The sequence below is a fragment of the Pantoea ananatis LMG 2665 genome (assembly GCF_000710035.2).
Taxonomy (GTDB): domain Bacteria; phylum Pseudomonadota; class Gammaproteobacteria; order Enterobacterales; family Enterobacteriaceae; genus Pantoea; species Pantoea ananatis.
Map to the genome: position 1 here is coordinate 346,029 of NZ_JMJJ01000010.1, position 42,686 is coordinate 388,714.

The 42,686-nt window shown below is 53.2% G+C and carries 30 protein-coding genes, 1 tRNA gene and 1 pseudogene (1 of these 32 only partly in view); 16 read left to right on the forward strand and 16 right to left on the reverse strand.

Annotated elements, in window-relative coordinates; all coding sequences use genetic code 11:
* The 6 genes and pseudogenes from EL29_RS20555 to EL29_RS20580 all read right to left on the reverse strand — a co-directional run.
* Nucleotides 1–564: the 5' portion of a M20 family metallopeptidase gene (locus EL29_RS20555; protein WP_019106721.1), read on the reverse strand. It extends 552 nt beyond the left edge of the window; only the first 564 of its 1,116 coding nucleotides appear in the window; the start codon lies at nt 562–564; the stop codon falls past the left edge of the window.
* Nucleotides 564–1,320 (reverse strand): annotated as a pseudogene (locus EL29_RS20560) (glutamine amidotransferase). The gene EL29_RS20555 and the pseudogene EL29_RS20560 overlap by 1 nt, the downstream one beginning before the upstream one ends.
* 12 nt (nt 1,321–1,332) lie before the next feature.
* A complete protein-coding gene (locus tag EL29_RS20565) occupies nt 1,333–2,412 on the reverse strand; it encodes a phosphotriesterase family protein (protein WP_013024400.1) in 1,080 nt (359 codons plus the stop codon).
* Nucleotides 2,413–2,415: 3 nt separating this feature from the next.
* Nucleotides 2,416–3,417 (reverse strand): ABC transporter permease, encoded by a 1,002-nt coding sequence (locus EL29_RS20570; protein ID WP_026021094.1) that lies wholly within the window; start codon nt 3,415–3,417, stop codon nt 2,416–2,418.
* A gap of 22 nt (nt 3,418–3,439) precedes the next feature.
* A complete protein-coding gene (locus EL29_RS20575) occupies nt 3,440–4,186 on the reverse strand; it encodes an ATP-binding cassette domain-containing protein (RefSeq protein ID WP_028715983.1) in 747 nt (248 codons plus the stop codon).
* A gap of 376 nt (nt 4,187–4,562) precedes the next feature.
* Nucleotides 4,563–5,585: a LacI family DNA-binding transcriptional regulator gene (locus tag EL29_RS20580; RefSeq protein ID WP_028715984.1), complete on the reverse strand. Its 1,023-nt coding sequence runs from the start codon at nt 5,583–5,585 to the stop codon at nt 4,563–4,565.
* Nucleotides 5,586–5,910: 325 nt separating this feature from the next.
* Between EL29_RS20580 and EL29_RS20585 the strand changes: the two genes are divergently transcribed.
* On the forward strand, nt 5,911–6,861 hold the full coding sequence (locus EL29_RS20585) for an ABC transporter substrate-binding protein (RefSeq protein WP_028715985.1): 951 nt from the start codon (nt 5,911–5,913) through the stop codon (nt 6,859–6,861).
* Here EL29_RS20585 and EL29_RS20590 read toward each other — a convergent pair.
* A complete protein-coding gene (locus tag EL29_RS20590) occupies nt 6,854–7,735 on the reverse strand; it encodes a ribokinase (RefSeq protein WP_028715986.1) in 882 nt (293 codons plus the stop codon). The genes EL29_RS20585 and EL29_RS20590 overlap by 8 nt on opposite strands.
* A gap of 29 nt (nt 7,736–7,764) precedes the next feature.
* Here EL29_RS20590 and EL29_RS20595 point away from each other — a divergent pair, with 29 nt between their 5' ends.
* On the forward strand, nt 7,765–8,610 hold the full coding sequence (locus EL29_RS20595) for a BtpA/SgcQ family protein (RefSeq protein WP_028715987.1): 846 nt from the start codon (nt 7,765–7,767) through the stop codon (nt 8,608–8,610).
* Between the two features lie 345 nt (nt 8,611–8,955).
* Here EL29_RS20595 and EL29_RS20600 read toward each other — a convergent pair whose 3' ends face one another.
* From EL29_RS20600 to EL29_RS20610, 3 genes are all read right to left on the reverse strand, one after another.
* A complete protein-coding gene (locus EL29_RS20600; protein WP_013024407.1) occupies nt 8,956–10,245 on the reverse strand; it encodes a DUF445 domain-containing protein in 1,290 nt (429 codons plus the stop codon).
* Between the two features lie 369 nt (nt 10,246–10,614).
* The gene (locus tag EL29_RS20605; RefSeq protein ID WP_028715988.1) at nt 10,615–11,865 is read right to left on the reverse strand and encodes a type II toxin-antitoxin system HipA family toxin; all 1,251 of its coding nucleotides are present in this window, start codon (nt 11,863–11,865) and stop codon (nt 10,615–10,617) included.
* The gene (locus EL29_RS20610; protein ID WP_014606711.1) at nt 11,862–12,167 is read right to left on the reverse strand and encodes a helix-turn-helix domain-containing protein; all 306 of its coding nucleotides are present in this window, start codon (nt 12,165–12,167) and stop codon (nt 11,862–11,864) included. The genes EL29_RS20605 and EL29_RS20610 overlap by 4 nt, the downstream gene beginning before the upstream one ends.
* Nucleotides 12,168–12,771: 604 nt before the next feature.
* Here EL29_RS20610 and EL29_RS20615 point away from each other — a divergent pair.
* Nucleotides 12,772–13,266: a hypothetical protein gene (locus tag EL29_RS20615; protein WP_014606710.1), complete on the forward strand. Its 495-nt coding sequence runs from the start codon at nt 12,772–12,774 to the stop codon at nt 13,264–13,266.
* Between the two features lie 32 nt (nt 13,267–13,298).
* On the opposite strand, the gene EL29_RS20620 is transcribed toward EL29_RS20615, so the two are convergent.
* From EL29_RS20620 to EL29_RS20640, 5 genes are all read right to left on the reverse strand, one after another.
* A complete protein-coding gene (locus EL29_RS20620; RefSeq protein ID WP_028715989.1) occupies nt 13,299–14,801 on the reverse strand; it encodes a helicase HerA-like C-terminal domain-containing protein in 1,503 nt (500 codons plus the stop codon).
* 91 nt (nt 14,802–14,892) lie between these two features.
* Nucleotides 14,893–16,461 carry an ABC transporter substrate-binding protein gene (locus tag EL29_RS20625; protein ID WP_015701065.1) on the reverse strand — a complete coding sequence of 523 codons (1,569 nt, stop codon included), beginning with the start codon at nt 16,459–16,461 and terminating at the stop codon, nt 14,893–14,895.
* 144 nt (nt 16,462–16,605) lie between these two features.
* A complete protein-coding gene (locus EL29_RS20630) occupies nt 16,606–17,274 on the reverse strand; it encodes a MarC family NAAT transporter (RefSeq protein WP_015701064.1) in 669 nt (222 codons plus the stop codon).
* Nucleotides 17,275–17,286: 12 nt separating this feature from the next.
* Nucleotides 17,287–17,922, reverse strand: coding sequence for a hypothetical protein (locus EL29_RS20635; protein ID WP_006121820.1), 636 nt, complete (start codon nt 17,920–17,922; stop codon nt 17,287–17,289).
* A gap of 182 nt (nt 17,923–18,104) precedes the next feature.
* Nucleotides 18,105–18,596: a YjjA family protein gene (locus EL29_RS20640; protein ID WP_019106731.1), complete on the reverse strand. Its 492-nt coding sequence runs from the start codon at nt 18,594–18,596 to the stop codon at nt 18,105–18,107.
* 231 nt (nt 18,597–18,827) lie between these two features.
* On the opposite strand from EL29_RS20640, the gene EL29_RS20645 reads away from it, so the two are divergent.
* From EL29_RS20645 to dpdD, 13 genes are all read left to right on the forward strand, one after another.
* Nucleotides 18,828–18,912, forward strand: a tRNA-Leu gene (locus EL29_RS20645).
* A gap of 186 nt (nt 18,913–19,098) precedes the next feature.
* The gene (locus EL29_RS20650; RefSeq protein WP_028715990.1) at nt 19,099–20,343 is read left to right on the forward strand and encodes a tyrosine-type recombinase/integrase; all 1,245 of its coding nucleotides are present in this window, start codon (nt 19,099–19,101) and stop codon (nt 20,341–20,343) included.
* A 540-nt stretch (nt 20,344–20,883) separates the two neighbouring features.
* Nucleotides 20,884–21,735, forward strand: a complete 852-nt coding sequence (locus EL29_RS20655; RefSeq protein ID WP_181134976.1) for a hypothetical protein — start codon at nt 20,884–20,886, stop codon at nt 21,733–21,735.
* 73 nt (nt 21,736–21,808) lie between these two features.
* Complete coding sequence (gene dpdA, locus EL29_RS20660) at nt 21,809–23,059, forward strand: tRNA-guanine transglycosylase DpdA (protein WP_028715992.1); 1,251 nt, start codon at nt 21,809–21,811, stop codon at nt 23,057–23,059.
* Complete coding sequence (gene dbpB, locus EL29_RS20665) at nt 23,056–24,183, forward strand: DGQHR domain-containing protein DpdB (RefSeq protein WP_028715993.1); 1,128 nt, start codon at nt 23,056–23,058, stop codon at nt 24,181–24,183. The genes dpdA and dbpB overlap by 4 nt, the downstream gene beginning before the upstream one ends.
* Before the next feature lie 299 nt (nt 24,184–24,482).
* Nucleotides 24,483–27,539, forward strand: coding sequence for a protein DpdE (dpdE, locus tag EL29_RS20670; protein WP_033766282.1), 3,057 nt, complete (start codon nt 24,483–24,485; stop codon nt 27,537–27,539).
* A gap of 12 nt (nt 27,540–27,551) precedes the next feature.
* Nucleotides 27,552–30,002, forward strand: coding sequence for a protein DpdF (gene dpdF, locus EL29_RS20675; protein WP_028715995.1), 2,451 nt, complete (start codon nt 27,552–27,554; stop codon nt 30,000–30,002).
* A complete protein-coding gene (dpdG, locus tag EL29_RS20680) occupies nt 30,002–30,901 on the forward strand; it encodes a protein DpdG (protein ID WP_028715996.1) in 900 nt (299 codons plus the stop codon). Before dpdF ends, dpdG begins: the two co-directional genes overlap by 1 nt.
* Before the next feature lie 2 nt (nt 30,902–30,903).
* Complete coding sequence (gene dpdH, locus EL29_RS20685) at nt 30,904–34,050, forward strand: protein DpdH (protein WP_028715997.1); 3,147 nt, start codon at nt 30,904–30,906, stop codon at nt 34,048–34,050.
* Nucleotides 34,037–34,771 (forward strand): protein DpdI, encoded by a 735-nt coding sequence (gene dpdI, locus EL29_RS20690; protein WP_028715998.1) that lies wholly within the window; start codon nt 34,037–34,039, stop codon nt 34,769–34,771. Before dpdH ends, dpdI begins: the two co-directional genes overlap by 14 nt.
* Complete coding sequence (dpdJ, locus tag EL29_RS20695) at nt 34,771–39,285, forward strand: protein DpdJ (protein ID WP_028715999.1); 4,515 nt, start codon at nt 34,771–34,773, stop codon at nt 39,283–39,285. Before dpdI ends, dpdJ begins: the two co-directional genes overlap by 1 nt.
* Nucleotides 39,285–39,830 (forward strand): phospholipase D-like domain-containing protein DpdK, encoded by a 546-nt coding sequence (dpdK, locus tag EL29_RS20700; protein WP_028716000.1) that lies wholly within the window; start codon nt 39,285–39,287, stop codon nt 39,828–39,830. The genes dpdJ and dpdK overlap by 1 nt, the downstream gene beginning before the upstream one ends.
* Nucleotides 39,830–42,001, forward strand: a complete 2,172-nt coding sequence (gene dpdD, locus EL29_RS20705; protein WP_028716001.1) for a protein DpdD — start codon at nt 39,830–39,832, stop codon at nt 41,999–42,001. Before dpdK ends, dpdD begins: the two co-directional genes overlap by 1 nt.
* 34 nt (nt 42,002–42,035) lie before the next feature.
* On the opposite strand, the gene queD is transcribed toward dpdD, so the two are convergent.
* Entirely contained in the window at nt 42,036–42,398 is a 363-nt protein-coding gene (gene queD, locus EL29_RS20710) for a 6-carboxytetrahydropterin synthase QueD (RefSeq protein ID WP_028716002.1), read from the reverse strand.
* Nucleotides 42,399–42,686: the final 288 nt, after the last annotated feature.

A 42,686-nucleotide genomic window follows, 5' to 3' on the forward strand; every position in this document is an offset into this window, starting at 1 on the left:
CGCGGTTTTACCGCGTGTTTCACAGCGCAGCCACAGTGCGCCTTTGTGGCCGATAACCGGATAGTTCGCGGTGGGTTCGCCAACGATCAGCGCGCCCACCTCGGGCAGGTCAGCGGTATCGATCAGCGCCCGCGCGCCGTCGCAGCCGGTTTCCTCACCGCCGGTAATCAGCAGCACCACGCCCGGCCCTTGGCGAATGGCCTGCTGGTGCGTGACGCAGGCCACGGCAAAGGCGGCAACGGCCGCTTTCATATCGCTCGATCCCCGGCCATAGAGCCGATCGTCCACGATCTCGCCAAAGGGATCGTGTTGCCAGTCGGCGTTACCGAGCGGCACCGTATCCAGATGGCCGGTAAAGGCCAGCGCAGGTCCGGCCTGCTCGCCGCGCAGGCGGGCTATCAGGTTATGGCGTCCTTCGCCGAAGGATGACAGCGTGACCTCGAAGCCGTTTTCCTCCAGCCAGCCGGCAAAAAACATCATGCAGGCGGCTTCGTTACCCGGTGGATTGAGGGTATCAAAGCGGATCAGCTGTAACGCCAGATCCGCCGTGCGGGTAAGGGCCATCAGTGGCGAACCGTTAACCAGTCAAGACAGTTGATCCACAGCTGGCGATAACCCTGCCACTGGGCAAATTCCTGCGGCAACCAGTGGGCAGACATATCGCTGGTCCACACCAGCGAGCGGCCCTGCTGATATTCGCGCACCGCCAGCAACGGATGCGCGGTGCCGGCAATGGTTGCCAGCAGTTTGCCTTCAGGGTGCATTTCCACTTCGTTATAGCCCAGTAACCACGGCCATTCGTCGGGCATGTCGGTAAACAGCGCATGGGATTCGGTGACGCTCGGATAAGAGCCTTCGGGCGTTTCGATGCGGTCGTCCCAGGCCAGGCAGCGTACCGGCAGCACTTTCTCGACCGCCGTGTTGCGATAGCGCGCGCCGCCGTTGATGCCCTGAAAACTGAAGTAGCCGCCGATCATCATCAAGGCACCGCCCGCCGCCACATAGTCGTGGATCAGCGTCAGACGGTTCGCCGTGCGCTGGCTCTTCAGCCAGGTATCCGGATGCAGCAGCAACGTGTTCGCGCCGATATCCGACAGAATGATCGCGTCCCACGCTTGCAGCCCGGCCAGCGTCAGCGGAAATTCGGTCGCCGCCGCGTGCGCGGGCATATAGGTGATGGCATAGTCGCTGTCGGCCAGCGCCCGCCATAAAGTCGGTTGCACCATTGTGCCAGGTGGCGGTGGCAAACTGATCGAAGCCTTTAACGTGAACGGACGTGCTGGTCCAGGATTCCCCGACCAGTAAAATTTTCTTCTGCATTACGGTTCTCCCTTACCCACCAAAAACGCGCTGTGGGTTAGCAATCAGTAAGGTTTCAAGTTGTTCGCCGCTCACGCCGTGGCGTTTCAGGCGCGGAACAAAATGTTTAAGGATGTAGCCATAGCCGTGGCCGCCGTAGCGGGTCAGCATGGTTTTCAGGAACACGTCCTGGGACAGCAAAATCTGCTCAATAAAGCCGTCATCGATCAGTTCACGGATGGCGCGGGCGTTCTCTTCGTCGGACGGTGACTGCGCGGACTCGTCGGCGTAGTAATAGCTCATGCCGATCATGTCGTATTCCAGAAACGCACCGCGCTGGGCCAGCTCACGCTGATAGCGCTTGTCGGCAAAGCTGGGATTCATGTGGCACAGCACCACGTGGCGCAGATCGGCCCCTTCGTGTTCAAGAATATCCAGCACCTTGTGCCCCAGCCGCTCCCAGCCGGGCAGATGCACCTCAATCGGCACCCGGGTTGCTGCACTGGCCCGGCCCGCCGCCCGCAGGGATTTTTCCTCGCTGGCGGTAAAGCGGCTGGACACGCCGATCTCACCGATCAACCCGGCGAGTACCTCGGGTTTTTCTTCCCGGCCGCCAAGGTCGTAAATCAGCTTGTCAGCTAACGCCTCGACGCTAATCGTTTTCACCCATTCCGGATGCGAAGGCTCCAGGTACAGGCCGGTGCTCATGATGATGTTCAGCCCGGTCAGGCGGGCGATGCGCTGCAATGCCTTGGGATCCCGACCGATGCCGATATTGGTAGGATCGACAACCGTGTCACCGCCGAGAGCACGGAACTTCATCAGCTCCTCAATCGCCAGATCCACATCGAACAGCTGACAATTATCGCGGCTGATTAACGGGTTAAGCGACAGTTCGCCCAGGTTTTCCATACTCACCGGCATTTCCGCTAAATGGCGATCGCCACAGCAGCAGGGCGGCACCCACTTGCCGGACGCATCCAGCAGAATGTGTTCATGCATCAGCGTCACGCCCATCTCACTGACCGGCAGCGGCCCCAGCACCGTCATGACATAGCCGCTGTTGATGCCGAGCGGTAGGGGATCCGGATGCCGAAAAATAGAGTGTTTCATTGGCTATCCTTTTGCCGCCGCGCGGGTCGGGTTGAGAATGCGGGTATTCAGCCAGATCGCCAGCAAAATAATCGTACCGGTCGCGATCTGCGTGTAAAAAGGAGAGATGTGCGACAAAATCAGGCCGTTCTGAATAATGGCAATCGACAGCGCGCCCAGCAATGTACCGATGATGGTGCCGAAGCCGCCAAACAGGCTGGTACTGCCCAGCACCACCGCCGCAATCACCTGTAACTCAAAGCCTTCGCCCTGGTTAGAGGAGCCGCTGCCCAGACGGGCGGTGATAATCATGCCCGCCAGCGCGGCAGCCATGCCGCTGATGATATAGACCTTCATGGTCACGGCTTTGGTGTTAATCCCGCTGCGGCGCGCGCCTTCGGCATTCGCGCCAATCGCGGTGACATAGCGACCAAAACGCATATGATTAAGCACGATATGGCCGACAATCAGCACCACAATGCCGATCAGCGCCGGCATCGGCACGCCCAGCACTTTCGCGCGCCCCATAAAGGCAAACAGGCTGTCGGCAGGAATGGGAATGGAATAGCCCTGGGTAATCAGCAGCGCGACCCCGCGCACCACGGCTAAGGTGGCAAGCGTGACGATAAAGGCCGGAATGCCCTCATAGGCGATAAAGAAGCCGTTGATAGCGCCCACCAGCGCGCCCAGCAGCAGGCCGCCCAGCAACACCACCGGCCAGGGCAGTCCCCAGTTGTTCAGCGCAATAGCCGACAGCGCACCGACCAGCGCCAGCGTCGATCCCACCGAAAGATCGATCCCGCCCGTGGTGATCACCAGGGTCATCGCCGTGGCGACGATCAGCAGAGGCGCGCTCTGGCGAATGATATTGAGCCAGTTAGCACTGCTGAGAAAGTTGCCGGTGATCAACGAAAACACCACGCAACAGAACACAAAGAACAGCGCGATGCTGACCACGCCAGAGTGATTGTGCAGCAGGCGACGCGGCAACGAGTGTTGGGCCATACGGGAACCGCTCAGATTCATAATAGTCATCCTGTTACCTCGCTCAGTGCGTCGCCGCAGAGCGGGCGACAAATTTTTCGCCCACGATCAAATTCACAATTTCGCCCAGATCGGTGTCCGCCACCCGGCGGTCTGCCACGTTGGTGCCTTCGTACATCACCATGATGCGATCGCAGACCAGGAACAGATCCTGCAGGCGATGGGTAATCAGGATCACGCTGACGCCGCGCGCCGATACCCGACGAATCAGCTCCAGCACCGCTTCCACCTCGGCCACGGCCAGCGCGGCGGTGGGCTCATCCATGATCAGCACTTTGGGATCGAAGGCGGCCGCGCGTGCAATGGCAATCGCCTGACGCTGTCCACCGGACAGATTGCGCACCAGCAAACGCGTATCAGGAATGGAAATGCCCAGGCCTTTCAGCATTTCGCGCGCATCAGCGTGCATTTTCTCTTCATCAAGAAACGGAATGCCGAGGATCGATTTCATCGGCTCGCGCCCCATAAACAGGTTGCCCGCCACATCCACGGTGTCGCACAGCGACAGGTCCTGATAAACCATTTCGATATGGCAGCGGCGAGAATCCGCCGGATTGTTGAACTGCTGCTCTTCACCGTCAATGCGGATCGTGCCGCTGGTGGGCACCACCGCGCCAGACAGCACTTTGGTCAGCGTGGACTTGCCCGCGCCGTTATCGCCCACCAGGCCCAGCACTTCGCCGGGCGCCAGCTGTAAGTTCACGCCGCGCAGGGAACGTATCGCGCCGTAGGTTTTGGTTATATTCACCATCTCTACCCGTGCCGGGGCAGTTTGTGATTGCTGCATTCGATAACTCCCATCACCACTAACGGGAAAAGCTGAACAGAGATAAAAAAACTTTATCGTGCACGGTTTACGCCCTTGTAAACCGGTTTACCTGCCAGATAAAGCCCTCATACATAATCTCTGAACAACCGCTGTAACGATATTTGCTTGCCAGATACGTCATTGCAGCATCCGTGCCAGCCTGCAACACAGGCAGTACACATCCGGTTTAACACGTTGTTTTTAAACACGTTTAAATGTTAATTTTTGGTAAACCGGTTTACTAACTATAACGCGAAGAAATTAAAAAGCGCGTTATTTGCGCTAAAGTTGTGCACTTTTGCGCCATTTTGGGACGCTGTTAACACATTCGTATCGAATCGCGCGCCACCCATTCCACCGCAAGGCGGGTTTCAGGGGGAATATCGGGCTCGTTATTCAGGATGCGCAGCATAATGTGAACCGCCGTGCGGCCCAGTTCCCGGGCGGGCTGGCGGATGGTGGAAATGCGGGGTTGGGTAAAATCGGCATAGGTGGCGTCGTCAAATCCCACCAGCGACAGCGCCTCGGGAGCCTGTAACCCGCGTGCGCGCAGGCCATCCAGCAAGCCCAGCACCAGATAGTCACTGGCGGCAAACACGGCGGTTGGGCGGTGCGGCCGGCTGAACAGGTGTTGAAGCGCCTGTTCGCCAAACTCACGCTGGTATTCGCCGTACATCACCCATTCAGGCGGCACGGTCAGGCCCGCCTGCGCCATGGCGGTGCAGAAGCCCTGATAGCGTTCGCGCACGCTCATCAGCTCATCCGGCCCGCCAACAAACGCGATATGACGATGACCGGCGGCGATCAGCTTTTCGGTAGCAATGCGCCCGCCCTGCACGTTATCGGCGAACACCTTTGGCACTCTGCTGCCGGGAATATCTTCATCCAGCAGCACAATACGCTGGTGACGGTTAATTTCCTTACGCAGCAGCCCGTTATCCGGGTGGTTGGTGGTAAACAGCAAACCATCCACCTGGCAGGTATCCAGCCAGCGGATAAACTGGCTTTCTTTGCCGGGATGGTTGCGGGTGATGCAGAGCACAAGGCTGTAGCCACAGGCCGAAGCGGCTTCTTCCGCCGCGTCCGCCAGTTCGGCGAAGAAAGGGTTAGTAATATCGGGCAGGACCAGCCCTAAGGTTTCACTGCCGCCTTTGCTCAGGCGGCGCGCCAGGCTGTTGCCGCGATAATCCAGCTGGCGAATGGCGGCTTCAATGCGGTCGATGGTGTCCTGCGGCAGCATAATGCTTTGATTCATATAGCGGGATACGGTCGCTTTTGACAGCCCGGCCAGCGTCGCTACGTCGGATAACAGCACCCGTTTTTTAATCATATCCACAGCCATCTTGCCCAGAATCGGCTATCTGTAACACAGTTACGCGCGCCGGATACAGTATTTTTGCGCTGCCCCTGGCGATAAAATAATCGCTTGACAAAATCTGAGCGGAAGAGAATGGTAGAGACAGTTTACCGCATTACCCGGGAGTCACTCCCACACCGGCTTAGCCCGTTTCAGGTGTTCACCATAATGGACAGTGAGCAGAAACGCGGTTATTCAGGTTCAGGCTGAATAAGCCATTCACACGATATTTGCCCGCCAACAATAATCCCTCTGCATTTCGATGCGGAGATCGACTGGTTATCGCACATTCCCGACGAGGAATTTTAAGATGATGGCATTTAACACCAGAAAACTGCGTTCTGTTGCGCTGGCAACGGGCTTACTGGCAGCGGGTTCGTTTTTTACTTTGGCTCATGCAGCACCGACTTATGCGCTGGTACAGATCAACCAGCAGGCCTTGTTCTTTAATCAGATGAATCAGGGCGCACAGGAGGCAGCGAAAGCTAGCGGTAAAAATTTAGTGATCTTCAACGCCAACGATAATCCCGTGTCGCAAAACGACGCGATCGAAAATTATATTCAGCAGGGCGTGAAGGGCATTATGGTGGACGCGATTGACGTCAACGGCATTATGCCTGCGATTAAAGAAGCGGCTGCCGCTAAAATACCAGTGATTGCGATTGATGCGGTATTACCGGCTGGCCCACAGGCGGCGCAGGTGGGCGTGGATAATCTGGAAGGCGGTAAGATTATCGGCAAATATTTTGTCGATTACGTGGCGAAAAATATGGGCGGCAAAGCGCGGCTGGGCATTGTGGGCGCGCTGAACTCAGCCGTGCAAAACCAGCGTCAGAAAGGCTTTGAAGAAACCATTAAGAGCAATCCTGGCATTACCGTCGCGGACGTGGTGGATGGCCAGAACGTGCAGGACACCGCGATGACAGCAGCAGAGAACCTGATCACCGGCAACCCGGACCTGACGGCCATTTATGCCACTGGTGAACCGGCGTTACTGGGCGCGATTGCGGCCGTAGAGAACCAGGGGCGGCAGAAAGACATCAAGGTGTTCGGCTGGGATCTGACGTCAAAGGCGATCACCGGTATCGATAACGGTTATGTCACTGCCGTTCTGCAGCAGGACCCGAAAAAAATGGGTGAAGAGGCGGTCAAAGCTCTGAACGCGGTGACGTCCGGCAAAACCGTGTCGAAAACCATTCTGGTACCGGCGACGGTCGTCACCAAAGCCAACGTGGACAGCTACCGCGCGATGTTTAAGTAACGCCTGACTCGCCGCCTGCACTCAGCAGTGCGGCGAGTTCGTTGACGGAGGGGAAGGCACTCAGCGTGCCGCGACGGCTCACCGTGATGGCGGCGGCCTGACTGGCGTGAGTAAGTGCTAACTTATCAATCTGAACCTGGCGCCTGAGTGCCGACGCCAGCATGACGGCAAGAAAGGTATCGCCCGCGCCGGTGGTATCCAGCGCCTCGACGGGCGTGGCAGGGCAAAACTCGCGGCGGTCGCCCTGAATCAGCCAGGCACCCGCGCTACCGTGAGTAACCACTAACGTTTTAACCGCTTCAGGATGCAACTGCCGGGCTTCGTGCTGATTCACCACGGCAATATCCACCAGCGGCCAGCAGGCACTGAACCCGGCATGGACCGGCGAAGGGTTAAAGACGGTGATCAGGCCACGCGACTTCGCCAACTGGAACAGCGCATGGGTTTTCTCCGGCGAGAAGTTGCCCTGCTGCACCAGGACATCGCCAGCGCGTGCCGCGGCCAGATGTGCACTGATGATATCAATGCTCAACGCATCGGCTGCCCCGGTGCTGGTAATAATGGCGTTGTCGCCGTCGGCGCTGTTGAGAATAAGCGAGGTATCGCTAAAGGGATGAACCGGTTCAGCGGGCATAAAATAAAGCGGCTCCAGAGTGAGCTGCTGGCGAAGAGTTATTCCATTGCTGTCTTTGCCCGTCGCGGCAATTAAATGGGTTTCTATGCCGCAGCGGGATAACAGAATCGCCTGATTCGCGCCTTTACCGCCGATATCCTGCGAAACTTTATTTCCATGAACCGATGCGCCTTTTAAAGGAATATCGGCAATGCTCCAGGTTTCATCGACAGTGATATTTCCGGCCACATAAACACGCATAGTGTTTCCCTGAACAGGATAAAGACAAGATGGTTGCTATATCAGCAGAAAAAAATGATGCAATACAAGCGATATTTTCCCGCCCCAAAGCGGTCATTGGCGTGATTCACTGTGACCCGTTTCCCGGCTCGCCTAAATACCGGGGGAAATCAGTCAAGGCGATAACAGAGCGTGCCCTGCGCGATGCGGAAAATTATATTTGCGGCGGCGTTCATGGCCTGATTATTGAAAACCACGGCGATATTCCGTTTTCAAAACCCGAGGATATTGGCCCGGAAACGTCGGCCCTGATGGCGGTTATCACGGAAAAAGTGCGCGAACGGTTTGGCGTGCCGCTGGGCATTAACGTGCTGGCGAACGCGGCGCTGCCGGCCTTTGCCACCGCGCTGGCGGGCGGGGCGGATTTTATCCGCGTCAACCAGTGGGCGAATGCTTACATCGCCAATGAAGGCTTTATTGAAGGGGCCGCCGCCAAAGCGTTGCGCTACCGCAGCCAGCTGCGTGCCGAACATATTCGGGTGTTTGCCGACAGCCATGTTAAACACGGCAGCCATGCGATAGTGGCCGACCGCTCCATTCAGGAACTGACGCGCGACGTTGACTTCTTTGACGCGGACGCCGTGATCGCCACCGGGCAGCGTACCGGCGACAGCGCCACCCTGGACGAAATCGACGAGATCCGCGCCGCCACCGCCTTACCGCTGCTGGTGGGGTCGGGCGTCACGCCTACCAATGTCTGCCAGATCCTGGGCCGCACCCAGGGCGTGATTGTCGCCAGCGCGCTCAAGGTGGACGGCGTCTGGTGGAACGATGTGGATCTGGAAAGGGTTAAACACTTTATGGCCGTGGCGCAGGCGGCGCTGGATAAGGCCTAGCCGCTGTTTAGCGTCAGCCACAGGCAACAAAAAACCCCGCGGGTGAGGCGAGGTTTTTTGTTTACGTAAGCACGGTTACGTGCGGTGCACATCCTGCATTATCAACCTAATCAGCCTGTTACAGGCAGCGGAAAGGGTCGCAGGCTGTAAGTGCTCCTGACCACAGGAGCCAGCGTATGAGATGGATAGAAATCGCTCGCGTATTTCTTAAGCTCATGGTTGCACTACTGCAACTGCTTGAAATTATCGTGAACTCCTTCAGGTAAATCACGTTCAGGCCGCACCTGAGGGAGGTGATATTCACCTCCCTTTAATCACAGGGTTCGAAAAAGCAGAACGGTTACGTCAGGCCAGCCAGCCTTTCACCACCGGCAGCACCGCCGGAATCTGCGACAGCAGGTAGAGAATCAGGCCGATGGTGCCGCCCACCAGCGTGCCGTTGATGCGGATAAACTGCAGGTCCTTACCGATATTCAGCTCGATCTGCTGCGACATATCGCGCGCATCCCAGCTTTTCACCGTGTCGCTGATATGGCGCGTCAGGAACGCCGCGAATTCTGGCGCGACGCTGCGGGCGGCGTCTTCCAGATGCTGATTCATGGAGCTACGCAGTCCTTCATCGGCGGCCAGGGTTTCGCCCAGCCACAGGGCCGCCTGACGGACCTTGTCCTGCACTTTTGACGCCTCGCTGTTGAGATCCGCTTTCAGCCAGTCGCGCAGATCGCCCCACAGCTCGCCAATATAGCGGTTCAGCGTGGGATCGTCTTTCAGCCAGCCTTTGATCACCTCGGCGCGCTCGGCCATCTCGGGATCGTTTTTCAGCTTTTCGATCAGGCGATCCACCGCGCGATTAAAGCCCAGCCGCAGCTCGTGGCCCTGATCCAGCGCCACGTCATCCAGCAGGGAATCCACCGCGTTGGCAACCAGCTCTGCGCTGTGCTCTCCCAGCCATTCTGTCGGCAACATTTTGGCCTTGATGGGGTGCTCGCGCTTCAGCCAGCGCACCAGCTGGCTGGCGATAAATTCCCGGGTGCTGGGCTTATGCAGCAGCCGCAGCAACTGCTCGACCGCCGCATCCAGCAGTTCCTGATGTCGGTTATTTTTGGTCAGGCTTTCCAGCATCAGCGCGCCGCTCTGGCTGAGATCCACCTTGTCGATCGCCTTATGCACCGCGCGGCGCATGAAGTGCTGGATGCGCGCGTCATCGGTCAGATCGAGAAAGCCGCGCATGACCTGTAGCAGGTGGCGACCGATCCGATCGGCATTGCCGGGCGCGCTCAGCCAGGTGGCCAGCATCTGCGAGGGATCGTGACGGCGGATCAGATTCAGCATCGAATCGGTATCCAGAAACTTTTCCTGCACAAAGCGGCCCAGATTCTCCCCGATGCGATCTTTATTGCGCGGGATGATCGCCGTATGACGGGCAATAAACGGCACCGGTACGCGGCGAAACAGCGCCACCACCGCAAACCAGTCAGCCAGCGCGCCGACCATCGCGGCTTCGGCGATGGCTTTGATGCCGCTGACGTAAAAGTTGGGCGGCAGAAACAGGGTAACCACAAAGGTAGCGGCAGCCAGCAGCAGCAGCGACAGCGCCAGACGTTTGGTCCGTTTTAGTTCACGTTGTTTATCCATGTCCTGATCTTAGCAGCTTGCCTGATGATTAAGTATAAAATGCCGGTTTGCGCCCGTGTTACCCCGATCAGAATGGGGCTTGTTTAACGCAGTAAATTTGCGACAAAGTAGATGAGTAGTGAGATGAATCACACCAAAGTTTATCCCCAGGATAACGGCTTTCGTGAATCAGGTGCCCGGCATTAGAAACAGGATTCAATGCACGAAACGGATCAGGGTTAAATCACGGGTTAACCGGCGGCGGGCAGCCGAAACGAATCAGGTCTCCAGCAGCGCACTGACGCTGGGAAGTGAGGTACATTGTCGACAAAAAAAAGGACTATAATCCCATTTATCGCTACCTAATAGGAATAAATTCCCATTATGATGTCAGACGTTGAATGCCGATTCCTGTAGGGCTTGCTCGGCCCGGCCAATGCCTAAGCCCTTAGCAACATGTCGCCACGACTTCACCGCGCTCAGCACCTCATCGTAGATTTTCGTTGCGTCACTCTGTGACAGCCTGAAGAAATCTTTTACCTCAAAAGCGAGTCGGTAATCGAGCGCGTTGTCTGAATCATTAATATTGAGATGAAGCCCTTGCTTGCCGACAATCGGGTTTACGTCATAAGCCGGTGATAACGTCCAACCCTGCCGTGTGAGCAAAAAACCGTGATTGCGCAGATGGTCGTCAGTATTCGATACGGCAATATTCAACACGATTCTGCGCCATAGCTGGGCTAAATCGGCTTTTGTTTGCGCGCCCTGAGTGGAGAGAAATTCGGCGATTTCTAAATAACTGGCCCCCTGCGACTGCTCACCATCATAGTAGTGAAGCTGTGTCATTGCCGATGAAAAATGAATCCGCTTTTCACCCTCGCGATCGAAGCGGCGAGTTAAAAAGGTATGGTGTGTTGATGAAAACCGCCTGATTTCGGCAGGAGACATATTAACGCCAGCCGCGATGGCCAACTGATGGCACACCATCTCCCATGCACCGATGTCACAGGTGTCTGTGGTATTGGGAAACTTGGCGATCCACAGCTGGTTATTCTCATCGGCCACACAGGCCTTTGGCCTTGCTCCGCCTAATGATGACCCCGGTGAAATCAGCATTTTCAACCAGGCGTAATATTCATCACTATCAATATTTTCATCTTTTTCAATCTGTAGGGCGGCATACTCTAATTCTCGCAGCGCCGCGATTGGCGGGGCGGCAAAATCACTGTTGTTATCCAGAAAATCATCGCATCCTGATTTCCTGAATCGAATACCGCCCATTCGATAAGCATCATGTACGCCCAGAAGATAATCCAGCTCAGTCAGTCGACTATTCGCCCGCATGCCCTTACGCGCTTCAATCGCTGCGCGACGCTGCATCAAAATACGCCCCCAGCGATCGGGTGACGAATCGAGAAAAGCGCGGAAGTTTTTATTTGCTTCGTCGTTGTAGAGTTCCCCTGAGTGAAGCGTCAGCATAGGATCGATTTGCAAACGGTGGGGAGAGGTTAAAAATGTGTTGTCATATGAAAAGCTGAATACACCGCCACGACTGGAATCACTGTAAGAAAGGTGGCCCAGCAATAAAGGTTTCTCTATGGGTTGCCAGTCTGCATAGACCTCAATGCTTTCACGACTCATTTTGAACCTTCCAGCAGTTTAATGTTTTGCAGCTTAATACCGACCTCATCGTGAGCCGCCATTTCTGCAAAATTGTTTTCCATTCCCAGCACGGCCATGATTTTTAAATAGGTGCCAATGGCAACGCCCGGATCGCCTGCGAAGGCCTTGTTTATCGTCTTATGATCAAAACCGGTTCGCTCGCATAGCAATTTTTTAGTGAAGCCACGGCGTTTCATCGCCAATAGCAAATCCTCACCAAAGTGCATGAGGATTTTGCGTTGCCTGGGAAACAACACATTGTGCAAATCTCGTTTTGCCATCAACCTATCATCCGGGACTAAATTCCCAATTTTGGTTCAATGATGGGAATATAGTCCCTTTTTTGAAGTTGTACAATCAATCTTCGTTTTGACCCTTTCAACGCGAATTCGCATAATTTATGCCTCTGAGCGGGTAGCGAGAACATCACCCCAACCTGATTTCTGTACGTAAAAGCGCAGAACTGTCATAGAAATGTCAGTTCAGCGTATATCGTTAAGCTCATTATCAATGCGGAGCGCAGGGGGAAAAAGCGAGCGTGGCAGTGGATAGCCTGGCCATTACCGTTTCATGATGGCGATAGCCACGGGGATGCATGTCAGACATGGTGAAAGTATGCGACATTTCTGATCGTTAACGCCCTGCAAAATTGCTATTGGTTATCCTCGCAGCAGCGCACCCATAGCACGCTTTATCCGGCGCTTGTCACTCAGATTTAGCGCACGACTGGCGCATGTCGTGGAAAATTTGTTAAGAAAGTGGATGTTCTTGAGTGGCTTATTTGCATTAATTGTTCAATTTACTCTGGGCTCAACCGCAATGCACTGTGCGGTATCTCAATTTGTTGACGCACCCTATCCATGGAACCAGACCAGGAGAATTCACGTGAAAGCAATCGCAACGGCAACCGCAAGTCTGTTGATGTTAATGAGTGGCGTATCCGCGCAGGCGGAAGGGCTGACCACCTCGCAGGATGGTAAAAACCTGACCGTCAGCTTCGGCCAGCCCACCATTAAGCAGGTGCTGCATTACCGTAAAATGTACGACAAAAAACCCTTCCCCGATGCCGAAATTTATTACTACGACAACGGCACCTATAAAATCATCTCGCAGGGGGAAAACCACTACGGCGTTTACGTGATGCAGGGTAAGTTTGATGATGAGACCTTCACGGTGCGCTTTATCTCGCTGCCTTCCACCGACTGGGGCAACAAAACCGCCTTCCATCAGCTGACCTTTGTGCGCGGCGACAAGCAGAACGTGTTTATTCAGAACGCGATTGTTGATACCGGCGAGGCGATTGCCCAGCAGAACGGCACTTACACCCAGGAAAAGAACACCGTCACCAATCCGGTGTCCACCAGCTGGAAGCACAAGTAGCGTTGAGGTGGCAGCCCGGCTGCCACCGTATTTTACCGACGACGTCCGCCAAACAGGCTGCCCAGCACGCCGCGAACGATCTGGTTAGTAATCTGACGTCCCGCGCTTTTTGCCATGGTTTGCACCACGCCATCCCGCTTGCCGCCGCGCGGACCGGTGCTGCCAAACAAAATGTCTTTTAATCCCCCCAGAATGCCGTTATCGACCGCCACCGCGTTGCCTTTGGCTTCGGGCGCATTGGCCTTGTCACTGGCGGCCTGAACGCCCTGTTGCAGACGTTCGTAAGCCGATTCCCGATCGACTTCTGTGTCGTACTTGCCCGACAGCGGAGAATGGTTGATCAGCCCGTTGCGCTCGTCCGTGTTCACCGGCCCCATGCGCGAGCCGGGTGCGATCACCATCGCCCGCTCCACCACCGACGGGCTGCCTTTGGCATCCAGAAAGGAGATCAGCGCTTCGCCGGTGCCCAGCGCCTGTATCGCCTCCACGGTCGTAAACGCCGGATTGGCGCGCAGGGTTTCGGCGGCGGTTTTCACCGCTTTTTGATCGCGCGGGGTAAAGGCGCGCAGCGCATGTTGCACCCGGTTGCCTAGCTGGCCCAGCACGCTGTCGGGAATGTCCGCCGGATTCTGCGTCACAAACCAAATCCCCACGCCTTTGGAGCGGATCAGGCGGATTACCTGCTCAATCTTCTCCAGCAGCACCGGCGGCGCCTCGTTAAACAGCAGGTGCGCCTCATCAAAGAAGAACACCAGCTTCGGTTTATCCAGATCGCCCGCTTCCGGCAGGTGCTCATACAGCTCTGACAGCATCCACAGCAGGCTGGTCGCGTAAAGTTTGGGCATCTGATACAGCTTCTCGGCCGACAGGATGTTAATAACGCCTTTGCCGTTGCTGTCAACGCGCATCCAGTCGCTAATCTCCAGCATCGGCTCGCCAAAGAAGTGCTCTGCGCCTTGCTCCTCCAGCGCCAGCAGCCCGCGCTGGATCGCGCCCACTGAGGCGCTGTTAATGTTGCCGTACTGCGTCTGAAAGCTTTTCGCGTTATCGCCGATGTACTGTGTCATGGCGCGCAGATCTTTAAAATCCAACAGCAGCAGGCCCTGATCGTCGGCAATGCGGAAGATGATTTGCAGCACGCCGCTCTGCACCTCGTTCAGGTTCAGCAGCCGCGCCAGCATCAGCGGCCCCAGATCCGACACCGTCGCACGCACCGGATGGCCTTTCTCACCGAAAATATCCCACAGCACCACCGGGCTGCTGGTTGGCTGCCAGTCGGTCACACCGATGTTGGCCAGCCGCGCCTGCAGCTTTTCGCTGCTCTGGCCTGCCATCGCCACGCCGGTTAAATCGCCTTTCACATCCGCCATAAACACCGGCACGCCGATGGCAGAGAAGGATTCCGCCAGCTTTTGCAGCGTCACGGTTTTGCCTGTGCCGGTGGCACCGGTGATCAGGCCGTGGCGGTTTGCCATCTGTGGCAGCAGGTGCAGTTGAACGTCAGGGGTTTGGGCGATAAGCAGGGGAGCGGTCATAGCGCGGCACTCATAAACAGTCAGTCATGCGTTAAGCATAGCCAGCGGGGCGGCAGACGTGAGTAAAGATTACGTGCTGCCGCCCTGAAATTTACTTCTCCACCTCTTCAAAATTCAGCAGCGTGACGCCAATCCCCTGTTGCGCGTGCGTCACGTTCTTGCGCAGCGCCACCTGCACCTCGCCCTGCAGCATCACCACGTAAGGCGAGTTCTGCTGAAGCTGCTGTTGCAGCGAGACGTAATCGGCCCGGCGTTTGGCGGCATCGCTTTCTCCGGCGGCTTTGCGCGTCAGGGCGCTCAGCTCCGGAATATCCCAGCCTACGCGCCAGGCCAGGGTTTTGCTGCCGTTCGGCACGTTATAGGCGAAGGTGCTGGCGTTGGTATTGGGATCGATGTAGTCCGCGCCCCAGTAGGTAAAGATGGATTCAAAGTTGCGGCTGCGCATCTTGCTCCACAGCTCGGATTCCGCCACCGGCTGGATATCCAGATTCACATCCGCCTTCGCAAAGCTCGACTGCAGCGCCTGGGCAATATCGATATAAGGCGGCTGATTCACCACCGACAGCGCGATATGCGCGCCGGGCTTAATACCGCCTTTGGCTAATATCGCTTTGGCCTTCTCGACATCGTAGTGGAACGGTTTGGTCTCCAGCGCGCCGTCAAAGCCCTGGGGCAGGAAGCTCTGGTGTACGCGATATTGCCCCTTCAACAGCTGATTCGCCAGGCTATCGTAGTCCACCAGCCAGCGCGCGGCCTGCCATAAGGCCGGATTGCTCAGCGCAGGCTGCTGCGTACTTTTGGTGTTAAAGCCCAGGTAGTAGATCAGGCTGGAGGGAAACGCGGCGATGTGCACGTTGGGATCGCTTTTCAACGAGGCAAGCTGATCCGGCCCCAACTGGTACGCCGCATCCACATCGCCCTGCTGGATCAACAGCCGACGGGTGCCCGGATCGGCCACGCCTTTCAGCAGCACCCGTTTCAGGTGCGCTTTCTGCGTGCTGTTGGGATTGGCCTCCAGCACCAGCGCCTGCAGGGGCACGAACTGCTTGATTGCGTAGGCCGCGCTGCCCGCCGAGTGGGTTTTCAGCCAGCCATTGCCGAAGTCGTTATTGGCGGCATGCGACTGCGCCAGCTTGCTGTCAACGATGGAGGAGACCGGGGCAGTCAACAGGCGCAGGGCCAGATCCTGCCCGATCTCTGCCGGCCAGCGCAGTTCAAGCTGATGATCGTTGATCACGGTGAACTGCTGATCGATGTTCTCCGGCGTCCAGCCAAATTCCCCGAGGATAAACGAGGGCGCTTTGTTCAGCTTTACCGCGCGGGTTAAGGAGAACACCACGTCCTGCGCCGTTAACGGATTGCCGCTGGCAAAACGCGCCTGCGGATTCAGGTCAAACACCAGGCTGTGCGGGTTTTTGCCCGCCTGCCAGCGCAGGGCCGCCAGCGGGGCCAGCTTCTGCGGATCTTTATGATCCGGCTCCAGTAACGTCTGATAGATATTACGCAGGCTGCTGTTGCTGACGGTTTCAAAGCTTTCCGCCGGATCGAAACTGATAATGCCATCCAGCGGCACGGCGACCACAAACGTATCTTTCGGCGTTGCCGCGTGGGCGGCAGAGGATAGAGCAAGGGCGGTAAGCAGGAGCAGCGGTTTGCGCATAGCGGTTATCCTTAATGATTGATAACCCTACTGTAACCCGCGCCAGAGCAGGTCAAAATGCCGGTTTGTTCTGAGCTATGCCAGTTTTGTCTTAGCCGATTTGCCTTAGGTGACAGGCCGCCCTGAGGCGGGCGGCTCAGGCCGTCAGTGAAAGTTATGAATGACTTCCAGCACGCCGTTGATAATGAACTGGACGCCCATGCAGACCAGCAAAAAGCCCATCAGGCGGGAGATAGCCTCGATGCCGCCTTTGCCCACCAGGCGCATGATCGCCCCCGAACTGCGCAGGGAAATCCATAAAATCACGCTCACCACCAGGAACGTCAGCACCGGCGCAATGTTCAGTACCCAGGCAGGGAAATCCACCCCGCTGCGCACGGTAGAGGCCGAAGAGATGATCATCGCGATCGTCCCTGGTCCCGCCGTGCTCGGCATCGCCAGCGGCACAAAGGCGATGTTCACCGGCTCCTGTGCCGTTTCCAGCTCATCGTGCTTGTGCTTAGCTTCAACCGAATGGCCTACCGGTTTCGCCGGAAACAGCATCCGAAAACCAATAAACGCCACGATCAGCCCGCCCGCGATGCGCAGCCCCGGAATGGAGATGCCGAACGTGTGCAACACCGCGCTGCCCGCGTACCAGGCCACCATCATGATGGCGAACACATAGATGCTCGCCTGCAGGGCCTGACGGTTACGCTCCTGAAAATTCATCTCACCGGCCAGGCCCAAAAACAGCGCCACGGTGGTGAGCGGGTTGGCGAGCGGCAGTATCACCACCAACCCCAACCCGATTGCTTTGATTAACTCCAGCATGCCTTATCCCGCTTAGTGTTTAGGACGTTCCAGCGCTTCCAGCAGCTCCGGGAAGAAGTCTTGCAGGATCTCCGGCGTCATCAGCTCCGGGTACTGCATCAGGTGCTCGCGGATACGTTCGTTTACGTCGGGGATCAGGCGCTGTGCCGCATCGCTGGCGCTGATTTTGTGCTTCTTCATGCTGCGCAGCAGGTCGGCGGGCAGGTTATCTTCGTCTTCGTTATCTTCCACCATCTCCAGCGCGTCCAGCTCGTCGAACATTTCCATCAACGCTTCGGTCTGCGGCGTGCGGGATTCATATTCGCGCGGATGCTCTTCTGCCATATAGCGCAGCATCAGGCGCATCGGCGTGCCATCCGGGGACTTGGGCGGTTCGGCGGCGAACCAGGTCAGCAGCTGGTGGATGGTCACCTGATGGACGTGATAACCGTTATCCACCAGCTCGTCGGCCAGCAGCTCGGCGCTTTCGTTTTCAATCAGACAGATATGCGTGCGGTTGGGATCGTACTCTTCGAGCCACTGGTAGATCTCTTCGATCACCCCATCGTCGTACTCGAACTTTTTGTTTACATAGCTCCCTTCTGACGCATTTACGCAGGCTGTGATCAGGTCTGGATCGAAGTAAATTGCGATGTTGATACCTTTCATGCGTGCTGTCCTGTTCAAATCCAAAACATCACTATAGCGCCCAACGCATTAGGAAGGAAAACTTATGACTTAACGTGTTGCGATACAAGGTGATGCAGACAGCGGGCGGGGGACTGACTGGCGGTAAAAAAGCGGGTAAGAAGAGGCGATAAACCTGCCAGCGCGGGGCTGGCAGGCGGCTGTCAGGAGATAAAGTTTTTACCCTGTTTCAACACCACGTCACAGGCTTTAGTTTTCAGCTTCTCGCCCATCGGCGAGTTGCTGAGGCTTTGCAGGTTTAGCTGCTGGCCATTGCCGGTGTTCAGCAGCCCGGCCACACCCTGGGTGTAATCCGGTTTCTGCTCCTGTGCCGCCGTGGTATTCAGGCCCAGCTTGCTCAGCACCTGATCTTTTACCGACTGCACGTTGTTTTTCACCACGTTGTGCTCCACACAGTACTGCATTACGCCGGCGGCATTGGTCATGCTGTTGGCGCTCATGGCTTTGTCGTTGCTGTTCAGCAGGCTGGTAATGGAGGACATCGACAGCCCGCCGTTCTGCTGACCTGTTGCACCGTTGTTTTGCTGACTCAGCTGGTTGGCGGCGCTGCTCAGTTGATCCTGCCAGCTTGCAGCTGACGCATTACCCGCCAGCAGCAGGGCTGCCAGGGCGCAGGCGATATGGCGCTTTTTCATTTCGACCTCGGTTGGGTTTTATGCTTCGTGCTGTTAAGAGGCGGTGCGGATGAGAAAGTTCCGACGAGATCGTAAGGAGAAGGCGGTTTGGGAGGATTCTGGCAGCGGGACAGCGCGGGTTTACCGGGTTCCGTGTGTTTTTTCGCCGCTTAGCGCACATCACAGCGGAATTGGGTTGCTTGCTGGGCACGTAACGGTATAATCCCCAACGTTTTCCGCATCCTCTTCAGTGCCGAAGTGGCGAAATCGGTAGACGCAGTTGATTCAAAATCAACCATCGAAAGATGTGCCGGTTCGAGTCCGGCCTTCGGCACCATCGGAACATCAATAGACGTCAACGGACGTCTTTTTTTGTGCCTGAAATCCAGTATTTACCCATCATTCCCGTTATATTAACTCTCTCAAGGTCAACCGACTTCAACGTACATCTACCAACAGATGTTGGTATAGATGATGGTATTTCCGGTTCGATAATGCTTGTACCAACAGGGAGGGGATAAGCATGGCGTTAACAGATATCAAAGTCAGAACAGCCAAGTCAACGGATAAGCAATACAAACTGACCGATGGCAATGGTATGCATCTTCTCGTCCACCCAAATGGTTCAAGATACTGGCGTCTGCAGTACCGCTATGGCGGAAAGCAAAAGATGCTGGCTTTAGGTGTTTACCCTGACGTATCTCTTGCAGATGCTAGAACTCGTCGCGATGACGCTCGTAAGCTTTTAGCAAACGGCATCGATCCGGGAGATAAAAAGAAAAATGATAAGATTGAGCAGGAGGAAGCACGTACTTTTGAGCAGCTTGCTATTGAGTGGCATGCCACAAATAAAAAGTGGTCAGAAGAACATAGTCGACGAGTGCTTAAAAGCTTGGAGGACAATCTCTTCCCTGCCATAGGTAAGCGGAATATCGCTAATCTTAAAACTAGAGACCTGCTGGCCCCAATCAAAGCGGTAGAGTTGTCGGGGCGACTTGAGGTGGCATCCCGTCTACAGCAGCGCACTACTGCAATTATGAGATATGCCGTTCAGAGTGGTTTACTTGATTACAATCCCGCGCAAGAGATGGTTGGTGCTGTCGCTTCGAGTAACCGTCAGCATAGACCTGCGTTAGAGTTGAGACGTACTCCCGAACTGCTTCAGCGCATTGATAGCTATACCGGCAGGCCTTTGACTCGTCTTGCCGTTGAGTTAACCCTCCTTGTCTTCATCCGCTCCAGCGAATTGCGTTTTGCTCGTTGGTCTGAGATCGATTTTGAAACATCTATGTGGACGATACCTGCAGAGCGGGAAGCTATTGAAGGGGTAAAGCACTCACAGCGTGGCTCAAAAATGCGCACACCTCATCTGGTGCCACTTTCTCGTCAGGCGTTAGCAATCCTTAAACAGGTACATAAGCTTAGTGGCGATCGTGATTTTGTTTTCATTGGCGATCACGACCATCGCAAACCGATGAGCGAAAACACAGTGAACAAGGCGCTGCGCGTTATGGGTTATGACACGAAGGTTGAAGTTTGTGGGCACGGTTTCAGGACAATGGCTTGTAGTTCATTGATTGAGTCTGGATTGTGGTCGAGGGATGCAGTGGAACGGCAAATGAGCCATATGGAACGTAACTCAGTACGTGCAGCTTACATTCATAAGGCTGAGCATCTTGATGAGCGGCGACTAATGCTGCAGTGGTGGGCTGATTTTTTGGATGCGAATAGGGAAAGCGAAGTTAGTCCTTATGACTTTGGCAAGTAGTCTAATTCCTGATGCTTGCTATGTTTGAATTCGAAAAACCGGCTTGAAGTATAATCCATACTTTTTTATAACTGTATTATTCAGGCGACTGTGAGGTGCACTATGAAAACTTTCGATGCCCAACTTGCGATGAGCATTGTATCGCACTCAACTGGAGGTTTTAGTTACGACACTCTTGCTAGGGCTATGATTTCTAAGGATAAAAATGAAAGCCCTGACGTGCTTCTTGAATCATGTCGAGACTTTTGTTTATCCCTTGAGGAAAAAGGCATTTTGAGACGATGCCAAAGATGTTCTCATTCTCAAGATGAGTATTTCGAGTACATTCTCCACTAACATAAGACCCTAGGAAAAATTTCTAGGGTCTTTTAACTCCGTTCTTGTCATCCCCCTTTTTCTACTGTAGCTTGTGTAGCACGATTCGGGGGGGCGATTGTGAGCAACATCAATTTAATAACTACATGTACAAATGGAAAACACTGCGGTAGCGGAGATATATTGAGTCTGAGTCAATTTTCATCAGGTCTAATCTCTTCAAGTGTGCTAGTGAATTCTTGGTGTAATGCTCTGAATGAAGCTATATCTACATCTGCAACTGTATGTGCAGAGGATCTTTATAAAGGTGGGCACTGGGCGACAGCTAAAGCGATATTAAATGAATATCCTATTGATTTATGGGTGCTTTCTGCTGGATTGGGCCTCCTCCACCACAAAGACAATGTAGTACCGTATAAAGCGACATTTGCTGTTGGATATGACGAATCAATACCTTTGTATTCTCAAGAATATGTAGGGAAAAGTTTTCATAGAACATGGTGGAAAGAAATAACTAATAGATCAATTTTTAGATCTAAGCATCCTACATCTATTTTAGAATTAATGAAAAAAAACAAAAAAGACTATTATATTATTTGCGGTTCCCCAGATTATATTAATGCAATTGAATTGGATATTATTAATGGTATTGAGTATTTGATTGATGCAAAAAAACAACTGCTTATTGTAACTTCCAAAAAAATCAATGACAGGTTGACTGCATATCTTTTCAAAACCAACCAAAATATGGCTCTGTGGCTAGGATGCAATATGCTCATGCTTAATATCAGTGTGGCAAAATACATTGTTAAGGAATTTACGTCAAAACAACTCAATGATTTAAATGAGTTATCTCACAAGTTAATTGAAGAACTCAAGGAGTTACCTGAGCGTGAAGTGAAAAAAGGAATTCGTCGTACCCCGGAGGAAGTTAAGTTTTTCATTTTAAAGCTTATGGAACAAAATCCTAGTATCAGTGCAACACATGCGTTGCGTGAATTTCGTGACTCGGGAAATTCATTTGAGGAAAAACGTTTTCGGGCTGAGTTTAAGGTCCTGAGAGAGGCTAAACCTTAATGCTACTTGCTTGGGTTTCATGGTAGAATCCCCCGTTTTTTGAGGCTTTGCAGTGGTGTCACAGGAGAGTAAGTTGTCGAAGCTAAAGTATTTTTTCCCTGATAGTCAGGATTTTATCGATCCCAGTTTCGACTTCTTCCGCGAAACGCGAAACGAACATCGCGTGCGTCAACGTGACGATCATTATCCGCATGAGGTTTTTCCTCATCCTTACGATGGTATGCTGGTTTCTAAAGCCGTAGTAGATGGTCTTGGCGGTGGCGAGAGCAAATATACGCGTGCCCAACGTTTGCGTTACTTCCGTAATGGCATGAAGCACTTCTTCCGCTTGCCGGAAAATATGGAAACTATGGGGGATTGCGGAGCCTTCACTTATGTTAACCAAGACGTCCCGCCATACCGTGTGGAAGAGGTGATTGAATTCTACGAAACCTCCCGCTTTAACCATGGCGTTTCTCTCGATCATATCGTTTTTGGCTATGAGAAACCTGGTGAGGTATTCAGTGGCGAAGTGTTGGCTGAATGTCGCCGACGCCAGGATATTACGCTGACCTTGGCGCAAGAGTTTTTGAACAAGTCGCAAAAGTCCTGTTTCGCTGCCTTTGGCGTTGCACATGGATGGAGCAAAACCTCCTACCGTCAATCTGTAGAGGCCCTGCTGGCCATGGGATACAAAAATATCACCATGGGAGGGATGGTGCCTTTGAAAACGGTGCAGATCCTTGAGACTCTCGAAGAGATTAAACCTCTGCTGAAAAGTGATACACGTGTTCACTTGCTTGGTATTGCCCGTCCAGAGAGTTTCGCCGACTTTATCAAGTTTGGTGTGACCAGTATTGACTCGACTACACCGCTTCAGCAGGCCTTCAAAGATCGGAAAAACAACTATCATACGCCTGATGGCCCGGCCTATACCGCTGTGCGTGTCCCTCAGTTTGATGCGAATCCAAGTTTGAGTCGCAAAATTAAATCTGGCGTGATTGATCAGGATATTGCGCGGCATCTTGAAAAGGATGCCATGAATGCCCTGTTCGAATACGATAAAGGGGCTTTGTCCCTTGAGAAGACGCTGGAAATAGTACTGGCATATGAACGTCTTCATTCGGGCGAGAAAGAAGCCGAAAAAATCCGTGCTGACTACGAACGTACGCTGGGTGATCGTCCATGGAAGCAATGCAAGTGCAATATCTGCAAGGCCATTGGCATCAACGTTATCATTTTCCGCGGCGCAGAACGCAACCGTCGCCGTGGTTTCCATAATATTCAGGTGTTGTACAACCGTTTACAGCACACATTGTCATTACGCTCAGAGGAACTGTCATGAGTGAGTATCGTGTTCCCGCCCTGCGAATCCGACAGGGTGAGGAGAGGCAACTCTACAGCCTTGCGATAGAAGGTAAACAAATCAGCAAGATTGCAGCGATTTCACGTATCCGTCGCGGCGAAGAGAGTTTGGTTGGTTATCAGCGTCCAGAAGTACGTAACCATATTCGCGAAATTCAGCGCTACATTGAGAGCGCAAATCCGATGATACCAAACCCGGTGATTATCGCTTTTGATAAGCGTGTGCGTTTTGAACCGCTTACAGATAATGGCGATATGGGACATCTGGTAATACCTTTCTCCGAAGATAAGGATTTTGAGAAGCCAGGTTTTATTGTGGATGGTCAACAACGTACCGCTGCTTTGCGGGATGCAGAAATCGACTCGTTCATGATGCCGGTCTCCGCTTTCATTGCTAATGACGCGGAAGAACAGCGTGAACAGTTCATGCTGGTTAACTCCACAAAACCGTTGCCCAAAACGTTGTTATACGAACTGGCACCGCATACCCACGGTCGTTTGCCATCCGATCTGCAAATGCGTAAGTTTCCTTCACTGCTGACTCAACGACTGAACTTCGGCGAAGGTCCACTTGCAGGGCGCATCAAAACGGCGACCAATCCTGATGGGGTTATTGCTGACAACTCGATGATCAAAATGATCGATGCCAGTCTTCGTGAGGGAGCATTGTATCGCTTCCGTGACCCCGCGACAGGGTTGGGGGATGAAGGGAAGATGGTGAAACTGCTGAATAACTTCTGGTCTGCTGTGGAAACTGTGTTTACTGATGACTGGGATAAAAAGCCGCGCTATTCCCGCTTGTTACATGGCGTTGGTATTCTTGCGCTTGGCAGCTTGATGGATGAAATCGATCAGGTTCATCAGGACTATAAAGGTGAACCAGGCTGGACTGAGATCCCTTCCTATACTCGTTTTGTCGAAGAGTTAAACCGTATTAAGCCGCTTTGTGCATGGAGTAGTGGCGTGTGGAACTTCGGCACAGATGTTGATGGTCAGCCTATTGTTCGTAAATGGAATGAACTGCAAAATCTCTCAAAAGATATATCTGTGGTTACTGATTATCTGGTAGCCAATTATATTAAAGTAGCTAATGCTGACATTTAAAATTTAAGTTTAATCTAAAGCCTCATATTGTTAAATGGAGGCTTTATTTTTAATGAAATAATTTCACGGTGAAACTAGTGGGTATGTAGACAAGGGGTGTTTAACTTTCTTTAATTTGACGGTATTAACTGATTGATTCAAATGTATAAATTTTGTGGCCGAGATCACCTACCATTTACGTAGTGGCCCGACCTCTCCCTCCTGCAGATTTGCTTCATTGGCCCATTCGCCGTATATTCATTCTAGATTTATTCGTTTATTGCGAATTACTTTCACTTCCTGACTGTTAAAAAATCATAATGACTACACATACTGGCGTGTTTTCTGAAGGTGACCTGGTAATATCGCCATTATTTGACGGTATTGCTAAAATTGTGAGTATTCTCTCTACTGAGCGTGCCGAGATTGCCTGGTTCTACTCTCCTTTAGAGGAGGAGATTAACCGTCAGGAGGTGGATATCCGCGCACTGACGGCAGCGACGCTCTATGAGGAAAGCACCGTTTATTTTCGCTCTCCTGATAGCGGCATCTGGTGCCGAGGCCGCTATGGCGGGCCCCGACCGGATAATAAGCACTTACTGATTATTCGCTCTGGCGATCACGCGGTCATTGATCTAGCAGAGATGTACTATCCCAACTATGGGCAGGGGCAGGCGATGAACCCGGCTCATTTTCTGGCGGCCCGTTCAAATGATGCTCCGTTTTTCTATCCACTACGTGAGCGGTTTGTCAGCGCGTGGATTAAGCAGCGTGCAGCATGCCGCTCTATGTCTTCATTAATCAGTAGTCGTGTCGAGGTAGAGCCTCATCAGATCGCTGTTGTACGCCGAATATTGCAGGACCAGAATCCCAAGTATTTATTGGCGGATGAAGTGGGGCTCGGCAAAACCATTGAAGCTGGGTTAGTCATTCGAGAACATATTCTGGAATGCAAAAGAGAAGCCCGCGTATTAGTGGTGGTGCCGCCGGTATTGCAAGGGCAATGGACGCAGGAACTGGTTGATCGCTTTGCACTACAGGAAGTAATGAGCGGAGGACGGAACAACCAGATCCGTCTGTACTCTCCGGAAGAACTTTGTCAGCCAGAACTGATCGGCTGGAAGCCCACAATGGTGGTAATCGACGAGGCCCATCAATTAGCCCGGCAGGCATGGGTCGATGATGAAGACGAACAGGCACAATATGTCGCGATGACTGAGTTGTGCCATCAGGCACGCATTGTGTTGCTCCTGTCTGGCACGCCGATGCATGGTAGCGAGCGTCACTTTCTGGCTATGCTGCACTGCATAAACCCACAGGCGTGGCCACTTAATGCAGTGGGAATCGAAAAATTTATGCGCCGCGTGGTAGAGCGCGAGCGTATTGGTGGAATTTACAGTTCCCTGACCCCTGAAACGCCAAATGGGGTACTGGAAGAGGTTGTCGAAGAGTTACGTCAGCTTTTTGCCGATGATGAGCAACTGCAGGCGCGGATTGATGTGCTGAGTCCTCTGGTCGACTTTTTTGCCCCTGATGAAAGCGAAGAGCGAACGGCGGCCATTCTGGCATTACGCCAGTGGATCGGCGAGCGCTACCGCCTTTTTCATCGCTTGCTACGTAACCGGCGTGAAGATCCCGCATTGGAATATCTCTTTCCTGGACTGGCTGGCCTGGAAAAATGTGTCTGGCCCGTCTCCTCGACCGAGATCACGCTGGATGAAACCTTTGATGCCTGGCGTGCCGCCGCCTTGCGCAATCCCGTGCAGCACAAACATCTGGATGCCACGACGCTTGATGAATGGGTCGACGCTCTGTTTCTCAACCCGCTGGTGATGTCCCGCCAGGCTAAAAATGCACTGGCAAACGGGACTGTCAGCGAAGAAGAGTCCAATTTTCTTGAGCAGATTATTGAAACGTCTCAGCAAGAGCAGAAAGCCAAAGATGCGGCGCTAATGAAGGCGCTGACTGGCTGGTTTGAAAAATATCCTGATGGCAAAGCGGTCATCTTTTGCGGTGAAAGCTCTGAAGCTGCCTTCCTGTCTACCAAACTGCAAATTCAGGCCCCCTGGGCGGTGGTTCGTCATTCGCCGGACCTGCGTAAGCAGAGCGAACTTCAGGATGACAGTTGGCAGGTACTGATCTGTGACAGACGCGGTGAAGACGGACTGAACCTGCACGGAAAAAATCGTCTTGCGGTCCACTATAGTCTGAGCCGCGACTTTAACCGTTTTGAACAGCGGTTGGGGCGCTTTAACCGCTATTCTGGAAATCTACGAGGCGTGAAGCCTGTGAAAAGCCTGATTTTGCTGCCGGAACGTGATGGGCTACGTGCGGACTGGGTGAAATTATTGGACGAAGGCACGGGGTTGTTTCATCGAAGCGTAGCCAGCCTGCAATTTGTTCTGTCTGAACAATTAGAGATGGTATGGCGTGATTACGCCGGGCAGGGGCTTGCCGTCTTCCATGAGGCGCAACAGCGCCTTTCGGGGGAAAACGGCTTTATCGCCCAAGAGCGTAAGCGCGTTCTGGCTCAGGAAAACTTGTTATCTATGGAGCAGGAGGTCATTGCTGCACGCGAGTTTTCTGAGCAACTGGCCGAATCTGAAGATAAGGCTGAAGCGCAGGCAAAAGATATGCTGACCTGGATGCGTAAGGCATTAGGGTTTAAGCGGGAGCAATATCCTGAAGGAGGATTTCGTCTGCGCTTCGAGCGTGGCGAATATCAACGGCAAACGCTGGTGGACGTAGGAACGTTTATTGATAATTGCCTGCTTGGTCTCGATTTTTCAGAAGGATACCCCCCTTCCACAGCGTTGATGAGTTTGTCTCGAACGGAAGACGGTAACTACAAACACGTTTACCCCTTGCGCTATGGGCAGCCTTTCGCCGAAAACGTATGGCAACTGATGCAGAGCGATCCGCGAGGAGCCAGTATGGCGCTGCTTCGGGTTCTCTCCCCGGCTGTTTCGATGAAGCAACCGCGCACCTGGTTCCATTTCCAGTGGCTGAGTGAAGCTCAGGTTGAAGGTGAAAACCAGCTAGCCGCGCAGCGTCGTGGTGATGAGTGCTTCAGCCCGGAGGTTCACAATTTCTGGCTGGATGACGGTGGTAAAGAGGCGGATCCGCAGGTCGTTGTCTCCCTGCTGGATAAACCTTACGATGAAGAGGGCAACAGCTTGTTCCAAGATATCAATCTTCGGGAAGAGGTCTGGATGCGAATGCCGGATTGGTTTGAGCCGCATAACTGGAAAGAAACCGTACTCGCTGCTGAGGAGCAGGCCCGGCGAAACGTGGCTGCTCAATATGGAGATCGTCCCGTCCGCCATCAATTGCTTGCAATGAAGGCGATTATTCTGTGTACCCGCGACATGCTGTAATCGGAAGCAACCATGGAAAACCAGTGGCAACAACTTCGCGCGACTCTGAACGGAGAACACAGCGAACGCGACGGGCTGAGAGGGCAGTTTTTTAACCGCCTGCTTTACTGTCTGGATGATGTGCAGGCGGGAGAATGCGACCGCCTCCACGCATTTTATGATGCTCTGCAATGCGCGCGGGCATTTGGGTTGACGCCGTTAAGGCTGCCGTATCGACACATTATCGAAGGCGTAATGCTCCAGCATTTTGGTTTGAGACGGGATCGTGACTACCCAGGTGAACTGCTCCTGACGCGCGAAGCGGAAGAGATTGATTCCTCTCTCTTACTCGTCTGGAAAGGCGAGCAGCGCCGTTTTCTGGAAACCCCACCGCTGGATGTCCTTTTGCCCACTGTGCTCAACGATCTGTGTTATACGCACTACACATCAGCAGGGCAACAGCAGGCGGTACGCACGGTGTTGACCAGCGACAGAGATAAAACGCTGCTGGTGAATCTGCCCACCGGAGCCGGCAAAACTTTTGTGATTCACTCCCAGATGCTGACTTCACCGAGTAGGTTTCTGACGCTAGTGATTGTGCCAACCGTAGCGCTGGCAATTGAACAGGCTCTGCGAGCGCAAGAGGTGATGCAACAGGCCGGGCAGGATCACGGTGGCAGCTACGTCTGGCATAGCGGCCAGTCGATTGAAGAACAGAATATGATGAAATTGCGGCTGGGATCCGGCGAACAGCGAGCGTTATTTTGCTCTCCGGAAGCAGCGACAGGTGGGCTCTTGTTACAGCTGTTCTCGCTTGCGGAGCGCGGACTACTGGGCGCCGTGATTGTGGATGAAGCTCATCTTATCGATCAATGGGGGGCGGAGTTCCGTCCCGAGTTTCAGCTACTGGCACCCTTAGTGCGATCGTTGAAGGCTACCTCTTCAGACGGTGTCAAAGTGGTGCTGCTTTCTGCCACGTTTAGTCAAAGTACTCTGAATACGCTCAAAGCGCTCTTTGCCGGTAAACGACAGGCGTCAGTGATTGAAGTGAATGGCAGTTTTCTGCGTCCGGAACCCGTGTGGTATGTCAGCGAAGCTGCCAGTCACGAGGATTACCTTAAGCAGGTGGAAAACGCCATTGCTCGCTTGCCGGCGCCAATGATCCTCTACACTACCGAAGTCGAACAGGCTAAATTCTGGTACCAGTATCTACGTGAGCGTGGTTATCGGCGCTGTGGATTGTTCCATGGTGCAACGCCAATGCAGGAACGCGAAGGTCTTATCCACGCCTGGCGTAACGATGGGCTGGATATCATGGTGGCGACTTCGGCATTTGGCGTGGGGATGGATAAAAATAATGTCCGTTCCGTTCTGCATGTCGCAGTGCCAGAAAATTTTGATCGTCTCTACCAGGAGAGCGGTCGTGGCGGTCGTGATGGTAAAGCATCGGTCGCTCAAATTATTTTCCATCACAAACAACTACAGATCGCACGCAACATTAACCGAACCAAACTGATCGGGGCCAGCAAAGGATATTTGCGCTGGGCCAAGATGCACCAGTTGCGCGAGCAGCATCAGCCGGGTCAGTTCACTGTCCCACTACGCGCGAAGCATGCCGACATTCGCATGGATTCGCAGAGCAATGTGGACTGGAACCTGCGTACCTTACTGTTAATGCAGCGCGCCGGTTTTATCGATATCACCTATCCGCCGCCGGATCTTAGCGCTATCGCTCCGGACGAGCGTGATGAGTCCAGGGCCCATGCGTGGTTTGACCATTATTTCAACCATATTCAGATTTCCGTGCTCCGTGACGGTCATATGGATGAAGCGCAGTGGCAGAAGGAGATTCAGGCACACCGTTCGCATGAACTGGCGATGCGTAAACAGGGATTTAGCGCCTTAGAAGAGTGGCTCAATGACCCCACAATCTCGCTGTGCCAGACGTTAGCACATTTTTATACTCTCGATGGTTTTGTACCGGAAATAGCCTGCGGCGGGTGTCCGGCCTGTCGGAGTAAAGGGTATCCTCCCTTTACTCCGACGCTCGGTCGTATAGCACACGTGACGGGCGAGACGGTGCGGAACGTCATGGGAAATGAGCAACGCGTTTATTTTTCTACGACGCTGACGAACCGGCTACTGCTGCGTCAGTGGAGTGACTGGATTGCCCGACTGCTGGCCAATCGTCAGATTCAGGCTATCCGCGCCAGCCAGAGCGTGCTCGCCCGGCTTGGTGAGGTCCTGCCCGCAGGTTTGCCTTTCTGGTGTTCACTTGCTGTTGATGAAGAAAACACCTGCTGGGATGAACTGGTGCTGGTGTTGCCCGGCGAAACGATGCCTGAACTGGACATCTTCGCCAGCATCAATCGCATTATTGTTGCACCGGAACGTTTACAAGAACCGGGCTACCGTGGGCGTCGCTGGTGGGATGTTGATACCGGTGCAGTGGCATTAGAACAATTTCAGAGGAATATCAGCTAGTGGCAATTACCAATAACGCTGCCGCAGGGAGCCAAATCCGTCTGCTCTGCATGATCGATCGGGTGCTGAATCGGCGACTTGGACAGACCATCCCGATGGCAGATTTGATTGAATTATTGCGCCCGGAGATGCTGCCCGTCAGCGACGGAGCGAGAAAACGCCTGCCTGCCGAAGTCTCTTTCTGGGCAAAAGAAGGGTTATGGAAAAATGAGAGTGTTGGCCTCAGTCAACAGTCGCCACTTTCCAGCGAACATAACCTGCCCGCACGAGTTTTGCGTACGCTAATTTACAGTGAGAAAACGACGCCGCTGTTGACCGGAACGCGCGGTCAGCCCTTGCTAATATGCGTAACCTCCATGCTGGCACAGGACAAATATACGATCCGCGGAAACACGCCGCTGACAAAAGAGGCGGTGCCGATGGCTGTTGGCCCGATGATTAACAATAAATTAGCCGGTGAGGGGCGACGTAACCTCAACTTCTCTAACGAAGCGGAGCCCTTCCTCGATTACGCATATTTCCTCGGTTTTACAGAACCTTTTCTGAATGGCTGGGTGATGGATCCTACCCGCGCCATTGAAGGGGTTTTGGATAACCTTTCACTTACCGCCGCGATGCCAATCCAGGCATTCCTCAGCCAACTGGCGGAGTTTCTGCCAATGCTGGATGGAGGAGCCTACCGTCAGCAGGTCGAACCGATGATCTCCGCTGACAACTGGCAACCTCTGGAGAAACATATGATCAGCGCCGCATTGAGCCAGGCGCTGCTCCGGCTTGAACTGACAATGCAGTTGGTTTTCGCAACTCGTTCCGATGACCCTGACGCCATGGTCCTGCAAGCTCCGGATGGCAGTCTGCGTCGTATCAGTACCGTGAGTCCAGGGGAGGCAAGAAAATGAGAATGATCGATTACTGGCCTTCCCTGCAAAACATCAATGAATGTATTCGCACCGAGGCGGAAGAGTTGGCGGAGTACACCTTACTGGCAGTGCATCAGTCGGTGGATTTGCTGCGTCTCGATAAAGACGGCAACAACTTAGGACATGCTAAAGAAGAGGATTTGCTCAATCACTTTCTGGAAACGCCACGCCCAATTCCGATTGTGGGCAAGGCCGGAGTGGGTAAATCGCACATTATCCGCTGGCTGGATGCGAAACTGCGGTTGCGTCAGGAGTACAAAGACAAGAAGTGGCATATTGTCCGTATTCCAAAAAGTGCCAGCTTGCGTGAAGTTCTTACCTCTATGCTGGCGGGCCTGGAGGGTGAGATCTTTGACGAAGCGCGGGAAGACATCAATAAGGTGTCGGAAAAACGTACGCCTCGCGAGATCGCTGAATGGCTGCTGATGCTGATGGGGCAAGAGCTGCGCAACCTTCATGAACGTAACAAGCAGGATATGGAAGCGCTGAAAAAACAGATGGCGGGAAGTACGCCTGAGCAGTTAAAAGCTATCAAACCACAGGCGACTCGGCTACAGAAAATCCACGTCCACGCTGAAGAAAATGCATTACCAACGCTGATTAACGATGCCTACTTCAAGAAGTTTTTGTTGAAAGAAGAGCATTGTCTCTATCGGTTTGCCAACCGTCTGACCAACGGTGCAACCAGCAGCGATCTCGACGAAGGGGAACAGCAACTCCAAGCCAAAGATCTTGATTTCAGTTTTAATATTAACGATCTCAGTCTGCCAGCGCGTCAGTATATTCAGAAAAGCCGCCTGAATACGCATGAGGATGGGCGCAAAGATGCCTCGGAGATCCTCAACCTAGTGCTAGTTAAAGCGACGCAGGCGCTGTTTAACCAACTCTTCAACTTCCGTGGCCGCAGTTTCTCCGACCTGTTTACTCAGATCCGTCAGGCGCTACATGAAAAGCAGATGACGCTGATGGTGCTGGTAGAGGATATGTCGCTTATCACCGCGATCGAGGATGTGCTGATCGACAGCCTAGAGAGGGAAGGGATCCGCGACGGGAAAGAAGTGCTATGCCCGGTGTGTTCGGCTATTGCTGTTACTGACGGTTATCAGGGGTATGCCCGCCGTCGTCAGGGGATGCTAGATCGCGCGAAGGGTGAATGGGTGATCGAAGAGGTAGGGAACGAGCGCGAAGAGACGCGATTGCGTATCGTCGATTTTTGTGGTCGATACATCAACGCGGCCCGCTTTGGGGGGGAAGCCTTACGCCAGCGCTGGGAGCAATCTGCCGATAAATCACACTGGCCGCCTGACTGGGAAGCCAGCGCAAACGGCGACGAAATGGCTGAAGTGTTTGGTCGCAGCGAGCAAGGATTTTCGCTGTTTCCCTTCAACACAAACGCCATCCATGCATTGGCAGAGGCATTCTGCCGCGACGATCGCAAAGAATTAAAATTCAATCCACGTCAGATCATCAACCAGATTCTGTTGCGTGTACTGCAGCACTGTCGCCGTGATGCCGATGAGGGACGTTTTCCGCCACCGCATCTTGGCGATTTTGCGGCGCCGGCAGGGCTTCGAAGCTGGCTGTTCCGTCAAGGCTTCGCCGACACCGAGCGTGCTGAATCCGTGGTTGCTCTGTGGGGCTATCCCGCCGATTCCGATGGCACTCTGGCCAGCACTCTGCCGCCTGATGTTGCCCGTAGCTTCGATCTGGACGATCTGGCGCAGGTGCTGGAAAACACAAAAAGTGCCCCGGTCCATATTCAACCGGTGGTACCAACGCGGGTGACCAAAGTTGAGGCGCAGGTTAAAAAAACTGTTAAGCCAGAACCCACGACAGTCAAACCCAAAGTGAAAGAAAATAAAGATACGCTGGCTATCCGAGCGCTGGATGCGGCGGTGGGTGACTGGATGCTAAAAGGCGCGACGCTTGAGATCGATCCCGCGCGTTATATCAAAAGCTCCCTGGCCTTCTTCTTTGATAAGCGCGTTGTGGCGGAATGGGCGGGCAGCACCTATCGGCCAACACTTTGGTTAGGTAAATCCAACTTTGTCGCCGTTGAGTTACCTAATGCACAGGGTAACCGTGGCGTGCATGTGGTGAAATTTATTCCTCAGGCCGAATACGATAAGCGATCGGTGCAACTAACGGATGCCGCGATGGCGCTGGCGCGGTTTGGCTACTACAGAGAAAACTCCGTACCTAAAACCGAGGACTGGAGCTACACAGAGGGCAAAACGGATTACCTGATTATTCAGAGCTTCTGCGATCGCTGGGTCAACTATGCGCTGACAGAACTCGTTAAGCATAAGCGCAACGATTTGCCGCTGCTGCTCAGCGAGCAGATTGCGCTGGCCGATGTGCTGGGTGCCATTAAAGCAGCGGATGGTTCGAAAGAGGTGCTTGCGCGGCTGCTGCAAAACAGCAAAACGCTTTCTGTGCAGTTTCGTTCCGGGATCACGAAGGCAATCACCGAACTGCGGGCAGAGGCATTAGCGAAGTGGGATGATGCCAAGGACGCATGGCTCAGCCTAGTGGCGCTGAACGATCATGCGCTGGAAGGCGATCTCCTGCTGAGTGAGATACAAAAGGCATTGAAGAAACGCTCAAAAAATACACATGCCGCCGTGGTGAAAAAGTCGCTCAGTGAAATCCGCCCTGAACTGGATACTGCTGCTCTGTTTGCAGACTGTGAAAATGCGGATGATTTTTCCGAACTCGTCACCGACCTGGCTAAGTTAGTAAAATCCCTTGGGGACAGCGGCGATTATCCTGCGGATATATCACCGGACAGCAGCACGCTGACGGATTCACTGAATGCGCTAACGGAGGGGGGCGTCTGGATGACGATCCTCAAATTGCGAGGTATTAATCAATCTGAAGATCCGCTGCGTCAATGGCAGTTACTTTGCGAACTGGATGGTGTTTTAACTAACCGGCTTATGATGACAATGCAAAGCTGGCAGCAGGTCCACAAACGGGTACTGGCGAATATTACCGCCTACAACCATTCACACGGTGGGCAGCAGATCAGCGAATTTCGCACGCAGATTGAAAGCACGTTGCAGGAACTTCATCAGGTCCTCGACGCCATGCAGTCCGTCGCAGGGGAACAGAATGACAACGCTTAAGACCCAACTTACGCAACTGCGGGAGCAGTATCAGATAAAACAGCAGGTTCAGTCGCTAGAAGAGGTCTACGATCGGTACCGTACCATTCGTGACGGCCTGCTGGATGTTGCCGAACCGCTGCAAAAAGCCCAAAAGCAACTTGAGGTGATCGGCACGCTACCGGAACCACACTCCACTATCGATTTTTCGCAGGAGGCGGCGCTTTTCGGCGGTGCCAAAACGCAGTTGGATGCGCTGACGGCACGCTTCAAAGAAAGTGGCGATAAAACTGAGCAGAGCGGGTTTTGGGAAACTGTACGGGTTCTGAAGAGCGTAAATGAAATTATTGATGATAAGGTGGATGCAACCTGGAAAGCGTTTGTTGCCTATCTTGAAGCGCGCGCAACGCTGGATTCCGTCTTTCTGGAACAACAGCGAACGCTGGGGAATGTGTTGGTGTATGACGGTTATCGCAAAGCGCGCGATAGTTTTAATCGACAGAAGTTAAGCGGGCCAGACAGCCTGTCGGTGGTAAAAAACCTGCAGAAGTATAGCGATGAGATGGTCGCGCTTAAACGTTCAATGGACCCGGATGCACCAGACGATGTTCTGCGCTTTTTTGAGGCGCTGGACAGACATAATCATGCCTCGCTTACGCTGCTGGCGCCGGGCGTGATTGCCTGGTTGGAAGAAAAAGGTATGCTGTCAGCGTTTAACGTTACACGTAAGAGAATGATTTAATGAAGGGAATCGAGCTTTCACTTTTGCAACGCGTGCTGGATGCGCTGGAAGAACAAGAAAATGCGCTTTTGGTATGGGGCGACACTGGCGGTTTTTTTAATCTGGATGAACTGTTAAGCGTTATTGGACGGGTGTTACCTGAAGAAGATGCCGAAATGGTTCTGGATGAGATGCTCGACGGCGGTATGTTAATTCAGGTACCGCATCTCGACGGCCCGCCTGTCTGGCGAACTCGTATGGGTGAAACCGTCCATTTACTTCGCAACCTGCGGCAGTGGATGTTTAATAAAAGTCTGGATGAAAGTAAGACACTGGTCTCTGACTACCGTTTTATTCGCCGGCCGCGCAGCTATCCTGAGCGGAAAGCTGAACCGAACTCCCTTATTTCTGATTGGAAAACACGCCTGAAATTAAGCGATCGGGCTTGTGACATTATGCACCAGATGCTGGCGTCAGATTTCCGCCTGGCGGGCTTTCAGGAACGATCCACTGAGCGCATTCTCCAGTACTGGCAGACGCATCGGATTCGATGCGATGCCGCTAGCGGAACCATCGTTTGTGCTGGAACCGGCAGCGGTAAAACGTTGTCATTTTATCTACCGGCGCTAACCCGTCTTGCGGAGGAGATTTGCGCTAATCCTGAGTGTAAGGTTCGCATTCTCGCCATTTATCCGCGAAAAGAGTTGCTCAAAGATCAGTTTGCGGAGACGTTTTCTCAATGCCGCAAACTAGACGACTATATGCTAAAAGCGGCCGGGCGAAAAATTCGCATTGGTGCCTTTTTTGGAGACACGCCAACAATGGCGGCATTGTCTAAGAAAGACATCAAAGGTCGACCTGGACTGCCGTTCGGCTTAATGAAGTGCCAACATCCCCTTTCGACAAACCCAAAGCAGATCTGCGGGGGCGCGCTGATCTGGCGGCGTGAGGATATTTATGCCGATCGAGAGGTCCTGACCTGCACTCAGTGCCAGCATCAACTGGATCAGCGCGAAATTCTGATCACGCGTAATACGCAACAGCAGCGCGGAAATGCGCCGGATATTCTGTTTACCACCACCGAAATGCTGAACCTACAGATGAACTCCAACTGGACCAATCACCTGTTTGGGGTGGGGGAAGGGAATGGGCCAACGCTGGTGCTGCTTGATGAAGTCCATACCTACAGCGGCACCACTGGTGCGCAGACGGCACTATTGCTTCGTCGCTGGATGCAACGTACCGACTGCCTGCCGCATTTCGTGGGATTATCGGCAACGCTGGCTGATGCCCAGCACTTTTTTGCTAGGCTGGTGGGCGCTCCCGATGAGAACGTGGCGCTTATTAAGCCTAAAACCGAAGAGATGATTGAGGAGGGCGCTGAGTACCTGTTAGCGCTGCGTGGCGATCCTGTGTCTGAAACTGCGTTGCTTTCTACCACCATCCAGACCAGCATGCTGATGGCGCGTATGCTGGACAGCAAGGCAGGCAAGTCAAAAGGGACATGGGGTAAGAAGACATTCATTTTTACGGACACCCTCGACGGTAACAACCGCCTTTACCACGATCTCAACGATGCCGAGGGCTGGAAAACCAGTCCGCAACCGCCGTGGATTTATCGCTCCCCGCTGGCGGTACTACGTACCCCATACGGTTCACCTGATGACACCGATCCTAAACGCAGCGAGCGGCGTAAAACTGAGTTGGGCCAGAACTGGAAAGCAGCCATGGAAATCGGCCACGATCTCTCGGAAAACAAAGTTGTCTCCCGCACCTCAAGTCAGGATGCGGGCGTGGATGCTCTGGCCGATATTGTGGTCGCTACCTCTTCTCTGGAAGTGGGCTATAACGATCCTCAGGTGGGAGCAGTTCTGCAGCATAAAGCACCCAATGATGTGGCTTCATACCTTCAGCGTAAAGGTCGCGCCGGGCGTCCACGAGGCATGCGCCCCTGGATGCTAGTCGTGCTGTCAGAATTTGGCCGTGACCGCGTTGCGTTCCAGCGCTATGAAGGGCTAATGAGCCCTGAAATCAAGCGTCAGGAACTACCGTTGCGTAATCAGCACGTGCAAAAAATGCAGGCCGCGATGGCGACGCTCGACTGGCTCAGCAAAGTGGGCGAGTTCAAAGATCTCTGGGGTATGTTAAAGAAACCCAACCGCACCAAGGAGAATTTTGCTCCACTCAGCAAGATGATTGAGGATGTGCTGGATGGCGGTAGACGGTTGCATGAACTGTCCCGCTATCTTGAAGATGCGTTACACCTCCCTGACAGCGACATTCAGAAGATCCTCTGGAGTCCGCCACGTTCCATTATGTTTGAGTTTCTGCCAAGCATCCTGAGAAGCATCAGAACGCATTGGGCGGTTAATGGGGTGGCGTGGGCTGGCCTGCGATCAGTTGTGCAGGATGGTGAAGACGAGCAATCCAGAAGCAGTTCTCCAGCCCCGGAATATATTCCGCAAAACCTGTTCAGTGAGCTGAATCTACCCGAGCTTGATATCCGCTTAAGACGCGGTTACGACGATGAAGAGAAGTGGGAAACGCTCTCCTTCTGGCAAGGACTGCGTGAGTTTGCGCCTGGGCGATTGTCTAAACGCTACGCGATTAAATCGAGCAAAAGCACAGACTGGCTTGTACCAGAAAATTATGTGCCTGTCGCCGGTGAAGAGTTGCAATCTATTGATTTCCCTGTGCGCGAAGCATTTGGCGAAGGGGTGCAAATAGAATATGAAGTTGAGCATCTCGGCGGCATGATCAAGGTAGTTAAACCCTCTCAGGTCATGACAACCCGCGCCGATGTTCGCCAGATGGCGGATAAAAGTAATGCGCAATTGCAGTGGTGTCTTAGCCTGATCAATCCTGGCATTGCCGCGCCGGATGAGGTGCCGAAGGGGGTGTGGAAATCTACGCTGCGTGATATTACTTTTTACAACCATCAGCATATGACCCCGCTGGAGTTGATCCGTTTCTCAACTGGATCGCAGGCCTCTCTCCGGTTCAAGAATAAAGGTCGGGCCCACGTCGCTTTTTCCTGGGTCCATGAAGACGAAAATGTTGGGGTCGGGAGTCGTCAGTGGGTTGATGCAATGCGCCTTCGCTTCACACTTTCGAACGATCGCGTGCAAAACCTGTTGCATCAGGAAGCGATCCAACGAGGTATGCGCCCTGTTTACTTCCAGCATTTGGTCAAACAGTTACCTGAATTTGAGTTCGACAGTTTTAAAGCCGACTGGGCTATTGAGTGCTTTATGGCTCTGCTGGCAGAAACGTTCGCGACGGGAAAATACTCGTCAACCGAAGCGGCATTACAAAGCATGGCGTCGGCGAAGGGGATGGAAAGGCTGGCGGCTATTCCCGCGAGCTTATTCCAACCGGATACGGACAACGACGCTGAGAGCGAACAATTGCTGCAAATTAGCCTGCGGGAACTCCTAGGTCGTCCAGAGATCCAGCAGTCGTTGCTGAACTGTGCTCAGGCATTATTCAAGCCACTGGCTGAAATCGACGGTTTTATCGAGTGGGCGCAACAGATACTTGCGGACACACTGGCCGCTGGCGTGCAGCAAACGTTAAGCACGCTGCTGCCGGATGTGGACGATAGGGCGGTTGTTACCGACTCATTCTGGATGAAAGATCCGGTTAAAGGCAGCGAATGGCTCGAGATTTGGCTGTGCGAAATGGAATCTGGCGGCAGCGGGATCCTGATTCGGCTGCAGCAGAAATGGGCTGAAGATCCAGTAACATTCCTGAATGTGCTGGTGCGCAATCTTTCAGCAAGTGATTACGAGCAGATCGATTACGATTTGTACATGGTGCTGCAATTGCTGACAACGGATGATGCACTTTGCCAGGCGATGGCTGCGGTTCGTGAGGCGAGCAATATGGATGCCAGACGTAAGGCGAATAAAAATCTCCATCTGCAGCTTTCTCTACACGGTTTGCGGCTTTCCCACAGTTTCACGACGGTTCTTTATTCACGGATCCTGCGCGCCGGTAGCAGTGAGGTCACCGACATGCAGCTTTATCAACTGCTTACGGACTGGATATCACTAGAAGCGAATTCGGGCATTGAATTCACTTTGAATACGGTTGCGCACGCGTTGGCAGTCAAAACCCTCGGTGAAGTTAACGATGCGTCGATGGTGTTCAACGCGCAGTGTCGAAACCAGAATTTGCTTTGGCCTCGTGGTTACACGATCCGTCAGGCTGAGCTCAGTTTTTACAACATGTTCTGCTCACGCAGAGTCATGACAGAACGTCTGTTAGCTGGCGCGTTGTTCAGCGAACATATTGATCAAATCCCTCTTGATCACTCCGACTGGCTAACGCACGTGCACGGCGCTTTGTGTAAAGGTGGGCGTGCGGAGCTTATTCTGCCGCGTGAACAGCTTAATCGTTTACATGAGGCGATCCTTACTATGCAGATTGTCCCGGTCGACTATCTTGGCCTGTTACTTTATCCGCGCCTGGGTGAGCTTCGCCGCGAACAAGATAAGCTGATTTTACGTATTGAACTGGCTGAGGTGGCATAGTGATCGATCAGGCAAAACAGCGGCAGATTTTTTTGCACGGCTCTGCCGGACAACGCCAGTTGAGGGAAGTTCTGAGCGCCCAACTTGTCGCGCTGATTATGCAACCTGAACCAATCTGGTTGGTGTCCCCCTGGGTGAGTAATTTTAGGCTGCTGGACAACCGTTCCGGTAACTGGGACAGCATCGAACCAGCCTGGGGAGGACGGGAGGTCGATTTCATCGAACTGCTGGTCTGCGCAGTGAACAACGGCGCGTCGCTCTCGTTGGTCACCCGAGATCAACCGCTCAACCGTGACTTTGTGACGGCGCTGAAGAAACGATTAAACAATCATGCGGATTTTCGCCAGGAATGGCGTAATCAACTGCACACGAAAGGGCTGCTGACCCCCCATTTCTTCCTCAGGGGCTCGATGAACTTTACCTGGAGCGGTGTTAACCGGAACGAAGAGTTTGTCGAATTGAACAGCGATCCGCATGCAATCGGCGAAGCGTTGGCTGCGTTCGAGAGCCAGTATCACTTTGGCCAACCACAGGGTGCTTTCTGATGTACGCAGAATGGCTGGATAAATTTTACGCCGATGATAAACATCTGCAGTATGACAAGGCGATAGCTGGTGGTTACAGCATTCCGCAAATGAACACGCTGATTCAGCAGGCGGGAGCTAAGGCCTTGCCTTGTATCCTCCCCTCGACCCGAAGAGGGAGGTGGGTGTTATACGCGCTGGCACAAAATGAACGCAGTCTGGATGAGCTTCGCCGTATTTTGACGGCGGCATTAGGGTCAGCGGATACCAGTGCCGATATCAGCACATTCTATGATTCTGATGATGCCGGGGAAAAAATCCTTCTGGAGAAATCTCCGGGCGGCGTTCTGGCACTGACTTTTTTGCCGCTACCAAACGGTGACAAGGATCGGGTCGATGAGTGGCGTAAGGCAAGAATGCAACGGGTCTACGCTATGCTGCAGACGGTGATGGATCTTTATCGTCGTCGGCCGTTGCTCACTTCGCTGGTCAAAAGACCGACTGGACGTATTCTCAGGGATTTCTATACGGCCTGCCACGCACAGGACGGTAAAAAGGCTGAGTATTATCTTGAGGAGTTACGCGGCAACCAAGCGCTGTCTCCACTCAACCTCCTCTTCTTGGAACTGTTGTCAATGGCGGCCTCTTCGAACTGGGACGCTATCTTAAGCCATCCAAGATTAGAGGCTTTGCTACGGGGTCGAGTGCCAGAACGAATCCAACGGCTATTGTTGCGATCGACGGGGCATTTCAGGATAAATGCTATTCAGGATGCGCAATTTCCGTCAGATACCCGAGAGGACGCGAGAAGGCTGGTTCTCGATTTAATCCCACTCTACAAAGTGACGCCGCGTTTTACCCACCACGCCAGTTTTTTGCCCGATTGGCAACTCTGGGCAATCGGGGCGGCGTTGCTGGGTATTGATGGATGGCAAACAGCAACGCCGCTCCTGCAGCCCGAATGGACTCAACAAGTTGAGCGGTGGGTTACCGGGCAAAGTTCACTCCCGTTAACGGCAGAAGTGGCCGAAAAAGCGCTCATTCAGGCACCCGTTATCACCGTACTCAGCTTTGATGACGCCAAGGAATTGCTCATCGAAGTCATCACCGCCGATCTTGAGCGCGAGAGCGAGATCTTCGCACAGTTGGCAGCAATGCCAGAGATAACGCGGCAAGAAATAGAAAGAATACCTAAGCTTTGGGATATTTGGCTGGGTCTGGAAAAACGCTGTGAGACCCATGATTATGGCTGGAACCACTGGCTGTCTGATTTACAGTTGGCGACTGAACCCGAGCGCTTTGAATCATTGCGCCAGTCCGCTGTTATGCATTGTATGGACTGGCTGCCAACAACGTTTAGCAGTACACAGTGGCAGACGCTGTTAGGGCAACATTCTCACTCTCAGTCCGGAATGGTATTGCGCGATATTTTGCCAAACTTGCTGAGCTGGCTCCAGGAATACGATGTTCAGGTTTCTGCTTCATTGTGGCCAGACTGGCTAATGTTGTTCGTTGTGGAAGATATTCGCTCGGAAGAGGATGTGCGTCTGGCAGGGATGATTCTGGATAAGTTTCTTTCTGGCCGCTTTACCCGCGAGGAATATACTACAGCCCTCGAAGCAATAGAGCTTGTCAGCAAGGCGAACATCTCTGTACGGACACTGGGGTATTTGCTTGATATATCCGAACTTCTCTACGACAAGGTCACCGGTGATGATGCCGCCCGGTTGGGTTTCTGGATCAAAGTACAGGAGATGTTAAACGAGCGCTGGGAGAGACTGGATGAAAGCATGCAGTTTTCTGCACGGATGGTGGAAAAACTGTACCTCGGAGCTCATGCCGGGCGTGCTTTCCCAGGCCAGACCAGCACATCGGACGTTGCTTCCCCGCAGCAAAGGGATCTCAAGGGGAAAACACTGCTAATTTACAGCCTGATGGAAGGTGCCGCCCGACGGGGCAAAGATGCTCTGTGTCATCTATATCCCGGTCTGGATGTCGAATTAAACCATGATCATGTCTCGACACCTGCACTCCTCAATCTTGTTGATAAGGCCGACTATATCATTTTCGCCACTGGCAGCTCTAAGCATCAAGCCTTTTACGCCGTGACGGATCGCCGTCGGGATATTATTTATCCTACAGGGAAAGGGGCGTCCAGTATGGTTGCCGCTTTTAAAGAGGCGTTGGAGTAAATAGATAAGGAATAGCTTCTGCTATTCCTTTTTGTTATTCACCACGGTAAATGCAGCCTGCGGAACATGTCTCCTTCACGATCACCGCGCTTAGGATGGAGAGTTGAGGCTTAATCTGATTCCAGATCCATTCAGCTAGCACTTCGCTGGTTGGGTTTTCCAGACCCGGTATATCATTGAGATAGTAGTGATCCAATCTTTCCAGCGTGGGTTTAAAAATCGCTTTTAGTTCGGCAAAGTCGATAATCCAACCGGTATGTTTATCCACCTCACCGGTGATCTCAAGACGCACGATAAAGGAGTGCCCGTGTAAGCGACCACATTTATGGCCGTCCGGCACATTAGGGAGACGGTGCGCGGCTTCAAAGGTGAAATCTTTGTATAACGTAGTTTTCATGGAGACCTCATTTTTTGTTATACAGTAACAATAAGAGGCAGGATTTTCTAGCATTTCTGAGTTAGCTACCACAACTGTATGGATAGACAATAATATTTCTGTCGAGCTCTGCCCGGACTTTTTTCGAGTGTGAACTTATGTGCAGGCTGAGTATGTTACTAAATTGCGGGATATCGCCGGTCGCAATCTAACATTGACTGGTGCGCGTGGTTCCCACTTAATGGTTAAAGATTGGCGGCAGGAAAATACCTCGGCTTTCTCATGCGGCTGACCAGCCCCCAGTATTAG

Bases quoted from the DNA above. Each gene is read 5' to 3' on its own strand.
- EL29_RS20565 (WP_013024400.1), bottom strand. From the start codon at position 2,412: ATGAAACACTCTATTTTTCGGCATCCGGATCCCCTACCGCTCGGCATC.
- EL29_RS20570 (WP_026021094.1), bottom strand. From the start codon at position 3,417: ATGAATCTGAGCGGTTCCCGTATGGCCCAACACTCGTTGCCGCGTCGC.
- EL29_RS20575 (WP_028715983.1), bottom strand. From the start codon at position 4,186: ATGGTGAATATAACCAAAACCTACGGCGCGATACGTTCCCTGCGCGGC.
- EL29_RS20580 (WP_028715984.1), bottom strand. From the start codon at position 5,585: ATGGCTGTGGATATGATTAAAAAACGGGTGCTGTTATCCGACGTAGCG.
- EL29_RS20585 (WP_028715985.1), top strand. From the start codon at position 5,911: ATGATGGCATTTAACACCAGAAAACTGCGTTCTGTTGCGCTGGCAACG.
- EL29_RS20590 (WP_028715986.1), bottom strand. From the start codon at position 7,735: ATGCGTGTTTATGTGGCCGGAAATATCACTGTCGATGAAACCTGGAGC.
- EL29_RS20595 (WP_028715987.1), top strand. From the start codon at position 7,765: ATGGTTGCTATATCAGCAGAAAAAAATGATGCAATACAAGCGATATTT.
- EL29_RS20600 (WP_013024407.1), bottom strand. From the start codon at position 10,245: ATGGATAAACAACGTGAACTAAAACGGACCAAACGTCTGGCGCTGTCG.
- EL29_RS20605 (WP_028715988.1), bottom strand. From the start codon at position 11,865: ATGAGTCGTGAAAGCATTGAGGTCTATGCAGACTGGCAACCCATAGAG.
- EL29_RS20610 (WP_014606711.1), bottom strand. From the start codon at position 12,167: ATGGCAAAACGAGATTTGCACAATGTGTTGTTTCCCAGGCAACGCAAA.
- EL29_RS20620 (WP_028715989.1), bottom strand. From the start codon at position 14,801: ATGACCGCTCCCCTGCTTATCGCCCAAACCCCTGACGTTCAACTGCAC.
- EL29_RS20625 (WP_015701065.1), bottom strand. From the start codon at position 16,461: ATGCGCAAACCGCTGCTCCTGCTTACCGCCCTTGCTCTATCCTCTGCC.
- EL29_RS20630 (WP_015701064.1), bottom strand. From the start codon at position 17,274: ATGCTGGAGTTAATCAAAGCAATCGGGTTGGGGTTGGTGGTGATACTG.
- EL29_RS20635 (WP_006121820.1), bottom strand. From the start codon at position 17,922: ATGAAAGGTATCAACATCGCAATTTACTTCGATCCAGACCTGATCACA.
- EL29_RS20640 (WP_019106731.1), bottom strand. From the start codon at position 18,596: ATGAAAAAGCGCCATATCGCCTGCGCCCTGGCAGCCCTGCTGCTGGCG.
- EL29_RS20650 (WP_028715990.1), top strand. From the start codon at position 19,099: ATGGCGTTAACAGATATCAAAGTCAGAACAGCCAAGTCAACGGATAAG.
- dbpB (WP_028715993.1), top strand. From the start codon at position 23,056: ATGAGTGAGTATCGTGTTCCCGCCCTGCGAATCCGACAGGGTGAGGAG.
- dpdE (WP_033766282.1), top strand. From the start codon at position 24,483: ATGACTACACATACTGGCGTGTTTTCTGAAGGTGACCTGGTAATATCG.
- dpdF (WP_028715995.1), top strand. From the start codon at position 27,552: ATGGAAAACCAGTGGCAACAACTTCGCGCGACTCTGAACGGAGAACAC.
- dpdH (WP_028715997.1), top strand. From the start codon at position 30,904: ATGATCGATTACTGGCCTTCCCTGCAAAACATCAATGAATGTATTCGC.
- dpdI (WP_028715998.1), top strand. From the start codon at position 34,037: ATGACAACGCTTAAGACCCAACTTACGCAACTGCGGGAGCAGTATCAG.
- dpdJ (WP_028715999.1), top strand. From the start codon at position 34,771: ATGAAGGGAATCGAGCTTTCACTTTTGCAACGCGTGCTGGATGCGCTG.
- dpdD (WP_028716001.1), top strand. From the start codon at position 39,830: ATGTACGCAGAATGGCTGGATAAATTTTACGCCGATGATAAACATCTG.
- queD (WP_028716002.1), bottom strand. From the start codon at position 42,398: ATGAAAACTACGTTATACAAAGATTTCACCTTTGAAGCCGCGCACCGT.